Raw genomic sequence first — 55753 nt, forward strand, 5'->3', positions numbered from 1 at the left:
GGCCCGATCAAAACAGGCATCAATCAGCTTATAAAGCAGCGGGCGCGAATCATCGGCCACCACGCGCACATTGGTCAGATTACGCTCATCAAGATGGCGCAGCAGGCTACCAACCCCGTCCATAAACGGCTCAGCACCAATAATCCCCACCGTCGGATTGGCCTCGGCCTGACCTGCCAGATGCTCCCCGCCGCCAAAGCCGATTTCAAGCCACAGCTGTTCGGGCGTGCCATCGAAATAGCTGTTGGGATCGACCCCAGCTGCCTCGGGATAGGTAATCCCGATCTTTGGCAGCATGGCATCCACAAGAGCCTTGCGAGAATCCTTAAGCGGACGGCTGCCGCGTCGGCCATAGAAATTCGGTCGATCAGGGGTCGGAAGCGGACGGTCTTTGTTGCGCATGGTCGTTTCTGTCGATCAGGGTCGGAATTTGCGGGTCAGGCGGACTGAAAATCAAAACGGGCGGCCCGAAATGTCCGGGCCGCCCGCCTCTTATCACGTCATGCGATTTTGGCAAATCGCACTTTTTAACGCGCTTTCTGTCAATCAGGCACCAAATGCCGATTTCAGGTCGCTGACCAGATCGGTGCGCTCCCAGGAGAAGCCACCATCGTCGGTCGGCTGACGGCCAAAGTGACCATAAGCAGAAGACGGCGTGTAGATCGGACGGCACAGCGACAGATGCTCACGAATGCCACGCGGGCTGAGATCCATCAGCTGACGCAGAACGTCACCAAGCTTCAGTTCGTCAACATTGCCGGTGTCATGGTTGTTAACGTACAGCGCCAGCGGCTTGGAAACGCCAATCGCATAGGCAAGCTGAATGGTGCATTTCTCGGCAAGACCAGCCGCAACAACGTTTTTCGCAAGATAACGCGCAGCATAGGCAGCCGAACGGTCAACCTTGGTTGGATCCTTACCCGAAAACGCGCCGCCGCCATGCGGGGCCGCACCACCATAGGTATCGACGATGATCTTACGACCGGTAAGGCCGGCATCACCATCAGGACCACCAATCACGAAACGGCCTGTCGGGTTGATGTAGATTTCATCAGCCGGCGGCATCCAACCTTGCGGAAGGGCTGCTTCGATATAGGGCATAACCAGCTCATGAACATCGCGCTGCGAAAGGCCGTCGGCATGCTGGGTTGATACAACAACCGAAGTTGCCGCAACCGGCTTGCCTGCAGCATAGCGCAGGGTTACCTGGCTTTTGGCATCCGGGCCGAACTGCGGCACCTTGCCGGAGTGGCGGTCAGCGGCCATGGCGCGCAGGATACGATGCGAAAACTGGATCGGGGCCGGCATCAGTTCATCGGTTTCGTTACAAGCGTAACCAAACATGATGCCCTGGTCACCAGCGCCAAGGTCTTTTTCACCAGCGGAGTCAACGCCCTGCGCGATATCAGAAGACTGTTCATGCACATGGCATTCGATCTCGGCCGTCTTCCAGTGGAAGCCATCCTGCTCGTAACCGATTTCACGGATTGCCTGACGGGCCTTTTCGATCATGACCTCTTTGGTCACGCTTTCAGGACCGCGAACTTCGCCTGCCAGAACCACACGGTTGGTGGTGGCAAGGGTTTCGACGGCAACGCGCGAATCTTCATCCGCAGCAAGAAAAGCATCAACGATGGAATCGGAAATGCGGTCACAGACTTTGTCCGGATGACCTTCCGAGACGGATTCACTGGTAAATAGATAATCGGAAAGAGACATATAAGACCTTCTCCGGTAATGGGTTTCCAAAACTGGACCGGAGGGCTCCCGATACGAGGCCGTATCGATAGCGCCCACTTAGCCTTTTTTTGTGTGGTGGCAAGCGGTCCAAATCCGTCCACAATGTCAGTCCGGGTCGAACTGTCTCGTCGGTTGTGCCCGATCGCTATTTGAAGGTCAAGCATCATTGACGCAAAACCGTAATCCCGATGGCAGTGCATCCGGGGCGGTCGTGCTCAAAAGACAAAGACGTAATTCACGGTCTGTGAAATACGTCTTTTGCCCAAAACCATCGGTCAAACCGACTATTTCTGATCGGAATCAGTGCCCTGCAATGCACCCATCGATTTGACGAGTTCAAAGATTTTCTTGCGCTGGTTCGGATCGGTAATCCGGTAGTAGGCACGCACCAGTTCAAGCGTCTCGCGACGGTTCATCGGATCGTTGTCAAACGGGTCCGGACTTTCCGACATTTCCCGACGTTCATGCACCGATTTCGACGAAATCTCGTCGGGCATGTCGTCAAAGAAGAATGATACAGGCACTTCAAGAACCCGCGACAGGTCGTACAGACGCGATGCACCAACGCGGTTGGCACCACGCTCATACTTCTGTACTTGCTGGAATGTCAGGCCGATCGCTTCACCAAGCTTCTCCTGGCTCATGCCAAGAAGAGTCCTGCGCAAGCGAACACGCGCACCAACGTGAATATCGACAGGATTTGGAGCACCACTTGCGGTCCGGCCACGGCCCCGACCGCGTGTGTTCTTTACCATCTTAGTTTCATCCTTAGGCGACATTTTATGGCAGTTCCTTCTCTCACTCCGGCCTATCCGTCCTTGTTTTGAGGGACAATTTCTGGACGGTTTGGCAAAATTTTCAGCCGCCTAGAGGGATTTTGCGTTGCGTTTATATCCCATAGCGAGAACGGCAAAGAAGGTAACAATACCGTAAAATAGCAAGTCACGCCACAAATAATATACTGTTGTATGGTTTTTGTTACTCGAAAGGGGGTGCACCAAGATTCCCCTCTCTCCTAAACCCAAGTCTGTAAGCTTGCGCCCGTAGGCATCGAAGACAACCGATACCCCGGTATAGGCTGCCCTTACGAGGGGGCGACCCTCCTCGATGGTGCGAAAACGGGCTGCGGCCATATGTTGATATGGGCCTGCGCTGCGCCCAAACCACCCGTCATTGGTGACATTTAAGAGCCAGTCGGGTTGATGATCGTCATCAATCACCGCTCCCGGGAAGATAACCTCATAGCAAATCAGCGGAGAGAAACCCGGCATCCCGTTGACAGACAAGGTCTGCGGCCCCGGTCCGGCAGAGAAATCGGTCCGGCCTGCTGTCAGTTTCGGGAATGGCAGGATGGATCTGAACGGTACATATTCACCAAATGGCACCAGATGAAACTTGTCAAAGCTGGCGACAATATGACCGGTGGCATCGATTACCTGAATGGCGTTCCAGACCTTGTATTCATCCGTGTCACGCGGATAGGTCCGAGGTGCCCCGGTAATCAGGATGTCTTCAGGCCCCAACACACCGGCCATTTGCATACGGGCCTCTGTCTGGGTCTCAACAAAAAAGGTCGCGGCCGTTTCCGGCCAGATCACGATGCGTTTTTGATCCGGACGCAGGGTTTCCGGTCGGCGCGACATATCAAGCAGCAGCGAGAAATGCTGGTTTTGCAGTTCGGGCAGCCATTTTTCCCGTTGGGGGATATTGGGCTGAACAATTTGCAAAATCGGCACATCGGCTGGCAACTCTGAAAGGGCAACTTCGGTCTCTGCGGGCCCGACCATCATCAGGCGCACCGCACCGCCACCCCAAAGGGCCACCGCAATCATGATCCCGCCAAGGGCTGCTATCTTGCCGGATCTTCCGGCAACAAAGGCCGCAGGCAAGGTTGCAAAAAGGGCTGTGACAAGGGAAAGGCCATAAACCCCGACAACCGAGGCAAACTGCATGGGGGCCGCATCAATGGCCCAAACATGGCCCAAAAGGTTCCATGGAAAGCCTGTCAGGATATGACCGCGCAGATATTCCACCACCGCCCAGAAAACGGCCAGCAACACTGCATGCCGGATCACGCCACTCCCCAAACGCCAGCTCGCCCAAACGGCCAGCATCGGAAAAACCGCCAATCCGCCGCCAAGCCCCAAAAGGGCAAACGGAATCATCCAGCCATAGATTTCGGGCTGCACCAGAAAGGCGTGACTGACCCAATAAAATCCTGCGGCAAAATGGCCGGTGCCAAACCACCAGCCCGCCGAAAGCGCCCCCTTGTTGCAGCGGACACCCTCAAGGCTCCAGAGCAAAACCGCAAAGCAAATTGGTAAAACAGGGATTATAAAGAAAGGCGGCAGCGCCAAAACCGCCACCGCACCGGACAACAACCACACAAGACGCCTGCGCCAGCCCGAAAGACCGGCAAGTCGGCGCGCCATGGCCTCAATCATCCGCTTTTTCCTGATTTTCGATGGCTGCGGCGGGACCTTCATCCTCCCGGCGTATCATATGAATACGCAGGCGACGGATGCGCCTTGGATCGGCATCAAGAACTTCGAACTGAATACCGCTTGGATGTTCAATCAATTCCCCACGCGCCGGAACGCGCCCGGCCAACGAGAAGACAAGCCCACCAAGTGTATCAATGTCTTCGTCTTCATCCTCGTCAAGCAATCCGAAGGACAGCTTTTCTTCAAGGTCTTCGACCTCGAACCGGGCATCAGCGATATAACAACCATCCGAGAGGCGGATCAGTTTGGGAGTCTGGTCGATATCGTGCTCATCATCAATCTCGCCGACGATTTCTTCCACCAGATCCTCGATGGTGATCAGGCCATCAATCCCGCCGAATTCATCAACAACAAGCGCCATATGCGTACGCGACAGCCGCATTTCCGACAGAAGATCAAGAACCCGAATGGCCGGCGACACGAACAAAACCCGACGCAACAGTGACTGCAGGCTGAATTCCCGACCAGCAGCAACACAGCCAAGCACGTCCTTGATGTGCACCATGCCGGCAATGTCATCAAGGGTATCGCCATACACCGGAAGCCGCGAATGGGCCTTCTTGACCATCACTTCGACCAGTTCTTCAAGTGCGATGGTCTTGGGAACCGCCACAATATCGGCGCGCGGAATCATGACGTCTTCTGCCGTCATGTCGCGAAGTGCAATGATGTTTTCAAACAGGGAACGTTCGTGCAGCGAGACCGGCTCTTCATCCTGTTCGGTCCGCTCGGCGAGCTCTTCAAGCGTATCGCTGAGCGAAGCTTCGCCGTTGCGGGACTTACCCCGCTTGAACCCCAGGGCCGAGGCCACGTTATCCCATAAGGAGCCGTTTTCAGCGTCCTGAATTGTATCCTCGCCAGTGCGAGGGCGCATACTCTCGTGGTCGTCGTCGCGTTGACTAGAGTCGTTCATGGGTCGGTTTCGACATCCTATAATTCAAACAAACCGTGTGCAGGTCTACTAAACCGGTTCATCTTCAATCGGTTCGTAGGGATCATCAATCCCAAGTCCGGCAAGAATTTGACGTTCAAGCTCTTCCATCTCTTCGGCTTCATCATCAACCATATGATCGTAGCCGACAAGATGTAGCGTGCCATGAACGGCAAGATGAACAAGATGATTTTTCAATGGCTTTTGCTGTTCGATGGCTTCGAGCGCACATGTTTCGCGCGCAATCACGATATCACCCAGCATCAAGGGCATATCTGGCGCCATCATAAATGCATCGGCATCCTCGGCACTTTCAAGGGCGGCAAAGGACAACACATTGGTTGGTTTGTCCTTGTCGCGATAATCACGGTTGAGGATCTGAACCGATGCATCATCTGACAAACGCACCCCGATCTCGATCACCGGGGCAACCGATAAAAGCGATGCACCATCGCCTTCATCTTCGGTCCCGTCGGTCGGCACCGCGTTGTCATCCCAAAGGGCACCATCGCTAAGCGCACCATCAAGGGCCGCGATCACGGCCGCTTCGATGGCCGCGATCTCGTCCTGATGCCAGTCGCCCGCTTCGACCTCAAGGTCCAGTTCAAGCGGTGCCGTCATCACCCGTATCCTTGGCTGCGCTGTCCTTGTCACCGCGATAGCCCTTTTTCAGGCGATCACGCAGGGCATCCGCCGCGTCATAGGCCTGGACAATCTTGGTCACAAGGTGATGGCGCACCACATCGCGCTGATCGAACTTGATCGTGGCAACGCCTTTGACATCGCCAATGGTTTCAAGTGCATCTCGCAAACCTGATTTCGTGCCATCGGGCAAATCGATCTGTGTCATGTCGCCGGTCACCACCATGCGCGACCCTTCGCCCAAACGGGTCAGGAACATTTTCATCTGCATCGGGGTGGTGTTTTGCGCCTCGTCCAGAATGACAAAGGCGTGCGAAAGGGTACGACCACGCATGAAAGCCAGCGGGGCGACTTCGATCTCGCCACTTTCCATGCGCTTGATCACCACATCCCCCGGAAGCGTGTCATGCAGCGCGTCATAAAGCGGGCGAAGATACGGATCGACCTTGTCTTTCAGATCACCCGGCAAGAAGCCAAGGCGTTCACCGGCTTCGACCGCCGGTCGCGACAGAATAATACGATCCACCTGACCCAAAATAAACGCCTGCACCGCCATCGCGACCGCAAGATAGGTCTTACCGGTACCGGCCGGGCCGATGCCAAAGATCAGCTCGTTATCAAGGATCGCCTCGACATAGTCCTTCTGGCGTTTGGAGCGCGGCGAAATACGACGCTTTTTGGTCTGGATCGTCAGACGCGATCCACCAAACATATCCTTGGTCTGGCCGCTCCAGGGATCTGTGTCGTCCGGTTCGGAAAGACGCACCGCACCTTCTACCGTTTCGACATCGATATGATCGATTTCCTTATCACGCAGGCGCGCATAAAGCTGCGCAAGAACCTTTTTGGCCTGTGCAACCTTGGCCGGATCACCGGCCAGCATCACCACAAGGCCGCGGCTTGAAACCTGAACACCGGTCCGTTCAGACAAACGCGTCAGGTTTTCGGCCTGCGGGCCGTACAACACTTGCGCAATCGCGTTGTCCTGAAACTCGATCTGATCGGAATCCTTGGGGGCGTGTTTGGTTTTGGTGTTGGTCTTGCTTTTCGTGGGGGTGCCGCTCACGCAACGTTCCTTTCAGATTTCTGGTCGTTTCGGGTGGCGTCGACCAGTTCGCCGCCAAGGGAATTAGGCAGCGCTTCGGTGATTTTCAAGCGAACGATCTGTCCTAGGGCTGATTCCGGCAAACCGCTGACATGAACCGGCTGCATATAGGGGCTTTTGCCCACCAACTGGCCATCATACTTGCCCCTGCGTTCCAAAAGAACATCCATCTCCTTGCCGACACTGTTCTGGTTGAACACCAACTGCTGTTCCGCCAGCAGCGCCTGCAGGCGCATGATCCGTTCGGTTTTGACTCTTTCAGGCACCTGCAGCTCCATCGCCGATGCCGGGGTTCCCGGCCGCGGGCTGTATTTGAAGCTAAACGCCTGAATGAAAGTGATGTCGCGCACGATTTCCATCGTGTCTTCGAAATCCTTGTCGGATTCACCGGGGAAGCCGACGATAAAGTCCGAAGACAGCGCAAGATCAGGGCAGGCATCCTTAAGCCGTGCTGCGATATCACGGTAATCCGCATTGGTATGTTTGCGGTTCATCGCCTGCAAAACGCGGTCGCCCCCGGCCTGTACCGGCAAATGCAGGAACGGCATCAGCTTCTTAAGATCGCGATGCGCCGAAATCAGATCCTCATCAACATCGCGCGGATGCGACGTGGTGTAACGAATGCGATCAAGCCCGTCGATTTCAGCCAGCTCGCGCAGTAACCGGCCAAGTGTCCATTCCCCGCCATTTGGTGCTTCGCCGTGATAGGCATTCACATTCTGCCCCAAAAGGGTCAGTTCGCGCGTGCCATGGGCGACAAGTTGCTTGGCTTCGCGGATGACATCGGCACCGGGGCGCGAATATTCCGCCCCGCGGGTATAAGGCACAACACAGAACGTGCAGAACTTGTCACAGCCTTCCTGAATGGCCAGAAACGCTGAATAGCCCTGTTTTGAAACCTGTTCTGGCAGATGATCAAACTTTTCTTCGGCCGGGAAATCGGTATCGACGATGCGATTGCGGCCAACTGCGCGATTGGCGCGCGCAACCATTTCCGGCAGGCGATGGTAGGTCTGCGGACCAAACACCATATCGACCATCGGTTCGCGCTTCATCAATTCGGCCCCTTCGGCCTGCGCGACGCAGCCGGCAACCGCGACAATCATCTTGTCGCCGCCATTGGCTTCCTTGGCTTCCTTGTGCTTGCGCACGCGGCCCAAATCAGAAAATACCTTTTCGGCGGCCTTTTCGCGGATATGGCAGGTATTGAGGATAACCATATCGGCCCCCTCGGCGCTGTCGACCGGCTGGTAACCCAGCGGCGCCAGAACATCCTGCATGCGCAGGCTGTCATAGACATTCATCTGACAGCCATATGTTTTTACAAAAAGTTTCTTCGGTTCAGTCACGCCAGATCCGTTTCGCTCTCTCAAAACGCCGAAAAGCGGTGTGATCACTCACACCGCGCCTGAGTTCCGAACAATCGGTGATCGGAACTCCTCGGACATCTCGTTATCTGAAATCCCGGTCAGGTGAAACCGAATTTCACATCAACCGGGGCATTATACGGCAAAACGTTCAGGAGCCGAACTGTCGATCCGGACCAAACAGTCGAAAATCTTCCGAAATGATCGCAAGCGGCGAAAACCCAATCAGCTCGCCCGACAGATCACTGTCAATCAACTGAACCGGCACACCCTGATGCAGGCCACGCAAAGCTGCCTGATGTCCCTGGGCAACACGGGCTTCACACATCCGGGCAAGTTCCTTGCGTGATCCGGCTGCATCTGCCAGCGTCACAGGCGGATGGACAACAATCTCAACCGTCACCTTGCCGAGCGCGAGAAACTGCCACAAATGCGGGGCCAAGTCCATATCCCCGTACCAGGAATAAAATGCCCGCAAATCGCGACCGATCGGCGCACCGTCAAGACGGGTGGCTGCAATCGAAATCGGTTGGAATTTGACCGGCGATCCATCGGGCATCACACGCTCTGCCGCGGCAAACAGGGTCGACTTGAATGGCAACACACGGTTACCGTCGTTGCTTGTCCCTTCCGGGAACAGGATCAGTTTGTCACCATTTCCCAAACGCTTGCTCAGTTGATCGTTCTGTTCGCGGGATCGGGCTGCACGGCGTTCGATAAAGGTCGAACGTGACAGCTTGGCAAGCAAACCGATCACGGGCCAGCTGGCAACTTCGGTCTTGGCGATAAAGCTGCCACGGGTCAAGGCGCCCAGCACCGGGATATCAAGATAGGATGCGTGGTTGGCAACGATCACACCCGGCCCGTCCATCATATCAACACCCGAAACCCGGACTTCGATATGCAGGATGCGCAGGCAAAGGGCGTGATAGAACCGCGGCAGTTCTTCAGCCAGCTTCAATCGTGCGGCAATTGCCACCATCTGCACCGGCAACAAAACCAGTGTCAGAAGCACATAGGCCATCAGGCGGATGGCAGCGCACACATAGCAGTTCACGATACCCTCGCGGTGCGTTCGTAATGCTTGTAATAGCGATCGGTTACCTTTTCGGTCGGCAACACGATGCAAATGTCGGTGGTGTTGAACTGATGGTCGACCACTGCCCCGTCACCGACAAAACCACCCAGACGCAGATAGCCCTTGATCAGCGGCGGCAAATCACGAAGTGCTTGGCGCTGATCAATGCCATCGATCTCGGCACGCATCATCGGCTCGTAACGATCGGCGATCGCACGCGGGCGCATGTCTTCGGGGGCAAGGTGATTGTGATGCAGATAGGTCAGGACATCCTTGAAGGCATCCGGATCGGTGCCGTGGAAGGACGCGCAGCCAAACATCAGTTTGATGTCATATTTGAAAACATAGGCCGCAATCCCCTGCCACAGAAGCTGCAAGGTCGGCATGGTGCGGTATTCGGCTTCGACACAGGAACGACCCAGCTCCATGATCTCGCCGGTATCTTTCACCGCATTAAGCATGCTTTCGATATGGTATTCATCAGCACTGTAAAAGCCGCCATGTTCATTGGCTACTGACTGGCGCAGCAGGCGATAGGTGCCAACAACCGCATCTGCACCGGCACCGCGATTGTGATCAAGAACAAGCAGATGATCGCAGAGCGGATCATAGTGATCGAAGTCGCGCTTTTCGGCCGCCATTTCCTCGGTCGGTTTGGCGCCGCGTTCTTCATAGAACACTTTGTAGCGAAGCTTCTGGCTGGCGAGAATTTCGGTTTCATTCTCGGCAAGGCGAACCTCAAGCCGCTGAAGCTGTTTTTCGTCACGCATGACAACACCCTTTCGTTCAACTGCACGGATTTTGCGCAAGAACGGCGTGAAGAGCGAGTGAAGGCTTTGTGAAGAACAGGTAACAAAATTATGAAGGCCACTTGCCTGTTTCAGCAAGTGGCCTTGAAAACTGTAAGTTCAGCGCGCGATTGAACGCTGGAATTACTTGCCGTCTTTCAAAGGAACACCGTAAAGCTCAAGACGATGCCCCACCAGACGGAAGCCCAGTTCCTTGGCGATCTCTTCCTGAAGCTTTTCGATTTTGTCGTTCGAAAACTCGATCACCTCGCCCGAACGCATGTCGATGAGGTGATCGTGATGTTCTTCGGTCAGTTCCTCGTAACGCGCGCGGCCATCGCCGAAATCGTGTTTTTCAAGGATGTCCGCCTCTTCGAACAGGCGCACGGTGCGATATACGGTCGCAATCGAAATCTTCGGATCAATGTCGGTCGCCCGACGATAAACCAGTTCAACGTCCGGGTGGTCTTCGGACTCAGAGAGCACACGGGCAATCACCCGGCGTTGGCCCGTCATTTTCAGGCCCGCGTCGATGCATTTCTGCTCGATAGTTGATTCTGCAAGCATTGTCTTGTTTCTCGTTTCCGTTTCCGGTTCCACCTGTCCCCAGCCGAGACGTGTCTCTGGCGTCGATCTCTTGTGGCTCAATATTGAAAAATCCGCCACATATCGCAAGGTTGAATTCGCGATAAATTCCGCTTCCTGTAGATCGCCGGTACTAACACCCTGCAATCACAATCATATCGGCATTCTTCTGGCCACTTGCTACCTGCGATGAAGGGCGCTACTTCAAAGTTACGCATCAAGGCAGGAGACCAACATGGCCACCGCAACCCCCGACCATAAAATAGACATCACAAACGACGTCTGCCCGATGACATTTGTCCGCACCCGCCTCAAACTCGAAACCATGACACCGGGTCAGGTTCTGGAAGTTACCCTTGGCGCTGGTGAACCGTTAAAAAACGTTCCGCGCTCGGTAACCGAGATGGGCGACGAAGTCGTCGAACTGGCCGAAATCACTGATACACCGGGAACCTACCGACTCATAATCCGCAAGGGATCATAAAACCGCCAGTTCCGATGCAGGCTTACACTACAACAGGTTGGCGCTCAAAACCACACTCATTATGTGGGTATAATCGATTAAAATTGTTCCAGATTGCCTAACACCCTATTGGCAAACAAAAATTCCTGCCATGGATCGAAAAGGTCACCGACATCGAAAAAATTATCTAGATCAGTCGTTCGAGGACCAAGGCATCAACTTTTCGGCCATTGGGCCGGGCATAGTAGCCTTTGCGACGCCCAATTTCGGCAAAGCCGTTCTGACGATAAAGCGCAATCGCACCATCATTATCGACTGCTACTTCCAGCAAGATACGGGTAACACCCGCCGCTTCGAGGCGGTCCTTGACCGCATCAAGCAATGCGCGTCCCACACCCTTGCGTCGGGCATCAGGGGCAACCGTGATAGTATTAATTTCCGCCTCATCGAGCACAGTCTGCATCAGAACAAAGCCAAGTGGCTGATCATTTGCATTTTTGGCCTGATCACCGGGTCGATAAGCCAGAATGCCAAACGCACCCGGCACATCAAGCAACCGGATAATCGCATCCTCGTCCCAGGCATCATCAAACCCCTCGGCATGCAGCGCACTTGCCACCGTCGCAAAGGCCGCCGTCAAAGGCACCAGCACAATCTGCGAGGCGTCATAACCAGAACTGCCATCTTTGGATTTGGCCGGGCTCATTTCTTTTTCTGCGGCCCCTGATCTTCGATACGTCTTGCATCGGGGGCGCGCAGGTAAAGCGGCACCGGCGCCAGGTTTTCACCGGTTTCCCAGCGCGCGGCCGCGATCCGTGCCACATTGCCCGCCCGCGGAAGGCCCGGTGCCGTGCAATCATAAAAGGCGTCCGGCGCATGGGCAGCAGCCGTCAGAAGGCGCGGGGTCGCATCCCCGGCAAGCAATGTAGCACCGGGCGGCGCCATCATCAGGGCCTGACGCGGGGCGACACATTCAGCATTGCTCAGCGGGCGTTTTTTGCCATCAAAGGCCTGGGCAAAGATCTCGTTTCGTTTGCTATCAAGCGCGACCAGGATATTGCGGCCCTGATGATCGCGCTCCGTCACGCCATAGGCGACGGCTTCAAGCGAACTGACACCGACCACCGGGATCTTACGCGCCAGACCAAGCGCACGCGCCGTCGAAAGGCCGATCCGCATACCGGTAAAGGCCCCCGGACCAACCGTCACCGCAATCCCATCAAGATCGGCTAGGTCGACTTTCGCGGTCTCAAGCGTCTTGGCGATGAAACCCATCAGGTGCTCTGCCTGCCCACGTTCCATATCTTCATAAAGTTCGCCTTTGACCTCGCCATTTATCAAGACGGCCGTCGACAGCGACGTTGATGCCGTATCAATCGCCAAAATTGTCGGACCGGACTTTTCCGCCTTTGTCTTTGCAGCGTCTGATGCGCTATGGTCGGCGCCATCTGATATGCGCGACTGTCCAGTCAGCATCTTCTTTATGTAATCGGTGAACGACAAGAACAGGGAGCCTCCGGCGATGGCGCTGGTCGAAATTACGCCTTACGAATATGATGTCGAAATTGATATCGTCTATGCCACGGATCGCAATTTCACCGGGGCACCGATTTATACACGACCTGCCTGCTATCTTCACGCGGATGCCGCTGCCTGTCTGAAAAAGGCCGCCGCCATGGCGCGTCGTCAGGGGGTGAAATTGCGCATTCTTGATGCGTTTCGTCCCCAGGAAGCCCAACGGGCCCTTTGGAACCATTCGCCCAACCCCGATTTCGTCGCCAATCCGGATTTCGGATCGCCACATGGTCGTGGTGTGGCCATTGATCTAACGCTGATTGATCAAAACGGCAAGGAACTGGATATGGGGGCAGGGTTTGATGAAATGCATATCCGGTCCTATCACGGCTCTGATTTGATCTCCAAAGAGGCCGAAGCCAACCGCTTCCTGCTACTTGGCATCATGGTCAGCGCCGGCTTCGAATATTACGATCATGAATGGTGGCACTATCAGTTGCCGAACGCACGGGCGCGCTATCCGCTGTTTTCCGACAGTTCGCTGCCCGAACCCATGATGGTCAAATAAACAAAATGGCGGTGCCGCAATGCACCGCCATTTTTCAATTCCAAGGCCCGCAAATGCATAAACTCAGCCGTGCAAAAGCGCCTTGCCGTTTTGCAGATCAAAAAGTGACATCCGCGCACCATCGATCACGACCCCGATATCTGATCCCGACTTGAAGGCCTGCTCCGGCCCGCTTCGGGCAGTCATTTCCGCACCGGCCACCGCCAGGCGCACATATTGATCAGGGCCGGTCGGCTCCGCCAGCACAACACGCGCCGATATCCCGGCATCATCAAACATCAAATGTTCAGGACGTGCGCCCAGCGTCATCGGACGCCCGACCAGATCGCTGGCCTCTGCGGGGACATCAACCAGCGGCAATTTCCCGTTACCGGTATCGAAAAAGACCTGATCACCATCGCGAACAAGAGTGCCATCGACGAAATTCATCGTCGGCGCCCCGACGAAGCTTGCGACAAACCGGTTTGCCGGCCGGCGATATACATTTTCCGGGGTGTCGGCCTGCTGGATGCTGCCGCGATCAAGCACGACAACCTTGGTTGCCAGGGTCATTGCCTCGATCTGATCATGGGTGACATAGACAATCGTGCGGCCAAGACGTTCATGCAGACGCTTAAGCTCGATCCTCATATCAGCGCGCAGCTTGGCATCAAGGTTCGATAGTGGCTCGTCAAACAGAAAGACCGCGGGCTCGCGCACCAGGGCCCGGCCAATGGCAACGCGTTGCTGTTGCCCCCCCGAAAGCTGCGATGGCTTGCGATCCAGAAGCGGCGTGATTTGCAAAAGTTCGGCCACTTCGTTCACCCGTTCTTCGATCTCGGGCTTGGGCATGCCCGCCATCTTAAGGCCAAAGCCGATATTCTTGCGCACCGACATCGTCGGATAGAGGGCGTAGGATTGAAACACCATCGCGATATCGCGTTCGTCAGGCTCAAGTGCTGTTACATCGCGCCCGTTAATATCAATCGCGCCCCCGGTCACTGGCTCAAGACCGGCGATCATGTTCAGCAATGTTGATTTGCCACACCCCGATGGCCCCAATAGCACCAGAAAATCCCCGTCGGCGATTTCCAGATTGATGTTTTCCATCACCGTGATCCCGGCATAGGCCTTGGTCACATTGCGCAGTTCGACACCATTCATTCCCGTTATCCTTTCACTGCACCTGCGGCAATGCCGCGCACAAACAGCCGCCCGGACAGCAGATAAACCGCCAGTGTGGGCAAGGCCGTCAGCATGGTTGCAGCCATATCAACATTGTATTCCTTCTCGCCGAACTGGGATCCGACAAGGTTGTTCAGTGCCACCGTCATCGGCTGGCCGGATCGCCCGCCAAATGTCAGCCCCAACAGGAAGTCGTTCCAGATGTAGGTGAACTGCAAAATCATCGCGACACCCAGGATCGGCAGCGACAATGGCAACATCACATGCCAGAACAATCGCCAGAACCCGGCCCCATCAATGCGGGCCGCCTTCAAAAGATCCTGCGGAACGGTTTTGAAAAAGTTTCTGAACATCATCGTGGTAAACGCAACGCCCCAGATGACATGCACCAGAATAAGTCCCGGAATGGAGCCGAAAATCCCCAATTCGCGGATCATGATGATCAGGGGATAAAGCGTTACTTGCGGGGGAATGAACATCCCGACCAAAAGGGCTGCAAACATCACATTCGCCCCCTTCATCTTCCACACAGCCAGCGAATAGCCCGTCACTGCGCCCAGCCCGACCGACAGGAACAAGGCCGGGATGACGATCTGTACCGAGGTCATGAACGAAGATGACAACCCGCCGCATTTTTCGCCAAGTGTCTGGGTGCAGTCACCAAACCAGGCTTTGCTCCATGCGGCAAAGCTTGGATCAGTTGGCAGAGTAAAGATGCTGCCATTCCTGATTTCATCCATTGATTTCAGCGATGTCGAAATCATGATGAAAACAGGGGCCATGATCATGATCGCCGCCAGGCAAAGCAATCCGTAAAGGGCCCATCGATTATATCGCATGATTAATGCCCCCGCCCGCCGCGCTCTTTTTTGAGCTCGAAATAGATATAAGGGGAAATCACGGCAATCACGGTACACAGCAAGACAAACGCACCGGCCGCCCCCAGACCAAGTTCCTGACGGTTCAGGATATGATCGACAACAAACCGGGCTGGCAGATCCGATGAGAAGCCCGGCCCGCCGCCGGTAAGGGCGACCACCAGGTCAAACGCCTTCATCACAATCGCACTCATCAGAATAAAGACCGTGAAGAAAACCGTGCGCATCATCGGCGTAATGATGTGCAGATAAACCCGCCATACCGGGATGCCATCGACGCGCGATGCTTTCCAGATATTGGGATCAATATTGCGAAGACCGGCCAGAAACAGCGCCATGCACAACCCGACCTGTTGCCAGATTCCGGCAATCGCCAGCGTATAAATCGACCTGTCGGGGCGCACGATCCAGTTGAACTCAAACCCGGTCCAGCCAAGGGCACGCACGGCCTCTTGCAGGCCAAGCCCCGGATTCATCACCCATTGCCAGATCACACCGGTGACAATAAACGACATCGAAAGCGGCAGCATGAAGAGCGTTCGAAACATCCCCTCTGCCTTGACACCGCGATCAATCAGAATCGCCAGAAAATAGCCAAAAACAACGCAGCCGCCGATAAACAGAAACCCGTGAATTGCCAGGTTCTGCATCGCCGTCCACCAGCGCTCATTGGCAAACAGCCGGACATACTGTTCAAAGCCGGTGAATTTATAGACGGGTAAAAGCCGTGAACGGGTCAGTGAAATGACGAAAGTCCAGATGATGAACCCGTAAAAGCAGACAATCGTGATTGTCATCGCCGGGATAAGCGCCATCCCCGCACTCCATTGCGGCCGCCAACGCTTTTTTCCAGACTTGAGTGTGAATTTTCGATCTTCGGAACGCTGCAACACGTCCGGTGCCGGTTCGGCCATGACATTCTCGCCTATTTATGGAGGCGCCGCTGCACCCACATCCGTGGTTTCAGCGGCGCTTTTCCGCAATATCCGGAATTTCGCAAAATCGCTATTTTGCGTAGGAAATCGCTTGCTGGAATTGTGCCTGACCCTCTTCGGGGCTCATATCTGCACTGTTCCAGAAATTGGAGATGGTGTCATCAATCGCACCCGAAACCGCACTTGGCACACCGAACAAACCGGTGCTGACAAGGTGGGTTTTCTTGTCCTGAAGGGTTTTGATGGCGGTTTGGGCACAGACATCAAAGCTGTCAGCAGGCACATCAAGACGGGCAGGGATTGATCCCTTTTTCTTGTTAAAGGCAATCTGCACGTCCGGCTCAAGCATCACCTGTGCCATCAAGGTCTGTGCAGGCGTTGCGTCTTCGCCATCCATTGCCGAGAAGGCAAAGGCATCCACGGTCATGATATAGGCGGTATCAATCGCCGGGGCGAAGGCACATCCGACCGTCGTGCCGGGCTCAATCCCGGCTGCGATGATTTCACCCTTGGCCCAGTCACCCATGAACTGGAAGGCGGCCTCGCCCTTGGCAACCATGTTGGTCGCTTCGTTCCAGTTACGTCCCGGGCTTGCTTCGTCGACAAACGGCTTGAGCGCGGCAAAGGTTTCAAACACCTTGCGCATCGTGTCGGATTTCAGAAGGTCATCATCAAGCGTGCTGTATAGCTCGGCATAAAACTCACGACCGGCAACACCTAAAAGCACGCTGTTGAACATGATGCGTTCCTGCCAGGGCTGACCACCCAAGCCAATCGGCGTAACGCCGGCGGCCTTGAGCTTTTCTGCCGCAGCAATGAAATCATCCCAGGTTTTTGGAACCTCGATCCCGGCCTCTTCAAGAACCGCCGTGTTATAGAACATCCAGTTTTCGCCATGGATGTTGATCGGTGCGGCAATGTAGTTGCCATCATATTTCGCGGCTTTGACGATCAGCGGCGGCAGCTTTTCATCCCAGTTTTCTGCCGTTGCAACGTCACCCACATTGGCCAGAAGCCCCTGATCAGCCAATTCACGCAATTGCTGACCAATGGAAAACTGAAATACGGCGGCCGGGTCACCACCCAGCATACGGTTCACGGCCGCTGCACGCGCATTACCGCCACCGGCAATCGGGGTATCGACCCAGGTGCCGCCTTTGGCCTCGAACGCCTTGCGGATTTCGCCAAGGGCCGCCTGTTCACTTCCCGAAGTCCACCAATGCAGGACTTCGGCAGTCTGGGCATGAAGTGCACCGGCAGATACACCGACGCTCAGAAATGCCACGCTTGCGGCAATCTTTGAAAATTTCATCATAACGGATGTTCCTCCCTAATGGACACGATCACGCCCGGCTTCTTATTAAGTGATATGACCGGAAAATCGTAACGTTACGATTTTTTTGATAAGCGCTTTATTCACCCTTGTCAATCACGAAAACCTTACCATAATAGGCCAAGATAAAAGTACGGAAGCTTTTTTGCTGTGCTTTTCGAAACGTTACGATTTTGGATGCGTTCAATAAAAGACATCCAAAGCTAGGGCAAGGAAGCGAACATGACCAAATCATTTCCTGACGGTTTCCGCTGGGGAGTCTCGACATCAAGTTATCAGATCGAAGGCGGCGCGAAAGATGACGGACGCGGTGCCAGCATCTGGGACACATATTGCGCAACACCGGGCCGCGTTGCCAATGGCGATGATGGCAGTGTCGCGTGCGACCATTACCATCGCTGGGCCGAAGACCTTGATCTGATCAAAGGATTGGGCGCAACCCATTACCGGTTTTCGGTGATGTGGCCACGCGTAATGCCCGAGGGCACCGGCAAGGTCAACGAAACCGGCATTGATTTTTACAGCCGCCTGATTGACGGCATGCTTGAACGTGGCCTGGATCCGTGGCTGTGCCTCTATCACTGGGATCTGCCGCAGGCGCTTCAGGATCGTGGTGGCTGGACCAACCGTGACATCGTTGACTGGTTTGGCGACTATACCGAACTTCTGGTCACCCGACTTGGTGACCGGGTGAAATCATGGGTCACCTTCAACGAGCCGAATGTCGTTGCCTGGGTCGGCCACGAAGAAGGCCGCCACGCACCGGGGATTACCGATCCGCGTGCGGCAATGCGCGTTGCCCACCACCTGAACCTGTGTCACGCACGCGCAACCCGGGTGATCAAGAACCACTATCCCGATGTGCCGGTCGGTTTCGTGTTGCCGATGCACAAGGGCTATACGCTTCCGCACCGCCGCGAACAGGATGCGCACCTGATTGATCTGTTCGAAGCCAAATGGAACGGCATCTTTTTGGACCCGGTATATTACGGCCGCTATCCTGAACTGATCATCGACCGGATGGAGCCCCATATTCAGGATGGCGACCTTGAAGCCATCAAGACCAAGGTCGATTTCCAGGGCCTAAACCAGTATTTCCCAAGCTACATTCAGGCCGCCGAAGGCGCTGCATGGCCGTTCAAACATGCCCAGCCGCCAAACTATTTCCGCCGGACCGAAATGGGCTGGGCAATTGACGGGGATTGCTTCTATCAGACCATGAAGATCCTGCAGGATGATTACGGTAACCCGCCTGTTTTCATTACCGAAAACGGTGGTGCCTTTACCGATATCCCGAAGGCAAACGGCCAGATTGATGATCAGGACCGCATTGCCTATTACACCGAATATCTCGAAGCCCTGCTTCGCGCGAAGTCCGAGGGTGCCGACATTCGGGGCTACATGCCCTGGTCGCTTCTGGACAATTTCGAGTGGGCATATGGCTATGAAAAGCGTTTCGGTCTGGTGCATGTTGACTACACCACGCAGAAACGTACCCCCAAGGCATCCTATGATTTCATGCGCAAGGTGATTTCACAGAACGCATTGCCTTAGGCCAACCGGGCGCTTAGATTGTCCGAAATTTGAATGGAACGGACCTGTATATGCCTGCTGCTCGCCCCAATTTGCGTACGATTGCCGATCGCCTTGGTCTATCGATCACGACGGTATCGCGTGCGCTTAAAGACGGGCCGGAAGTCAAACCCGACACCGTCGCCCGCGTAAAGGCAGCCGCAGCAGAAATCGGTTATCAGCCAGATGCCCGTGGCGTCATGCTTCGAACCGGCAAAACCATGCAGGTCTGTTCCATTCTGTATTCCCCCGAAGTCGGTGATTACGGCGACCCGGGCTTTCTGGCACAGGTCGAAAGCCTGACCCAGGGTCTTGAAGCCGATAACTATTCCCTGTTGGTGCTGGCCCAGACGCGCGGCGAAGATCCGCTTGATCCGGTGCGCAAGGTCCATACCCAACGTCTTGCCGATGCCGTGGTATTTTCACGCACAACCTTGCAAGACAGTCGCGCGAAATACTGTCTGCAACATGACTTTCCATTTGTCAGCTTTGGCCGTACCGAACTTCTGACCCCGCATGCTTTTGTCGATCATGATGACGAGCAAGCTGCCTATGACGCGGTAAAACGGTTGCTTGATGATGGTCACCGCAATATCGGCATGATCGACCCGCCCGAAGCCCTGACCTTTTTCGGATATCGCAAACAGGGGGCCCGCCGGGCCATGGTTGATGCGGGGCTTGATCCCGATAGCCTGATCTGGATGCCGTCGGAAATTTCCGTGCGGGCTGCGCGCGAATCAACAACACGGCTTTTTGCCAATCAGCGCGATGTCACGGCTGTTGTCTGCGCAAGTCAGATGACGATGATCGGCGCGCTTGAGGCCTTGATGGAACTTGGCATGGACACCATACGCGACGGAATTGGTGTTGTCGGCTTTGGCGGCATGCCGTTTCGCATGCTTTCGAAACAAAAACTTGCCTATTACTACCAGCCGCAACGCCATGTCGGCGAAGTTCTTGCCCGCCACCTGCATGAGTTGATGAACGGCACACCGCCCGAAAATCTTCAGACGCTTCTGCCCTATCACCGCATTGACGACCTTGCCGCCTTCCGCGAGGGCGAGGATTTCTAAGCGCAACCCCGCCAAGGCAGATTACCCCAACTGCCCGCTAGCTCTCCTTGGCGTCCTTGGCGGCCTCTGAATTGCCGACCCAGCGTACCAGCATGAGTTCGACCGGTTTCAGCGCAACCAGGATAATAAAGGTCAAGACGGTTGCAATAATCACGATATGCCAGGCCGCAAGCGCACAGGCGATGCCAAGCGCTGCTGTCATCCAGACGGTCGCAGCAGTGGTAAGCCCCGTGACCGACATGTTTTTTGGCTCGCGCAAAATAACACCGGCACCAATGAAACCGATCCCGGTCAGAACACCCTGCAAAATCCCCTGAACCACACGTGACAGCGCGTCTGGATGATCAATCAGATCCTGAAAATGGACCGCCACGACTGACACCACCGCCGCACCAAGCGACACAAGGGCAAGGGTGCGCATGCCGGTTGGCTTGCCATTCACATCACGGTTCAACCCGATCAGCATGCCAATGACTGTTGCCGCCACCAGACGCGCAATCATATCGATCACGCCAATATCGAAGTATTTTTCCGCCGTGGCGAAATAGGGAAGGTCGGTCAGCATGCGATAAACCCTTGCCATTCAAACAGTCCCCAAACGCTTGGCACGCAATCAATGTTCCGAGCTGATGCACGGCCAACCAGTTCCTTGATCACAGTCAGGCAGGTGATATCGCATGCTCCATGTCAGTTGCCTTGGCCATCAACCAGTCAAAGAACAGCGCAATTCGCGGATCACGCCTGGGCGGATCAAGCGTGATCAGGACATAATCAAAGCCCGTCGGGGCCATGCCATGCGGCGCGATCAGCCGCCCGGACGCCAGATCATCAGCCACAAGCGGCAAGGGACCGATCGCCGTGCCAAGCCGATTAACGGCTGCCTGCAGAGCGAAAAAGAAATGATCGAAATACTGCTCGCTTGCCGGGGTTGCCGTGCTGCCGCTGCTGCGTTTCCAGTCATCCCAGGCATCGGGACGCGTTCGCGTATGAAGCCAGCGGGCGTTGGACAAATTCCTTGAAAGGATGGTTTCCCAGCATTCCGGATCGCAAACCGGCCCCGCATATTCCGGCCAAAGTCGGGTGGTGATGTAATGCTCGGAAATCCCGTAATCCGCACGACGGATGGCAACATCACAGCCATCCGCCAACAAATCCACCGGCCCGCCCGCCAACCTCAGATCAATATTCAGATCCGGGTTGGCCTCGCGAAAATCGCCAAGGCGCGGCATCAACCACCGCATCGCAAGGCTGGGCTCGCACGATACGGTCAATATCGGGGATGACTTGTCATGGCGGTGGATATCCTCAATCGCCTGATCAAGCCCATCGAGCGCACCCGTTGTTGCCTTCAACAACCGCTCGCCTGCGGCAGTCAGCCAGACACGCCGATTGCGCCGAACAAACAGCTTAACACCCAGACGTTCCTCGATTTGTGCAACCGCGCGACTGATCGCGCCATGTGTCAGATTAAGCTCATCCGCCGCACGCGAAAAGCCTTGATGGCGGGCTGCGGCCTCAAAGGCGGGCAGGGCCACCAAGGGCGGCAAACTGCGTTTTCTGTGAATATTACTCACAATAAATACCAGTATTTTTCGATTTTCCGGCGATCTGAACAGTTTGATACTGAATTCACTCACACATCAAATGAATTCATCATTCACAAGGGATCACATCATGTCGGAATGGACAGGCGATATCTTATCGATGGAAATCATTGCTGTTGGCATCATCACTATCCTCGCCGTGATCAGCCCCGGTCCGGACTTTGCGATGGTAACCCGGATCGCCCTTGCACGCGGACGGAGGGCAGGCGTGCTCTGCGCCATCGGGATCGGCACCGGCGTTTCGGTGCATCTCGGTTACACGCTGATCGGGCTTGGTGTTGTTTTTGCCAGTAATATCTGGGTTTTGTCAGCTCTGCGCTACCTTGGGGCGGCTTATCTGATCTGGCTTGGCGGATCGGCCCTTTGGCCGGACATTCGACGCCTTCTGGGCAGGCCGGGTCACAGCAAAAGTGCTTCGAACGTGACACATTCTGATCAGGCGGATCAAAACCAAACCCGTCCGGCACAGAACAGCGGATCGGCGTTTTGGATCGGTTTTGCCTGCAATGCGCTCAACCCCAAAACCATGTTGTTTATCGTATCGCTGTTCAGTCAGGTGATTTCACCAGACACCGCGGTGGCGCAGGAAGTCGCGTATGGGGTTTATATCGCGGCATGCCACATGATCTGGTTTGCACTTGTCGCAACAGCCCTGACCCTGCCATCGGTGCAGGCGCGCATTGCCGCGATCAAATCGTGGATCGAACGTGGTGTTGGCATCTGTCTTGCCGGCCTGGGTATCAAGCTTCTGGCAAGCTAGGGCGAACACCAACCTCAAAGATCAGATAAACAGCATCTCGCCATTCTGTTTGGCATCGTTCAGGAACGTGACAACACCGCCGGTCTCAATCGCCAATTCTTCACGCTTTCCCTGATTTTCAAGACCAAGGGCGCGCAGGCCCATCTCGCAGATCATGAATTTGGCATTGAGGCTGGCACAGGCCGACAACAATTCTTCGAAAGTGCCGATGCCCCGCGTTGAGTAACTAAGATCAATCGAGGTCGCCGTCGCCCCGTCAACCTCGGTGCGCAGATGACGCCAACCCGACGGTGCAAACAGCGCCCGGCTGGCATCCATGGTGAAGAACAATGTCACTTCACGGCCCGATGCCAAGGCGGCTGATGCCATTACGAGGGCGTAATGAACTTTTTCATAGGTCCCGGAAAACACCACCAGGGAAAGCTTTTTGGGCGTATCAGACTCAGTGCTCATGAATAGACAGGTCCTTGATTGTGGCGTTTTCTGAACAGGTCGGGCAGCCCGGATCGCGGGGCACCTTGATCTTGCGAAACGAGGCGGACAGCGCATCGATAATCAAAAGATGGCCTGAAAGGCCATCGCCAATGCCCATCAGTTCCTTAAGCACCTCTGTCGCCTGAATGCCGCCAACCATGCCAACAACCGAGCCCAAAACGCCGCCCTGCGCACAGGACGGAATGGCGTCTTCGGGCGGGGGCGCATGATAAATGCAGCGATAACAGGGATGCGGGGCACCCAGATGGGCCTTGAAGGTCGATACCTGCCCGTCAAAACGAAGGGCGGCACCGGAAACCAGGGTCTTGCCCGCGTGGTAGCAGGCATCGTTGAGTAAAAAGCGCGTATCGAAATTATCCGACCCGTCGGCAATCACATCATAATCGGCAATCAGATCCATGACGTTGCTGGCATCAAGACGGGTGTTATGGGCCTGCACGGTGACTTCGGGGTTCATATCGGCCATGGTCGCCTTGGCACTATCTACCTTGGGCGTTCCTATATCCTTCATGCCATGGGCGATCTGGCGTTGCAGGTTTGAAAGTTCGACCGTGTCGGCATCGACAATGCCAATCGTCCCAACCCCGGCAGCGGCCAGATACATCGCAAGCGGCGAACCAAGCCCCCCCGCACCAACGATCAGAACCCGACCGCGTTTAAGCTTCATCTGCCCCGTGCCGCCAACCGCCTTAAGGACGATATGGCGGGCATAGCGTTGCACTTCATTTTCGCTGAAATCGAAATCACTCACGCGGGTGGGCTTCCTGTCAGAACGTCGGTCATCAGATCAGATGGTAATCCATTAGGCTTTTGCATATAGCCCATGGAACAGTGGCCTCAAGCAAAGATTTCATATTCATATCGAAACGAAATGCTTTGCTTGTTCAATCAACCAAGCCAAAGCCCTGCATTCCGCCAATGAAAAAGGCCCGGCACATCGTGCCGGACCCTTTGAAATCTTTGGTCTTTCAGGCTGCTTATTGCAGGCCTTCGAACAACGGGGTCGAAAGATACCGTTCGGCAAAGCTCGGTATGATCACAACAATTCGCTTGCCTTCGTTTTCCGGCAGCTGGCCAAGCTCGATCCCGGCCGCGACCGCTGCACCGGACGAAATGCCGGTCGGAAGGCCTTCGATGCTGGCAAGCTTGCGGGCGGTGGCAAAGGCAGTCTCGTTGCCGATGGTCATCACCTTGTCGATGACATCGATATTAAGGTTGCCCGGAATGAAACCGGCACCAATGCCCTGAATTTTATGCGGGCCCGGTGCGCCACCGGAAATGACCGGGCTGTCTTCGGGTTCGACGGCAACGATCTGAATGTTCGGGTTATGCTTTTTAAGCACTTCACCAACCCCGGTCAGGGTCCCGCCAGTCCCGACACCTGCAACAAAGATATCCACCTTTCCGGCGGTATCCTTGATGATTTCCTCGGCCGTGGTGTTGCGGTGGATTTCCGGGTTGGCCGGGTTGTCAAACTGCTGAAGCATGACCGCACCGTCAATTTCCGAAACCAGTTCTTCGGCACGGGCAACCGCACCCTTCATGCCCTTGGCCGCCGGGGTCAAATCAATCTGCGCACCCAGAAGCATCAGCATCTTGCGACGTTCCAGCGACATGCTTTCAGGCATGGTCAGGATCAGCTTGTAACCCTTGGCCGCCGCCACAAAGGCCAAGGCAATACCGGTATTGCCCGATGTCGGCTCCACCAGAGTTGCGCCCGGCTTGATCTTGCCGGATTTCTCGGCGTTTTCGATCATCGCCAGACCAATACGGTCCTTAACCGAGGCCAGCGGGTTAAAGAATTCAAGCTTGCCAATCAGATCGGCTTTGACACCTTCGGCCTCTGCCAGTCGCGAAAGGCGCACCAGCGGCGTTGCGCCAATGGTGTCGATGATGCTGTCGTAAATCTTGCCGCGAAACTCAGTCATGTTTTCCTCGCACGTTTCTGTATTTTTGCCATCAAGCACATCTTTGATCTGTATTTATCTCGCTATTTATCCGGGTCAAACGGATTGAAAGATTTTTTACAGATCCTGTGCCGGGCAACGTTCCATAAACTTGTAGTTTTACCTTCAATAGCAGCAGTTTCTTGTGCAATGACGATACACCAAACCGCTGCACCCCGATAAGATCAAATGATGAAATCCGGGGACTCTTCAATCCCGCTGCGCAGGCCCGCATCACGTGCGCGGTTGCAGAGGTCTTCGACCGTGATTTTTTCAAGCTGCTTCATCATTTCGTCCTGCAATTCCCGCCACAGCGGACGGACGACTTCCTTGCCTAGTGGCGATCCTGCCGGATCCTCGATCGGGTCATCGGAAGTTTCCATCGACCGGATCACCGACACGATATCGGCAAGCGTAATGCGACGGCGTTCACGCGCCAGCCGATATCCCCCACGTGGGCCACGCACGCCGACCAGAATGTCGGCACGCACCAACTGTTGCAACGTCTGTTCAAGATAACGTTTCGGAATGCCCTGACGCGCGGTGATATCCCGGCTCTGAACCGGCTCACCCGCCGCGTTATAGGCAATGTCCACGACCGCCTCGATCGCAAACAGCATCTTCTTAGAAAGCTTCAGCATCTTTTCACTCAACTCCCCTTGCGGTTCAGCCATCCCCCCAGACGGCATAACCAGATAGCGTCAAACCGGATCGACCAGCATGCTTTTCCAGGCCTATCGGGCCGGGCCGGCTGTTCCGGTCGAACCGAAACCACCCGCACCGCGCGCGGTTTCATTCAAGTCTTCTACGGCGTTCCACTGCACTTGCGTCACCGGTGCGACCACCAGCTGGGCAATGCGCATGCCGCGCTCGATTTCAAAGGCCTCGTCACCATGATTGATCAGGATGACTTTGATCTCGCCGCGATAATCGGCATCAATCGTGCCGGGGCTATTCAGGACCGTAACCCCGTTTTTCGCCGCCAAGCCTGACCGCGGACGCACCTGTGCCTCAAACCCGGCGGGCAGGGCGATAGCAATACCGGTTTCGACCATGGCACGTTTGCCCGGTGCCAGAACAAGCGTCCCGTCAATCGCGGCCTGCAAATCAACCGCGGCTGACTGCGCGGTTGCGTATTCCGGTAATGGCAAATCCGCCCCGTGCGGAAGCTGCTTTAAATCAACGCTTAAAAGCGACATCGTCTATCCTTGTCTTGTCCCGGCAGGATCATCTGCCGGTCTAATCGTTCTGTCTGCCTTCCGGGATACGCCCGTCAGGAAAAATGTTTGATGATGCGCGCACTTAACGCACGGGCAACCCCGGTCTTGCTTTGGCGTTCCCACCGTTCATCACTGGTTTCGTCATCGCCTGAAATCAGGCAAATCTCGTTATCATCACCGCCAAAGGTCCCGGTCGCGGGCGCCACATCATTGGCGAGGATCCAGTCACACCCCTTGCGTGCCCTTTTGGCGCGGGCATGGTCGGTTACATTTTCCGTCTCGGCGGCAAATCCGATCACAAGTCCCGGTCGCATTGGCCCGGCCTTGCTGATGGTCGCCAGAATGTCCGGATTTTCCGAAAGCTTCAGGTCCGGGATCACCCCCGATCCATCTTTCTTAAGCTTCTGACCGGCTTCATCAGCCGTGCGCCAATCGGCGACCGCCGCGGCACAAACGGCAATATCAGCGGGAAGGGCGGCCTGCACGGCACCCAGCATCTCGCGTGCGGTTTCGATCCGCACGACCTTCACCCCTGCGGGATCGGGCAGGGTCACCGGACCCGTCACCAGCGTCACTTCTGCCCCCCCCGCTGCAAGCGCCTCGGCAATCGCGTGGCCCTGCTTGCCCGAGGATCGGTTGGCGATATAACGCACCGGATCAATCGGCTCGTGCGTCGGGCCGCTGGTGACCACTGCCTTTTTACCGGCAAGGGGTTTGGGCGCGTCTTGCTGTTCCAGGAAATCAACAACACTTGCGATAATCTCGGCCGGTTCGGCCAAACGGCCCGATCCAAATTCACCACAGGCAAGGTCGCCAGACGCTGGGCCGACGCGCAACACGCCGCGGCTTTCAAGGGTGGCGATATTGGCTTGCGTCGCCGGATGGTTCCACATCTCGACATTCATTGCGGGGGCAATCATTACCGGCTTGTTGGTCGCAAGTAACGCGGTTGTCGCCAGATCACCGGCCTGTCCGGTGGCCATCTTGGCCAGAATATCCGCACTTGCCGGGGCGACCAGAACAAGGTCCGCCTCACGCGACAGGCGGATATGGCCCATTTCCGCTTCGTCGGTCAGGGAAAACAGATCCTGATAGACCTTGTTTTCGGTCAGTGCCGCAACCGAAAGCGGTGTCACGAACTCGGCCCCGCCCTTGGTCAGGATGGCGCGGATATCGATCCCGCGATCACGTAACCGACGGATCACCTCAAGCACCTTATAGGCGGCAATGCCGCCCGAGATGATCAGAAGGACACTCTTTCGATTTAAGTCACTTGGCACTGTGATTACCAATTAATTACGGTTAAGAAGTGTGGTTAACCTACATTGTCCCCCAATCGGGCGCAAGAACCCAATCAAGAACACGATAAAAGCCACAGGATTGTTTGAAAAACGCCATGCCCGGCATCTGGACATGGCGTTGATTTTATTTGGATTTCAGATCCCGACGCTGAATATCGGGTTTAGCGCCATCAAGCGGTTGCTTATGGAACGGTATAAAGCATCCCGAACCAGCGCCAGCGTGAATCTGGCCCCATGGCGGTGCAGTTGATCCGCCAGCGCCCGCTTGAAACCGGACCATCGAGGCGGATTTCAACCCGTTCTTCGCCAAGGCGCGACATGGTCGGCTCCCCTTCGGATGGATAACAGTTCATCGACGGGGCCGATTCTGCCAGCGTAAAGCCAAAGGCCGGCGGATTGCGGGTCAGGGTGTAATCAGCCGGTGTGACATCGCTGACCACAAGCGGCAGGGAATTTGCCGCCAGATTAAACCGATCCATCGCACCGTAATGTTCGTTCAGGGCATAACGCGGCAGATACATAAAATCAGATTCGGTATGCATCGCACCGCTTTGCTGGCCAAAGGCCGCGCGATAGCCAGCTTCCTTGACCGCAGCGATCACCTCGCCATTGGCCTCCCCATAGGGATAAGCAAAGATTTCCGGCACATAGCCGAGTTCTTCCTCAAACCGGGCGGCAGAATTGGCAAGCTCTGCCTTGACGCGATCAATGTCGAAATCAGGCAAATGGGCATGGTTCTGGCTGTGACCACCAATCGTCACACCGGCCTTGGACAATTCGCGCACCATGTCCCAGGTCATGTAGTTGGCATAGCCCGAATCAAGTTGTTCGGTGGAAACAAACACGGTGAAGGGCAGGTTGTGTTCACGAAATACCGGCCAGGCCTTTTCGTAAACCGAACGATAGGCATCATCGACCGTAATGCCGATGGTGCGATCCGGAAGCCCCTTGCCATCGGCAAGCGCACTGACGATCTGCGGAACGCCCATGACGGTATAAGGACCGCTGGTCAGTTCTTTGACGTGCTGGTCGAACTGTTCCATCGTGATGTTGGTCGAAGGATATTCGCCCTCGCCAAAGCGATGATACATAAACACCACGGCCGATGTCGCGTCTCCGCTTTGCGTGACCACTTCCTGATCCGCACTTTGCGGCGCATCAGATGGGGCCGCGTCCTGTGCTGTTGCCTCGGTCGTCGGGGCTCCCGGAGTTTCCGGGGTTTCGCCACCATCTACATCCGTTACCGCAGGCTCAGCCGCCGTCGCCTCAACCGTTTCATCGGTTGCAGGTGCGCTATCCGACGCGATCTGGGCAAAGCCGACCGTAGCGCCAAAAGTAAGTCCAACCGCGAAGGAGACACCGACAATAAGGCCGTGCATCCTGCGCGGCGGTTTCACCCGCATCACTGCCGAAATTGCGCTGTGCCCTTTGGTCTCAACTGCCATATCTGTTTCCAGTATCTTGCGATCCACCCACGCCGGGGCGCAACTCATTCGCGCCCTCGGATCTCCCCCCAGTAGAAAACCCGGCTCCTGCCCCACGCAATGCGTTTTGCAGGGTCATTTTGACTTCGAAAATACCAGTGAACCGATTGTTTTTCCACAGTTCATATCAGCTCTTGCCAATTGTCCGCCACATTACAAATCTAATGGTAACCATATCGAACTTTTGGCAACCACTTCTGATTGACGAGGATGCATGCTTAATTCTGATGGACTTGACCTTCTTTTTCACAATGGCCGCACCCACAATGTCTGGCACGACAAACCGGTTGACCCGGCACTTCTCAAAAAGGCCTGGGACCTGACGGTACTGGGCCCGACAAGTGCCAATTGCGAACCGATGCGCATTACATTTGTCACCACCGATGAGGCCCGTGCACGCCTTAAACCCTGCCTGGCAGAGGGCAATATCGAAAAAACCATGACGGCACCGGTGACAGCCATCATCGCCCATGACATGGAATTTTACGAAAAGCTGCCCGATCTGTTCCCGCATACCGATGCCCGCTCATGGTTTGCCGGCAAGGAAGAGGCCATCAAAACCACCGCATTCCGTAATGGCACGCTGCAGGCAGGCTATTTCATCCTCGCCCTTCGGGCCGTTGGCCTTGATTGTGGCGGGATGTCGGGCTTCGATAACGCCAAGGTCGATGCCGAATTCTTTGCTGGCACCCCGTATAAAAGCAACTTCCTGCTCAATATCGGCTATGGCGATGGCAGCAAGCTGTTTGAACGCCAGCCGCGCCTGAGCTTCGACCAAGGTGCTGAAATCATCTGATCACACCAAACAAGAACCTGACCGGCGGGCGTTAAAACATCCGCCCGCCGGTTGGCGCAAACCGATACGCTCCCCACATGACACATCCTGCCCAAAGGCGTTGGGCAGAAGATGGCATCACCACGCACCCGACAGATATTTTCAATCACTTCAGTGCTTAGAAAACTGTCATCAAAGTTTTATTTGATCTTTACTGGCCCATAACCATTTTAGGTCCACTTTTGATCACACGCATGGTAAACCGCCGTCACCCCGTTTAAACAGGAGCGTTAATTGGGTTTCCGCCAATTGATACTTACGGCTTTGGCCGTTGCCTTTCCGGCAGGTGTTGTCTTTGTCGTCCTTGCGGCGATGGAGCAGCTTGGCTGGGGCACAGCGATCCTGTCTGCGACCGCCGCGTGGCTCGGGGCTGCGGCGATCTTGCGCATCTATTTTGGCGATCTGCGCCGGGTGGCACGCTATGCGACCGATCTGCGCGACCGCTATAAAGGCACCCCGCCGCAACATATCAGCTTTGCCGCCGCGTCCGAGCTTTCATCGCTCTATACCCAGATTGCCGCAGCCTTTCGTGATCGCATCGCGCTGCTTGAAGCACAAACCAGCACCGATGCCGAAATCCTTGATCACCTGCCAAACCCGGTGGTGATGGTCAATCGCCATCGCGTGGTCACCGGCTTTAACCGGGCGGCCAAGGGCCTGTTTCACAACCTTGAAACCGGCCGTGATCTGACGCGTTTTATCCGTGACCCGATCCTGCTGGATGCCTTTGACGATGTCGCAAGCGCGCGCGAAACCATGAAGCATGCGGAATTCGTGCTGGCGGCTGACGCGCACCGTCACTTCGACGTACTGACCGCACGCCTGCCTGCTGCCGCAGGTGATCGGAACTTCGTTCTGACATTCTCCGATCTGACCGAGCTTCGCAAACTTGAACAGATGCGCGCCGACTTCGCGACCGATGCCGGGCACGAACTGCGTACCCCGCTTTCGGTGCTGCTGGGCTTTATCGAAACGCTTGAAGGCCCGGCCAAGGATGATCCCGATGCGCTCAACCAGTTCCTGCCGGTGATGCGCGATCAGGCACAACGCATGCAGCATCTGATCGAAGACCTTCTGTCGCTTGCCCGGATCGAGCTTAATGAACATACCCCGCCGTCCGAGGACTGCGATGTCGGCAAGATCATCGGCAAGGTCGCCAAAAGCCTCGCCCTGAAGGCCGAAGCCAAGGGCATGAACATTCGTGTCACCAGCACGCTTGATGACACCGAAATGGTTGGCGAGGAAAAGGAACTGACCCAGGTCTTTGTCAATCTGGTCGAAAACGCCATCAAATACGGTCACGCCAATACCGATGTCGAAGTCTCCATCAGTCTGGCGAAAAACCCGCCGGGCGCACTGGCGCGTTTCCGCCATGACCGCATTATGGCCGTTGCCATCCGCGATCATTCCGATGGCATCGCCCGTGAACACCTGCCGCGCCTGACGGAGCGTTTCTACCGCGTTGATACTGCACGCTCCCGCGCGGTTGGCGGCACCGGCCTTGGGCTGGCCATCGTCAAACACCTCGTGCAACGCCACCGCGGCACCATGCAGATCGAAAGTGAACAGGGTGTTGGCTCGGTCTTTACGGTCTATCTCCCGGCCAAAACCGGCGACAATGTCCGGAAATTGCATTCCGCCTAAGCGTCTGGAAGACATGCAAAAACAAAAAGGCCAGCAACATCGTGCTGGCCTTTTGCATATCTGGTCTGGTCGAACATTTCGATTACAGAATAAACTTCGAAAGGTCGGTATCCTTGGCAAGGTCTTCGACCTGTTCGCGGACATAATTGGCATCGACCTTAAACGTCTCGCCGCCACGGTCGGTGGCGGTAAAGCTGATGTCATCCAGCAGCTTTTCGAGCACCGTATGCAGGCGACGCGCCCCGATATTTTCGACCGATTCGTTCACATTGGCCGAAATGCGGGCAATTTCATCGACCGCATCTTCGGTGAAGTCGAGTGTCACGTCCTCGGTCTTCATAAGCGCGATATACTGTTTGATCAGGGATGCTTCCGGCTCCATCAGGATGCGGCGGAAGTCGCCCTCGGTCAGCGCCTTAAGCTCAACGCGGATCGGCAGGCGGCCCTGCAATTCCGGCAGAAGGTCGGACGGCTTTGCAAGGTGGAACGCACCAGAACAGATGAACAGGATATGGTCGGTTTTGACCGTGCCATGCTTGGTTGAAACGTTGGTCCCTTCGATCAGCGGCAACAGATCGCGCTGAACACCCTCGCGCGACACATCGCCACCACGTTCGGACCGCGCGGTGATCTTGTCGATTTCATCCAGGAACACAATGCCGTTCTGTTCGACATTTTCAATCGCCTCGGCAGTGACCTTGTCATTATCGAGAAGCTTGTCACCTTCTTCATCGATCAGGCGCTCAAAGGCTTCTTCGACCGTCATGCGCTTGGGCTTGGTATTGCCACCAAACGCCTTGCCGAACATGTCATTGAGGTTCAGCATCCCCATCTGTGCACCGGGCATGCCCGGAATATCGATGGTCGGCATCGAAGCAGCACTGCTTTCCTGCACGTTAATTTCGATTTCCTTGTGCTGAAGTTCACCTTCGCGCAGCATCTTGCGGAACTTCTGGCGGGTATCAGACGATGCATTTTCACCGACCAGACCATCCAGAATGCGTTCCTCGGCCTGCATTTCGGCCTTGGCGCGGACTTTCTTGCGCATGCTTTCGCGGGTCAGATCGATCGAAACTTCCACCAGATCACGCACGATCTGTTCGACATCGCGCCCGACATAACCAACCTCGGTGAATTTGGTCGCTTCGATCTTGATGAACGGGGCCTCGGCCAGTTTGGCAAGGCGACGCGCGATTTCGGTTTTACCGACACCGGTCGGCCCGATCATCAGGATGTTTTTCGGAAGCACCTCATTGCGCATGGTTTCGTCAAGCTGCTGACGGCGCCAGCGGTTACGCAGCGCAATGGCGACCGCGCGCTTGGCATCCTTCTGACCGATGATGTGACGGTCCAGTTCGGAAACAATTTCGCGCGGGCTGTAATGTTGGGTCATGATTTATTCCGTATCTTTTTGCGACGAATGCCGTAACAAGGCCCGGTTTGGCGCCTTGATTATTTCGCATCCTCAAGATCAATTTTCTCTAATAAGACATTGCCGTTGGTGTAGACGCAAATCTCACCGGCAATCGCCATGGCCTTGCGGGCAATTTCCTCGGCACTGAGGTCCTGATCAAGCAGGGCCCTTGCCGCAGCAAGCGCATAGTTGCCACCCGAGCCAATGGCAATGATGCCATCTTCAGGTTCAAGAACATCGCCCTGGCCGGTCAGAACCAGTGACACGTCCTTGTCGGCCACCGCCATCATGGCTTCGAGCTTGCGAAGGTAACGATCGGTTCGCCAGTCCTTGGCCAATTCGACACAGGCGCGCATCGTCTGGCCCGGATGACGATCAAGCTTGGCTTCAAGCCGTTCCAGCAGGGTAAAGGCATCCGCCGTTGCCCCGGCAAAGCCCACCATAATCTCGCCCTTCTGGCCGATCCGGCGCACCTTGCGGGCATTGCCCTTGATCACCGTCGGACCAAGCGAGACCTGACCATCACCGGCCACCACGACTTCATTGCCCTTGCGCACGGACAGAATTGTCGTGCCATGCCAGCTTTGTTGTTCGCTCATGAATTATCCTTGAATCTCATCGATTGCTTCGCCCAAGAGTTAGCACGGCAGACGCCCCGGTCAAGGGCAGAAGCCACCCGCAACTGCCGCTTCCGCTGACCGCGCGACCTTCATGTCGACCAAAACACAGTTTCAACGCTGAGATACCCAAAAAATTCAAGGCATCCCCGCCCGACATGCTTTACCCTTGGGGAGGCAAAAGAATTTCAAGAAGACAGGACCAGGCACCATGAGCAGCGATCTTACCCAAACCCATCTTGGCAAATGCATTCTTGCCGGTCAGGGCAAAATCAAGGCCGATCTGGTGCTGCGGAATATCGGCTTGCTTGACGTCATCACCGGCAAGATCACCGAAACCGATATCGCCATTGTCGGCGACCGGATTGTCGGCACCCATGACAGCTATGCTGGCGAGACCGAAATTGATTGCACCGGCAAGTTCGCAGTGCCGGGCTTTATCGATACCCACCTGCATATTGAAAGCTCGCTCGTCACTCCACTCGAGTTTGATCGTTGTGTACTGCCGCATGGTGTCACCACGGTCCTGTGCGACCCGCACGAAATCGCCAATGTTCTGGGGTCTGAGGGCATCAAATACTTCCTGGATTGCGCCGAGCAGACCGTGATGGATGTGCGGGTTAATCTGTCATCCTGCGTACCGGCCACCGCCTTTGAAACCGCTGGCGCACGGCTTGAGATCGAAGACCTTCTGCCGTTCCGGTCGCATGAAAAGGTCGTCGGGCTAGCGGAAATGATGAACTATCCCGGCGTGCTCAACCTTGATCCGGGCATCATGGCCAAGCTCGAAGCTTTTCAGGATGGCCATATCGACGGGCACGCGCCGCTGGTCCGCGGATTGGATCTTAATGGCTACATGGCCGCTGGCATTCGTACCGATCACGAAGCCACCTCGGCCGAGGAAGCCCGCGAAAAGCTTGCCAAGGGCATGGCGATCCTGATCCGCGAAGGATCGGTGTCCAAGGATCTGGAGGCACTGGCCGAAATTCTCGATGAAAACAGCTCAAGCTTCGTCGCGCTATGCACTGATGACCGCAACCCGCTTGATATCGGCGAAGAAGGTCATCTTGATAGTCTTGTTTCGCGATTAATCGGTCATTTGAAGGCACGTAATTGCCAGATCCATCATGCCTATCGCGCCGCGTCCCATTCCGCGGCCCGCATTTTCGGCCTGCGTGATCGCGGTTTGATCGGACCGGGCTGGCGGGCCGATATCGCCATCCTTGATGATCTTGAAGCCTGCCACGTCACCGATGTCATTGCCGGTGGTCGCCTTGTCACCAAGGATCTGTTTGCAAAACGCAAAACCATCGAGCCAGTCGGTTTGACGTCGATGAAGGCAACCCCGGTTTCAGCAGAGGCCTTTGCCTGCGATCCCAAACCGGGTCAGAACCAGACCCCGGTGATCAAGGTCAAACCGGGCCTTATCCTGACCTTCCGCGATGAAGCGACGCTTGAAATCGGCGATAATGGCCTCAAACCCGATCTGGACAATGATGTGATCAAGGTCGCCGTCGTTGAACGCCACGGCATCAATGGCAATATCGGGCGCAGCTTCGTGCGCGGCTTTGGCCTGAAACGCGGGGCGATTGCCTCCTCCGTCGGGCATGACAGCCACAATATCACCGTGGTCGGGGCAAGCGATGCCGACATGGCAGCAGCCGTCAATCGCCTGATTGAAATGGGCGGCGGCTTTGCGGTGGCCGATGGCGGCAAAGTCACGGCCGAACTGGCCCTGCCGGTTGCGGGGCTTATGAGCCTTGAGCCGTTCGAAACTGTCGAGGAGCACCTGATTGATCTTCGCAAGGCAGCCAAGGATCTGGGATGTGTTTTACCCGAACCGTTCCTGCAAGTCGCCTTCCTGGCCCTGCCGGTGATCCCGCACCTAAAAATGACCGATCGCGGCCTGTTTGACGTCGATAAATTCGACTTCGTTTAGAATAACTCTGAGTAACCATTGCGATTTTTTTAACCTGATCACTCAACGTATTGTTGTTTTTCATCAGCCGCGACTTAATCTTTCAAGTATCGCTCTGTGAACAGGCGGCACTCTGTCGCCTGGCATGATGGATATACGATCAGGTGAAAATCAGGCTTCAGATTGGCGTTACCGCTGCGTTTACAACGATTGCGGTCGTGATGCTGGGGGTGACGGTTGCGTTTCTGTACAACAGCAACCGCAATCTTGCCTTGCAAACCGCCCGTGCCGAAATGGAAAGCGCCCGGCAGAAATCGGTCGATGGCCTGATCAACGTAATCCTGCCAGTCGGGCAGGTTGTTACCACCACCGCCGACATGATCACGTCTTTTCCCGGTGCGATATCCGAGCCCACCGGCGGTTCAGTGATGGCCAGCCAGATCAAGGGATTACCGCAAATCTATGGCCTGTTTTTCGGGTTCGAAGACGATGGTCGGTTCTTTCAGGTGATCAAAATTCCCGATGGCCTGACAACCTTTGGCCCCCGCAATGCGCCCATCCCCAAAGACAGCAAAATCATCTATCGCACGATTGATGACGCCCTGTCGGGCGAAAAAACTGACAGCTATCTCTATCAATCGGGCTGGGGCACCGTTACCGGCAAGGAAGAAAGTGCTGCCACCTATGACCCCAGAACCCGAGCCTGGTACGAAGGCGCAAAGGACAAGGACGGTATTTTTGTCAGTCCGTTCTATACCTTCAACAGCACAAACAAGCCCGGCGTAACCTTTGCAAAGCGCGTCCTGAACCCGGATCGCAGCCTGATGGGGGTAGTCGGTGCGGATCTGACACTGGAAAGCGTCAACAAGATCCTTGGCGATATCCGGATTGGCGAACAGGGCCGGGTCTTTATGCTCGATGCGCAACAGCGGGTTCTGGCCTATAACGGCCCCTATGGTGGCAATGAGAATGAGACACTTTTCAAGATCGACAATCGAACCATCAGCGACCCGATTGTCAGCCGCGCCATCGTAAGCTGGACCAATAACCCCGACACCTTCTTTGAATTCCTTGATGAAACCGACGGGAAAAAATATCTCGGCTCGGCGGCACCGATACCGGAAATCTTTGGCGTCGCGCCGGTTCTGGGTCTGATCGTGCCCGAAGATGAATTTGTTGGCGACATCAAGGCAACAACCCGCAATGTGCTTCAGATCGCAACCGCGATCCTTGTCTTTACCGTCATCCTGATCGCCATCATCTCGCGGATGTTAAGCCGCCAGATCAATGCCGTCGCCGAAGAAGCCGAAAAGATCGGTCAATTTGATCTCGGCGGTGATTTCGATATGGAATCCCACATCTACGAGGTCGATGCCCTGTCCAAGGCCGTGGCGAACATGAAGCTCAGCCTCAAAAGCTTTGGCGCCTACGTTCCGGCAGATGTGGTGAAATCAATCATGTCAGCTGGCAATCCAGTCGAAATTGGCGGTGAGGCCCGCGAATTATCGATCATGTTTACCGATATCGACGGCTTTACTGCGAAGACCGAAAACTATTCGCCGACCGATCTGGCGCTTGAGCTTTCGAACTATTTTGCCGCGATGGAACAGCAGATCACCATCAACGGAAATGGCACCATCGACAAATATATCGGTGATGCCATCATGGCGTTCTGGAATGCGCCGACCGACGATCCCAACCATGTGGACCATGCCTGCAAGGCTGCATTGGCCTGCCGGTTGGCCGGTCGACGGCTGAATTCCATCTCACAGGATTCACGCCTGTTTCCACTCTACACGCGATTTGGCCTGCACACCGATCAGGTGGTTGTCGGAAATGTAGGCTCCGAACATCGCCTGCAATACACGGCCCTTGGCGAGGCGGTGAACCTTGCCTCGCGGATCGAGGGACTTAACAAGATCTATGGCACACGCATCCTTGTCAGTGAGGCCATTGAAAAACGCGCATCCGATAACTTCCTGCTCAGATATGTCGACCGGGTCGTTCCCCTTGGTACAAGCGTGCCGATTGATATCTTTGAGCTGATCGGGGATCGCGACGATACCACCAACGCCCTTGTTGATATCACCGCGCAGCAAACCGAGATCGCGGCATGGGATGCCTGTATGGACCTTTATCACGACCAGAAATGGGCCGAAGCACATGACGCCTTCAAGGCGCATCTGGAAGCTGCAACCACACCAAAGCTGGTTGAAATCTATATCGAAAGATGCCGGGAATTTATCGATCATCCGCCCGAAAAAAACTGGGATGAAGTCAATCACATGACCCGTAAATAGCCCCAATATCACCGCACAGCCCGATTGGCGGCCTGATCCGGGCGCGAAAACCACTATTTGCGGCCATTGCGTAGCCACCTAGAACTGGCTTTTGTCGGACTTTATTGCTACATACGACCCGTCATATGCATCAATACCTGCAGGAAAGGAGCTTTGCATGCGCAAGGCCCGCGTTGAGCGTAACACAAACGAAACCCAGATCATGGTCGAACTGAACCTTGACGGGACCGGCGTTTATGACGTCGAGACCGGGGTCGGGTTCCTTGATCACATGCTCGAACAGCTTTCGCGTCACAGCCTGATGGACCTTAAAGTCCGGGCCAAGGGCGACCTGCATATTGATTTCCACCACACCACCGAAGATAGCGGCATCGCGATCGGCGAAGCCTTTGCCAAGGCGCTTGGCGATAAAAAGGGCATCACGCGTTATGGCAGCTGCCTGCTGCCGATGGACGAGGCGCTGACCCGTGTCGCACTGGATATTTCAAGCCGTCCCTATCTGATCTGGAATGTCGAATTTACCCGCGACAAGCTGGGCGATATGGATACCGAGCTGTTCCGGGAATGGTTCCAGGGCTTTTCCCAGGCGGCTGGCATCACGCTGCATGTCGAGAACCTGTATGGTGAGAACAATCACCATATCATCGAAAGTGCCTTTAAGGCGCTTGCACGGTCGCTGCGCGTGGCAATCGAAATTGATCCGCGCAAGTCCGATGCCATCCCCTCGACCAAGGGCACGCTTGGCGGCTCCTTGTAAGCAGGTCAGTTCGATCTGATCGAAAATACACCGGTGGCACAGCAGACAACACTCTGCCACCGGTCCAGAGAACCGGTTTTCGATGAAGGTTTACACAGTCCATACCCATCCCGGCGATGCCGACCCGATGGAAAACGCCATCCTGATCCGCGAAGGCTTCAATTTCTGGGCCTTTCTGCTTTCAGGCCTTTGGGCGTTGTACCATCGCCTGTGGCTGGGCTTTTTCGGTCTTGTCGCGGTTTCATTTCTCTGCACCTTTGCGGTCGAGCTGTTTGACGGCGGGCCTGAAATGGACTTTGCCCTGGCACTTGTGACCGGGATCGGCTTTGGCCTGATCGCCAATGATTTGCGTCGGCGCAAACTGGCCGCAAAAGGCTGGAAGATGGTCGATATCGTCGCTGGCCATGATGAAACCGAGGCCGAACATCGCTGCTTTGAGCGTTCAAAAAATTCCCGGCTGCGCGTCCCACACTCCGCAGCTGCCCTTACCTCCACCCCCTCAACCGGGAGCCCATCCTACCCATGAGTGTTGCGATTATTGATTACGGTTCCGGCAATTTGCGTTCGTGCGCCAAGGCGTTCGAGCGTGCTGCACGTGAAACCGGCTTTTCTGACGAGATCATTGTCACCGATGACCCGGAAAAGGTCCGCAACGCCAGCCATATCGTGCTTCCGGGCGTTGGCGCCTATGCCGATTGCCGTGCGGGCCTTGATGCCGTGACGGGCATGGTTGATGTCCTTACCGAGCAGGTGATTAAGGGCGGCAAGCCGTTCTTTGGCATCTGTGTTGGCATGCAGTTGATGTCGACCGTCGGTCGCGAATTTGTCGTCACTGACGGCCTTGACTGGATTTCTGGCGAAGTCGTGGCCATCGAGCCCAGCGACCCAAGCCTTAAAATCCCGCATATGGGCTGGAACGAGCTGGTGCTTGATCCGGCGGGCAAGGCGCACCCGGTCCTTAAAGGCATTTCCGATGGCGATCACGCCTATTTCGTGCACAGCTATCACATGCATGTCACCAACCCGGATCAGCGACTGGCATCGGTTTCCTATGGCGGGAGCATCACGGCCATGATCGGGCGTGACAACATGATCGGCACCCAGTTCCACCCGGAAAAAAGCCAGAAAACCGGGCTTACCATCATCGGGAACTTCCTGGGGTGGAAGCCATGATCGCACCATCTGATACCATTCAGCCGGGCGTCATTGCCGAACGCGTGACCGAACTGACCGCAGGCGACATTTCCGATATCGTCGATGCCTGTACCCAGGCAATTGTCGAAGGTGGCGGCTTTGGCTGGTTGACACCGCCGGACCGTCCGGACATGGAAAAATACTGGCGCGGTGTGTTGCTGATGCCTGGTCGCCATCTGTTTGTGTCGCGCGTAGATGGCATCATTTCCGGTGCCGCCCAGTTGATCGAAACACCGGCCAACCTCGAAGCACAGCGCCATTCCGCCCAGATTTCCGGCCATTTCGTCGCTCCTTGGGCGCGCGGGCGCGGCAACGGCAAGGCGATCGTGCGTTCGATTGAATATTTCGCCCGTGAAGCGGGCTATAGCGTTTTGAAACTCGACCTTCGCGAAACCCAGGAAGCCGCCATCGCACTGTATAACGGGCTTGGATATGTCCGTTGGGGCATCAATCCCTATTACGCGATGGTCGATGGCAAGATGGTCGAAGGCTATTACTACACCAAGAAAATACAGGACACCGATCAGTGAACCTTTATCCCGCAATTGACCTGAAAGATGGTGCATGTGTGCGCTTGCTGCGCGGCGACATGGACAAGGCAACCGTGTTTAACGACGATCCGGGCGCACAGGCCGGTGAATTTGTGCAAGCCGGTTGCCATTGGGTTCATATCGTTGATCTGAACGGCGCCTTTGCCGGTGAACCGGTCAATGGCGCAGCAGTGGACTCCATCCTTGCCGCTGTATCGGGCAAGGCCCAGACGCAGCTTGGTGGCGGCATCCGCACCATGGAAACGGTTGATTATTGGCTCAATAAAGGCATCACCCGCGTGATCCTTGGTACCGTTGCCCTTCGCAATCCCGATTTTGTTAAGGAAGCCTGTGCCAAATGGCCGGGCCGGGTGGCTGTCGGCATTGATGCCCGCGATGGCTATGTCGCGGTTGAAGGCTGGGCGGAAACGTCTGAGGTCACGGCCCTCGAACTCGCCAAGAAATTTGAGGATTGCGGTGTGGCGGCGATCATCTTTACCGATATCGACCGGGATGGCGCGATGGGTGGTCCGAATATCGAAAGCACCGTGGCCCTGGCATCGGAAATCTCGACGCCTGTGATCGTATCGGGCGGGGTTTCATCGCTGGATGATCTGATCGCGGTCAAGAAACACACAGATGCCGGCATTGATGGCGCGATTTCCGGTCGTGCGCTTTATGATGGCCGCATCGATCTGGCAGAGGCCATCGCGGCCCTTTCGTAACCGACCCAACAGGAAACAGACCATGCTGAAAACCCGTGTCATTCCCTGTCTTGACGTCAAGGACGGCCGCGTCGTCAAAGGGGTCAATTTCGTTGATCTGGTCGATGCCGGTGATCCGGTCGAACAGGCGCGCATCTACGATGCCGAGGGTGCGGATGAACTCTGCTTCCTTGATATCACGGCATCAAGTGATAACCGCGATACCATCTTCGATGTCGTTGCCCGCACGGCCGAGGCCTGCTTTATGCCGGTCACCGTGGGTGGCGGGGTGCGCACCCTTGAAGACATCCGAAAGCTGCTTCTGGCCGGCGCGGACAAGGTTTCGATCAATACCGCTGCGGTCAAAAACCCCGATTTCGTCCGCGAAGCCGCGCGCAAGTTCGGATCGCAATGCATTGTGGTCTCGATTGACGCCAAATCAACCGGCCCGGACAAGTTTGAGATCTTTACCCATGGCGGGCGTGAACCGACCGGGGTCGATGCCGTTTCGTTTGCAAAACAAATGGTCGAATACGGTGCGGGCGAACTTCTGGTCACCTCGATGGATCGCGATGGCACCCAGTCGGGCTTTAACATCCCGCTGACCCGTACCATTGCCGATGCCGTCCATGTGCCGGTCATTGCTTCGGGCGGTGTGGGGACGCTGGATCACATGGTCGAAGGCGTGCGCGATGCCCATGCATCGGCGGTTCTGGCCGCCTCGATCTTCCATTTCGGCACCTATCGCATTCGCGAGGTCAAGGAACACATGAAAGCCGCCGGTATTCCGGTACGTGAGGACTGAGAGCATGGCCAATCAACACATCCTTGATGCGCTTTACGCAACCGTTTCTGCCCGCAAGGGTGCAGACCCGGAAACCAGCTATACCGCCAAGCTGTTTGCCAAGGGCACTGCCAAAATCGCCCAGAAAGTCGGCGAAGAGGGCGTTGAAACCGTGATTGCCGCCCTTGCCGAAACCCCGGAAAAGGTCGCATCGGAAAGTGCGGATCTGCTTTATCACCTGACCGTGCTTTGGGCTGATCAGGGGGTCACGCCTGATGATGTCTGGAAGATCCTGGCCGAACGTCAGGGCATTTCAGGTATTGCCGAAAAGGCATCGCGCAGCAAAGATTAAGGCATAAAGCCTCAACTATCCGGGCAATGTCCCGACTAAGGTATCAGGAGCATCACCATGGCCGTTCAGCCCTACGATCCGGAAAACATCTTTGCCAAAATCCTGCGCGGCGAAATCCCGTGCACCAAGGTCTATGAAGATGACCATGTGCTGGCGTTTAACGATATCGCGCCACAGGCCCCGACCCATGTGCTGGTCATCCCGAAGGGTGCTTACACCAGCTATGATGACTTTGCGCTCAATGCATCGGACGCCGAAATCATCGCCTATACCCGCGCAATTGGCAAAATCTCCAAGGAAGCTGGCGTGGTTGAAGACGGCTACCGCCTGATCGCCAACACCCGCGAACACGGCCGCCAGGACGTCCCGCACCTGCATGTGCATATCCTGGGCGGTGAGAAGCTCCCGCGGATGCTGCCCGGCGCCTAAGCGACTGGAAACCCATTAAAAAGGCAGGGTTCCGCATCGCGCGCCCTGCCTTTTTTGTCCTAACATGAACCTGAAATCATCTATGGCACCCAACATCCCCACCGCCGCCGAGATTTTCGAAGCCCTTCCGGGCAACTGGACGCTTGTGCGCGATTTGGGCGAAGCCGGGCAGTTTACCGGCGATGTCAGGTTTCATGCTGCCGATCCGGCCCAACCCAATGTGCTGCGCTATCGTGAGGAAGGGTTTCTGACCCGCCCGGACGGCAAGCGGTTTGATGGCTATCGGGAGTATGATTTTGTCCTGCACGAGGACCCGGCGGCGATTGAGCTTCTGTTTCGCGACCCTTTGAGTTTCGGCAATCGCTATGTGTTGCTGCAATTTGGCGAAGAGGGTGAAGAGGGTGAAGAGGGTGAAGAGGGGGTTTGTGCCCACGACATTCACCCCTGCGGGGAGGACTTCTACCACCATTGCATGATCTGGAACGGGTCAGATCATTTCGAAACAAAAATAAAAATCACCGGTCCGAAGAAAGATCACCTGCTGCACAGCATCTATCGACGCGCCTAGTATCCCGAAATACGAGACACCCGTCCATAATTTCAAATACTTGCCACTTTATTCTGACAAACCGGATTGACTTGCCAAACCGAGTACCCAATCCCGAAAGGCGCACACTTCCGGCACGTCCTGACGGCTTTCCGGCGTGATCAGATAGTATGCGCCGCTGGATTTCAAGCTGGCCGCGCTGACGATTTCAAGACTGCCCTGGGCAAGTGGTCCATCGATCAAAACCCTTGGTAACAGGGCGATTCCCATGCCTGCCTTGGCGGCTTCGATCAGCATGAAGAAATGCTCAAACGCCGGTCCGGGCGCCCCGGTAATCGCAATCCCGTTGGCCTGCGCCCAGTCATGCCATGCCTTGGGCCGGGTGGTGTGGACCAGTCGCGGATAGTGTCCGAGCAGATCTGCCGGGTCTCTGGGGCTGTTTTCGTCCGTCATGGCACCTGAAGCAACATATCCGGGTTTGGCAACAACCACTTGAATTTCATCAAAAAGATTGTCGCAGATCATCCCGGGCCAGCGACCATCGCCGAAATAAAGCCCGACATCCATCTGGCGTGCGCCAAGGTCCGGGCTGCGTTCCGGGGTGGCGAAATTAAGTGCCAAGGTTTCGATCACCGGGCGGATATCGGGGTTTTCGTTTTGAAATCGATTTAATCTTGGAATAAGCCAGCTGCTGGCCAGGGTATGCAGCGCACCGATAACCAGTTTCCGCTCTCCCGCGCCATGGGTCACCAGATCAAGGGTGGCGGCCTCGATCTCGTCGAGCGCCCGGCGCAGACTGGGCAGATAGGCCCGACCGGCTTCACGCAGGGCCAGTTTCGGGCCATTACGCTCAAACAAGCTCATGCCAAGGCTGGCTTCCAGATTGGCGACCTGCTGGCTGATCGCGCCGGAGGTGACGGAAAGTTCCGCAGCCGCGCGGGCAAAGCTGCCAAGCCGGGCGGCGGCTTCGAACGCGCGCAGGGCATTGAGAGGCGGGGTGGTCGGGCGCAGCGCCATAGCAATAGTTTTCCTATTGATAAGTCCAGAACTTCTGATTTTACCCGCCACATTCTGACGTATTAGAGTAGTTCCAACAACACATCGTTAGATAATCTGGATAATCTTTGAGGTTGACCATGTCTTCGCCATCCCTGCCACCGTTCCATCTGGCCTTCCCGATCAAATCAATATCTGACACCCGCGCGTTCTATATCGATATCCTCGGCTGTGATGAAGGCCGCTCGACCGAAGCCTGGATTGATTTTGATTTCTTTGGTCATCAGCTTTCTGCCCATGTCCGCCCCGAAGCCGGCCAGAACAAGGGGGCCGGTGATGTCGATGGCGATGCGGTGCCAATCCCGCATTTCGGGGCGATTCTGGAATGGGAAAAATGGCACGAACTGGCCGACAAGCTTAAGGCGGCCAATGTCAAATTCCTGCTGGAACCCAAGATCCGCTTTAAGGGTGAACCGGGCGAGCAGGGCACCTTCTTTGTCGAAGACCCAGCAGGAAATGGTCTTGAATTCAAGACCTTCCGTGACCCGGCCATGATCTTTGCCCACTGATTTGGACGTTTAATAGCACGTAACCGGCCTTGTGAAAGCGGGCCGGTCCATGACAGACTGTAATTGACGCGCCAACTGACGCGCCAACTGACGCGCCGGAACGCTTTGCGCTCTGGCGCGTTTGATATGTACAGAACCTTTTATCGTCCCGACTTTCCAAGCATTGACCAGGAGACCCCGATGGCAACCACCAACGCCCCGCTCAACATTCTGATTTCCGCTGCCGGCGATGATCAAAAGTGGAAAAGCGTGATGGTTGACCGCCTGCCGGACGCCAATATCGTGATCGAGGAAGACGATTACGATCCTGAAACGATTGACTATGCCCTGTTCTGGAAACAGCCACAGGGCCTGATCAAGACGCTGCCGAAGCTGAAAGCCATCTTCTCTCTCGGTGCAGGGGTCGATCACGTTGTTTCCTCGCCCAGCCTGCCCAAGGAATTGCCGGTCATTCGTCTGGAAGATGCCGGGATGGCTGATCAGATGGTGCAATATCACCTTTATGCCGCCCTGCATTTCATGCGCGACTTTGATGTTTATAGCGCCCAGCAGGCCAAGGCCGACTGGACCCAGCATGACGTCGCACGCATTTCGCAATGCCGGGTCGGTGTCATGGGGCTGGGTGCGCTGGGCTCTGCCGTTGCCTCGTCGCTTTCAAATCTGGGCTTTTCTGTTTCGGGCTGGAGCCGCTCGATGAAGGCGATTGAAGGCATTTCAACCTATGCCGGCAAGGAAACGCTGGCTGAGTTCCTCGGTCAGTCCGATATCCTGATCTGCCTTCTGCCGCGCACATCCGAAACCGAAAACGTCCTTAACAGCAGCACGCTTTCCTTCCTGCCCAAGGGCGCTGCGATCATTAATGCCGCCCGGGGGGCGATGATCAACGAAGCCGACTTGCTGCGCGCGATTGATACCGGCCATCTGCGTGGCGCGTTTTTGGATGTTGCCGCGACCGAACCGCTGCCCGAAAGCCATCCGTTCTGGGATCACGCGAAAATCCGCATCACCCCGCATATTGCGGCCGCGACCCGGTTTGAAGAATCCGTCGATCAGATTGCCGAAAACCTTGATCGCCTGGCCCGCGGCGAAACCCCGCGCGGGCTTGTGAACCGCGAGGTCGGCTACTAAGCCGCTACCGCTCAAACCACACACCCTTCAAACCCGATCCGGCGCATTATGCCTGCCAGATCGGGTTTTGCTTGTCCGCCCACAGGCTTTCTGCAAAACAGGAACAGCCGCACACGCAGTCGGCGCCATTGCTGTTAAACGGGATTTTCGATGTCAGCCAAAACCTTTGTTGCGCTTCGCGTTGACTGTGACGCTGCCACCGCCTTTGAACACTTCACAGGCGGGATTGATCACTGGTGGAAACAGGGGCCGCGCAACCGCCTGCTTGGCAATCGTCCGGGCATCATGGAATTTGGCGAAGAAAACGGCACACGCTATTTGCAGGAAGTCGATAAACGCCGCCCCGATTTCATCGTCCGCGCCGGTAAGGTCACCAAGTGGGAGCCCGCCAAGCGCCTTGCCTTTGAATGGAACTGGCCGATGGCCGATCCCAAGGAACCAGGGACATTGGTCGATATCCGATTTAGCGCGCTTGGCGATTACACCCGTATCACGCTGGAACATCTGGGCCTTGAAAAGCTTTCGATGGCCCATCCCGGGCGCAATGGCCTGAATGACAACCGTTTCAAGCCGATGATGACCCATTACTGGCAGGCGCATCTGGTTTCATTGCGAAACCGGATCAAACTGCTTTCAAGCCGCTCAAACCCGGCCTGACCCGGCAAAATCAAGCCCCGCCAGCAATTCAGTCAGCCAATCGACAAATACCCGCACACGCGCCGAAAGCTGCCGATTTTGCGGATACAGCACCGAAACCGGCATCGGATCGGGCGGGCAATCGGGCAGGATTTCAATCAGTTTGCCGGATTTAAGGTCATCGGCAACGCGATAACGCGGCACCTGCACAATTCCCAATCCGGCGGCTGCACAGGCGGCATAGCTGTCCGCCCCGGTCACGGAGATACTGGCCGGCAGCATGATCTCGCAAAGCTTGCCATCTACCCTGAAATCAAGCGGGATCGGCTTGTCATCGGCTCCCGATAAAAAACAAACCATCTGATGGCCCTGACTTTTCAGGTCGGCAAGGGTTTCGGGCATGCCGATGCGGGCAATGTAATCGGAGCTGGCAACGGTCGCCTCGTGCAAAAGGGCAAGCCTGCGCCCGATCATCGATGAACTGGCCAGATCGCCACTGCGCAATACGCAATCAAAGCCTTCATGCACCAGATCAACAAAACGATCGCCATCGGCCAGCACCAGATCGATCCCCGGATAGCGACCCCAAAAATCGCCAAGGGCCGGGATGATAAAGGTTCGCGCCAGCGTGCCTTGCAGATTAACCCTAAGCAACCCTTTGGGGTCGGCATTGGTAAAGCTGCCATCGGCCTCTTCGAGGTCGGCCAGAATCCTTACACAGCGTTGGTAATACGCATCCCCGTCGCGGGTCGGGTTGACGGTGCGCGTCGTGCGTTCCAGCAACCGGGTGCCCAGCCGTTCTTCCAACCGCTGAATGGAATTGGTCATGGTCGCACGCGGGATCAAAAGATCACTCGCCGCCTTGGTAAAGCTTTTGCGCTCTACCACGCGCACGAAATTGCGCATTTCCTCAAACCGGTCCATTCGTCATCCTGATTGTTATTTAATTTCGAATAATGATGTCGAATATAACCTAATTATCCAAAAAGTCATCTTGGGCATAGTGGACCCATGCCCTTGAGGCCCCCGTAACCACCAAGGAGACTTTTGATGTCTGCCAATCAAAACAAAACCGCCATCATCACCGGCGCATCGCGCGGCATTGGCGTGGCGCTTGCCAAACGTCTGGCAGCGGATGGCTTTAACGTTGTCATCAACTATGCCAGCTCTGCCGCCCCGGCAGAAGAACTGGCTGATTCGCTTAAATCGCAAGGCCACAAGGCCATCGCGATCAAGGCGGATATTGCCCGGCCGGATGCGGTTAAGGCCCTGTTTGACAAAACCATCGCCGAGTTTGGCGGCGTTGATGTCATCGTCAATAACGCCGGTGTCATGACGACCACCCCGATTGCCGACATGGATGATGCCACCTATGACGCGATGATGGATATCAATGTGCGTGGCACCTTCAACATGTTGCGCGAAGGGGCAAAACATCTGCGCGATCATGGCCGGGTGATCAATTTCTCGACCACTGCCCTGCACCTCAAACTGCCGGGCTATGCCGTTTATAACGCCACCAAGGCCGCGGTTGAGGCGATGACGGGCGTTTTCGCCAAGGAACTGCGCGGTCGCCAGATTACGGTCAATGCCGTTGCGCCGGGCCCGGTGGCAACCGAACTGTTCCTCAATGGCAAGACCGACGAACAGATTGCCAATTTCGCAAAGATGCCACCGCTTGAACGGCTTGGTGAACCTGATGACATCGCCGGTGTGGTGGCCTTCCTCGCCGGGCCGGATTCCGGCTGGGTGGATGGTCAGACCATCCGTGCCAATGGTGGTCTTGCCTGACCTCCACAAACCTCGTTTGCCGGGGTCCCTGATCTGATATCGGCATGATTTCCCCCATCCCCGTGCCGGTCTTTGCCCTGGGCCCCGCATTACCGGCAATGACGCCGCCTGATGCACAAACAGGCAGCGTCATTGCCATATTGCCTTGGTCCCCGGCTTTGCCCATGATGGCCCGCCATCAGCAAAGGGATCCCGCAATGTCAAACGCCACCACCACCACCAGCACCACCACAAAATCCGATGACATCACGTTTCGCTATGCCACCCGCGATGATTTGCCTGCCATCGTTGCCCTTCTGGCCGATGATGAAAAAGGCAGAACCCGCGAGGAACTTGGCGATCCGCTTCCAGATGCCTATTACGCCGCGTTTGATGCCATGGCGTCCCAGTCAACCGATGCGCTGCCCAACAAATATCTTCTGGCCATCAAGGGCACGGATATTGTCGGATGTTTGCAGTTGACCCTGATCGCCGGTTTGTCGCGGCGCGGGCAACTGCGCGCCCAGATCGAAGGGGTGCGGGTGGCAAGTACCGCCCGCGGTCAGAAGATCGGCGAAAAACTGATCAAGCAATCCATTTCGATTTCGAAATCACTTGGCGCGGCGTTGATACAGTTCACAACGGATAAAACCCGCAAGGATGCCCATCGGTTTTATGAACGGCTTGGATTTGTCGCCAGCCACGAGGGCATGAAGATGGCTCTTGATCCGAAATAGGCCTTGTTTTCTGCCAGATTGCGCACACGCAAATACGCCGGGCGCATTTCGTGATAGGGTCTGATGATTGTTGGCCTTACGGCTGCATCCATCGAACGGAGGACCATCATGAACTTGAGCGAATTACAAGATCTGGCCCGTGAACGCGGCTTTTCGCATGTTTTCAGCGCATCGGAAAATCATGTCACATGCGATGGCAAACAGGCGAAATATAGCGCCGATGATTTGACCATCATCGATTCCCGTTCTGTCGATGCCGGAACCGACCCGGGGGATGACGCCACCCTTTACATGATCGAGGCCAGCGACGGCACGCGCGGCATGCTGATTGTGCCCAACAGCTTTGATACCGACCGCAACAAGGCCGACCTGATCGACAGTCTTCGCCGCAAGCACAGCTGATTTCGGAACAAGCAGCCAGGATTTGCGTTTTGCCTTTATCAGACAATTTTTGATCGAGGAGGCCCGCAATGACCTTGGCTGATCTTCAGGCAAACGCCAAAGAACACGGTTTTGAACATCATTTCATGGCCGAGGAAGGCGGTGTACGCAGTGACGGCACCGGCAAGCTTTATACCCCGGACGAGCTGCGCCTTGTCCATTCCAACAGCACCGACCAAGGCACCGATCCGGGTGACGAGGCAACGCTGTTCATGATCGAGGCCAATGACGGCACCAAGGGTGTGATGATCATGGCCGATGCATTTCATGCCGATCCGCATAAGGCCGAAATCATTGATGTTCTGCGCCGTAATCGGGCTGCGTAATCAATTGCGTTGCACGCCACCTCGCACGTTCCCACATTCCCAAATGGATACGTTGCCGGGTGGCATTTCGCAAAATGAACACAAATAAGCGCCCGAAGCGACATAAAGGGTAGGCAGTTTATGCGCTCTCCCTTTACCAAGTGGGGCATTTCATTCGATGTCGGACTTTTTGCCATTCATTCGCGCCTGGGTCACCGATCCCAGAAAAATATCCGCCATTTCGCCCTCAAGCCCGGCGCTGGCGCGGCTGATCACATCCGAAATCAACACCCAAAGCACCCCGGTTCTGGAACTCGGACCGGGGACAGGTGTGTTTACCCGTGCACTTCTTGATCGCGGTTTGCGTGAAGATGACCTGACATTGATCGAAGCCGGACCGGATTTCTCCCGCCTGCTTTCCGAACGCTATCCCAGGGCCCGCATCCTGCAAATGGATGCCTGCCGCTTGGGCAAAAAGGGCCTGTTTGCCGCTGGCGAACTGGCAAGCGCGATTAGCGGCCTACCGCTTCTGTCGATGTCACCGCGCCAGATCATGGGCATCTTGTCGGGCAGTTTTGAATATCTGCGCGACGACGGCGCATTTTACCAGTTCACCTATGGCCCGCGCTGCCCGGTGCCGGACGCCATTCTGGCCCGGCTTGATTTGCAGGCAACGCGCATCGGCACCACGGTACGCAATGTCCCGCCCTCGTCAGTCTATAAGATCGAACGCAAAAGCCGCCCGGAAATGCTCAGCGAAGTCCGCAAATCCGCCTGAAACGCATAAAGGGGCACCAACTGCATGGTGCCCCTTTTTCTATATCATCGGCCTTTAAAGCCGATGGAAACGTCTGATCACCACAAATGATGGACGTGCGGGGCGATGCGCTGCTCATAGATGTTGCGCAATTCACCGATCACCTCTGAGGGCAGCGGTGCCACATCACTTGCCGCCGCATTCGCCGCGGCCTGGGCTGCATTCTTTGCCCCCGGAATCACAACACCAACGGCTTCTTCCATCAAAATCCAGCGCAGGGCAAACTGCGCCATGGTGATATTTTCGGGAACCAGCCGACGGATTTCCTCAACAGCTTCAAGCGCAACATCAAACGGCACACCGGCGAATGTTTCGCCTTTATCAAACGCCTCGCCGTTGCGGTTAAACGCACGATGGTCATCAGCGGCAAAGGCGGTATCCTTGGTCATCTTGCCGGTCAAAAGGCCGGATGCCAGCGGCACACGGACAATCACCCCGACATTCTTTGCTTTTGCCTCGCGGAAGAAAAGACCCGACGGGCGTTGGCGGAAGATGTTGTAAATGATCTGAACCGACGCAACCCCGGGATATTCGATGGCTTTGAGGCCTTCTTCGACCTTCTCGACCGAAACACCGTAATTGCGGATTTTCCCGGCCGTGACCATTTCCTCCATCACCTCGAACACATCCGGGCGATAGTAAACCTCGGTCGGCGGGCAATGAAGCTGCACCAGATCAAGACAATCCGTCGCAAGGTTCTTAAGGCTGCGTTCCACAAAGGCTGTCAGGTTCTGTTTGTTGTATCCCGCGGACACATGCGGATCCAGGCGACGTCCGGCCTTGGTTGCGATGAACGGGCGTTCGCCACCGCGTTCTTTCATGACATCGGCAATGATTTTTTCCGAACGACCATCACCGTAAACGTCGGCGGTATCAATGAATGTCGTGCCGTTATCAAGGGCGGCATGCAGGGCCGCGCGCGCGTCAGCCTCTGACACATCGCCCCATGCGCCACCAATGGCCCAGGCACCGAAACCGACTTCCGAGACCGTGCGGCCTGTCTTCCCAAATTTTCTGTAGTTCATATATCTTTGCTCCTAAGGCATTAACTGGCCGCCATTGACCTCGATGATCTGGCCTGTGATGTAGCCCGCCATTGCGTTCGAGGCGAGAAACAGGAACGCCCCGACACATTCATCCGGGCGGCCCACGCGGCCCATCGGTACTGTTGCGCTTTGCGCGGCAAGCACATCGGGCGGTGTATAGCGGTCATGAAATGGCGTCTGGATCAGGCCCGGCGAAACGGCGTTCACGCGAATGCCGTCCGCGACAAATTCCTTTGCCTGTCCGCGTGTCAGACTGCTGACAAAGGATTTTGCCGCCGCATACAGCACAGCACCACCCCCGCCACCATTGCGCGCAGCAATCGATGTCGTGTTGACCACAAAACCGTTTTCTGACGCTTTGAGGTAAGGATACGCCGCCACGGTGGCTTCCCAGACCGATTTGCCATTGAGCGCAAAGACACGGTCAAGATGCTCGGGTTCGACCTCGGTCGTCGGCACACGGCCCAGCATGCCACCGGCATTGTTGATCAGGCCATCCAGCCCGCCAAGCATCCGGGCTGCTTCCCTGACAACTTTCGTCGGGGTACCGGTTACACTCATATCGCCCTGAACAGCAACGACATGCTCGGGAAACTCTGCCTGAAGGGCAAGTGCTGCATCACTGCTTTCATTATAATGAAGGGCAACCTTGGCACCCTGTGCGGCAAAGCCCCTGACAATCTCGGCCCCGATCCCGGTCGAGCCCCCGGTTACCAAAACACGCCGCGACATCAGGTCGGGAATCCTGACTGCCTGAATATCACTCATCGTATTCCTCCGGCTAAATTGTCTGACTTTTGGCCAGATTACTTGTTGCACCGACCCGTGTGGTGTGGTTTTTCATGAACTGAAATCATCCACAAAGTGAATAGAGTTCAACTTGGCTGGAATCGACCGCGCAGAGTTTGCTGATCTACGCCTGTTCCTGGCGATTGTCCGCCGCCAGAGCTTCAAGGCTGCAGCGATTGAATTTGGACTTTCGCCGTCGGCGGCCAGTCACGCGATCCGCCGTCTCGAAAGCCGCCTTGGCGTAAAGCTGATCAATCGAACCACCCGGTCGATCGTGGCAACCGAACTGGGTCAGGACCTTGCAACCAAGCTTGCCGAGGGTTTTGACAAACTTGATGAAGCACTCCAGACGCTTGATGCCCCCGGTGCCGCCAGCTTTGGCGAGGTCCGCATCAACGCCTTTTCCGATGCCGCGCACCTTCTGATCGCCCCGGCATTGCCGGAATTTGCCAAGACCTTTCCCGATGTCAGCCTCAGCATAATCGTTGAAAACCGGCCGATTGATATCGTCGCCGAGGGATATGATGCCGGCATCCGGTTTGGCCATCTGGTCCCCGAAGACATGGTTGCCGTCGCACTCAGTGGGCCGCAGCGCTGGGTCGTGGCCGGCGCACCGGATTATCTTGCGCGGCACGGAAAACCCGATACCCCTGAAGATCTGCGCAATCACACATGCCTGCAGCTTCTTCTGGGCGACAATTCGCCGTTTCCCTGGGAACTTGGCACTGGCCCGGATCAGAAAAGCTACCGCGTGCCGGGCCACATCACCATTCAGGACACGGCGACTACGATCTCGGCCGCCAAGGCCGGGCTTGGACTGGCCTATTTGCTGGAATCGCGCATTGCCGATGACCTTGCCAGCGGACAGCTTGAAATCGTGCTGGAAGACCACGCATCATCTGATGATCCCTTCCATATGTATTACAGCAGCCGCCACAACAATCATCCGGGCTTGCGCGGCCTGATCAACATCATCCGCAAACAGAACGGCCTGTCGCGCATATGATCACACCCGGGTCGCCCAATGACGAGGGATTAGCGCCGATAGACCATCTGGCGGTAATTTAGCGCCTCGGCAATATGGCCGCGCTTGACCGATGCACTTCCGGCCAGATCGGCAATGGTGCGCGCCACCCGCAAAATCCGGTGATATCCGCGGGCCGATAGCTTCATCTGACGGGCTGCATCCTGCAATAATCCGCGGCCCTCGGCATCAAGGGCGGCGGCATCCTGCAGGACTTCACCATCGGCCAGGGCATTGGTCGATATGTTTTCGTTTTTATATCGCAACATTTGCAACTCACGCGCAAGAAACACCCGTTCGCGTACCGCCTGACTGGTTTCGCCTTTGCTGGGCAAATCAAGGTCTTCGGGCTTCACCGCCGGGACTTCGATCTGGATATCAAACCGGTCCAGAAGCGGCCCTGAAAGCCGTGCCTGATATTCCTCGCCACAACGCGGTGCGCGGGTACAAGCCAACTCGTTATCGCCCAAATAGCCGCACCGGCACGGGTTCATCGCCGCGACCAATTGCACGCGCGCCGGATAGGTCACATGCGCATTGGCGCGCGCAACCGATACCTGCCCGGTTTCAAGCGGTTGGCGCAGGGCATCAAGCACATTGCGCTGAAATTCCGGCAATTCATCCAAAAACAGCACACCATTATGGGCCAGTGAAATCTCGCCCGGCTTGACCCGATGCCCCCCACCGACGAGGGCGGGCATCGAGGCAGAGTGATGGGGCTGGCGGAACGGACGGGTGCGGATCAGGCCACCTTCGGGCAACATTCCGGATACGGAATGGATGACTGTGGTTTCCAGTGCTTGTCTGGCATCAAGGTCTGGCAGAATGCCGGGCAAGCGGGCCGCCAGCATCGATTTTCCCGATCCGGGCGGACCGGACATCAAAAGGTTATGGCCGCCTGCTGCCGCGATCTCAAGCGCGCGTTTGGCACTTTCCTGTCCCTTGATATCGCGCAGATCACCATGGAAATCATTGATCTCGTCTGCGTCGCGCCGGATCGGGCGGGGCAGAATTTGCGTGCCTTTGAAATGATTGATCAGGGCAACAAGGCTTATGGGTGCCAGAATCTCAAGATCCCCGGCCCAAAGGGCCTCCGCCCCGTTGGCGTTCGGACAAATGATGCCGCATTCCTGCATCCCGGCTTCCATGGCGGCGGGCAAGACACCGCCAACCTTGGTAATGCTGCCATCAAGCCCCAATTCACCCAGCACCAAGAACCGTTCGATATCGTCATGGCCGATGACATCCATCTCGGCCAAGATCCCAAGCGCAATCGGCAGGTCGAAATGCGATCCTTCCTTCAGCAAATCGGCCGGGGCGAGATTAATCGTGATGCGTTTGGGCGGCAGGGCCAACCCCATGGCCGAAAGCGCGGATCGCACCCGTTCACGGGCCTCGGACACCGCCTTGTCGGGCAGGCCAACGACCGTAAAGGCCGGAAGGCCACTTGCCATTTGCACCTGCACGTCAACAGGGATCGTTTCAATCCCGGCAAAGGCAACTGTGGTAACCCGCGCTGTCAATTTGCCTGACCCCCATAACCCCAAGTTGCATCACTTTGACGGGAAACGGGGATCAAGGCAACATATCGTTCAAGGACAAGGTGTTGGCAGATCGCGATGCCTATGCCGGTTCCATGTCGGTATTGACCATCCAGGGCGTGCCGAACTTGTCAGTCACCAGACCAAAGCCCTTTGACCAAAACGTTTCTTCGAACGGCATGATAACTGTGCCACCCACCGCAAGCCCGTCGAAATACGCACGCGCCCTCTCGGCAGTCGGGGCATGAATGGAAATGTTCATGCCTTTCATCGCCTCGAAATGTTCGGATGGGCTGTCAGACGCCATGATGTTCCAGCCATCCCCGACCAAGCAGGCATGGGCCATTTTGTCGGCCATGGCGGGCATTTCTTCGGCCATCGGGGTTTCGCCATAGGACATGGTGATAAGCTCACCCCCCAGAACAGACTGATAAAACTCCATTGCCGGGCGGCAATTACCATCAAAATTCAAATAGCTGATCACTTTCATCGGGGCTTCCTTTGTAAGATTGCGTTGATGGGCACGGCTTATGGCTCAAGCCCGAACTGGGCCTGACAATTTTCAAAATCAAACGGCACGGAAAAATGCTCGTGCGCGATGCGCCATTGGCCGTCGCGCTTTTCAAGCTGAGTGCTTGAGCGCATCCAGCTTGAATGTTCGGTACCATCCGGATCGCGCATGCCACAGCGGATCAGGAAATGCGCAACACCAAGATGGCCTGAGACGCGAATGCTTGGTGTCTGCATCTCGACAATCATTTCCGCGTCCTTGGGCAGGCATTTTTCCCAATGGGCGCGGTAATCGGCGGCGCCATTGAATTGCAGCGGTCCAACCGCGTCATAGGAACAGATATCGGGGTGATAAAGCGCCATGATCG

General features: G+C 56.0%; 62 protein-coding genes (2 of these 62 only partly in view). 27 read left to right on the plus strand and 35 right to left on the minus strand.

What is annotated here, in order from left to right:
• The 11 genes from trmB to WBY09_RS01345 all read right to left on the minus strand — a co-directional run.
• Positions 1-402 carry the 5' portion of a tRNA (guanine(46)-N(7))-methyltransferase TrmB gene (trmB, locus tag WBY09_RS01295; protein WP_197146378.1) on the minus strand. 318 nt of this gene lie to the left of the window's left edge, so the window shows 402 of its 720 coding nt (coding positions 1-402); its start codon is at positions 400-402; the stop codon falls past the left edge of the window.
• Between the two features lie 144 nt (positions 403-546).
• Entirely contained in the window at positions 547-1719 is a 1173-nt protein-coding gene (gene metK / locus WBY09_RS01300; protein ID WP_197146377.1) for a methionine adenosyltransferase, read from the minus strand.
• Positions 1720-2024: 305 nt separating this feature from the next.
• On the minus strand, positions 2025-2495 hold the full coding sequence (locus WBY09_RS01305) for a helix-turn-helix domain-containing protein (RefSeq protein WP_008888859.1): 471 nt from the start codon (positions 2493-2495) through the stop codon (positions 2025-2027).
• A 111-nt stretch (positions 2496-2606) separates the two neighbouring features.
• Complete coding sequence (lnt, locus tag WBY09_RS01310) at positions 2607-4184, minus strand: apolipoprotein N-acyltransferase (RefSeq protein ID WP_197146376.1); 1578 nt, start codon at positions 4182-4184, stop codon at positions 2607-2609.
• The gene (locus WBY09_RS01315) at positions 4177-5118 is read right to left on the minus strand and encodes a hemolysin family protein (RefSeq protein WP_197147758.1); all 942 of its coding nucleotides are present in this window, start codon (positions 5116-5118) and stop codon (positions 4177-4179) included. The genes lnt and WBY09_RS01315 overlap by 8 nt, the downstream gene beginning before the upstream one ends.
• Before the next feature lie 87 nt (positions 5119-5205).
• A complete protein-coding gene (gene ybeY / locus WBY09_RS01320; protein ID WP_197146375.1) occupies positions 5206-5796 on the minus strand; it encodes an rRNA maturation RNase YbeY in 591 nt (196 codons plus the stop codon).
• Positions 5780-6883: a PhoH family protein gene (locus WBY09_RS01325; protein WP_197146374.1), complete on the minus strand. Its 1104-nt coding sequence runs from the start codon at positions 6881-6883 to the stop codon at positions 5780-5782. The genes ybeY and WBY09_RS01325 overlap by 17 nt, the downstream gene beginning before the upstream one ends.
• The gene (gene miaB, locus WBY09_RS01330) at positions 6880-8271 is read right to left on the minus strand and encodes a tRNA (N6-isopentenyl adenosine(37)-C2)-methylthiotransferase MiaB (protein ID WP_197146373.1); all 1392 of its coding nucleotides are present in this window, start codon (positions 8269-8271) and stop codon (positions 6880-6882) included. Before miaB ends, WBY09_RS01325 begins: the two co-directional genes overlap by 4 nt.
• A 169-nt stretch (positions 8272-8440) precedes the next feature.
• Positions 8441-9346: a lysophospholipid acyltransferase family protein gene (locus tag WBY09_RS01335; RefSeq protein WP_336231823.1), complete on the minus strand. Its 906-nt coding sequence runs from the start codon at positions 9344-9346 to the stop codon at positions 8441-8443.
• Positions 9343-10137: a GNAT family N-acetyltransferase gene (locus WBY09_RS01340; protein WP_336231824.1), complete on the minus strand. Its 795-nt coding sequence runs from the start codon at positions 10135-10137 to the stop codon at positions 9343-9345. Before WBY09_RS01340 ends, WBY09_RS01335 begins: the two co-directional genes overlap by 4 nt.
• A 162-nt stretch (positions 10138-10299) precedes the next feature.
• Positions 10300-10722: a Fur family transcriptional regulator gene (locus WBY09_RS01345; protein WP_008888851.1), complete on the minus strand. Its 423-nt coding sequence runs from the start codon at positions 10720-10722 to the stop codon at positions 10300-10302.
• Positions 10723-10975: 253 nt separating this feature from the next.
• Here WBY09_RS01345 and WBY09_RS01350 point away from each other — a divergent pair, with 253 nt between their 5' ends.
• Entirely contained in the window at positions 10976-11224 is a 249-nt protein-coding gene (locus WBY09_RS01350; RefSeq protein WP_063086111.1) for a sulfurtransferase TusA family protein, read from the plus strand.
• A gap of 166 nt (positions 11225-11390) precedes the next feature.
• Here the strand turns inward: WBY09_RS01350 and rimI are convergent, their stop codons facing one another.
• Together rimI and tsaB are read right to left on the minus strand one after the other, a co-directional pair.
• Positions 11391-11909 (minus strand): ribosomal protein S18-alanine N-acetyltransferase, encoded by a 519-nt coding sequence (rimI, locus tag WBY09_RS01355; RefSeq protein WP_336231825.1) that lies wholly within the window; start codon positions 11907-11909, stop codon positions 11391-11393.
• Positions 11906-12679, minus strand: a complete 774-nt coding sequence (gene tsaB / locus WBY09_RS01360; protein ID WP_336231826.1) for a tRNA (adenosine(37)-N6)-threonylcarbamoyltransferase complex dimerization subunit type 1 TsaB — start codon at positions 12677-12679, stop codon at positions 11906-11908. Before tsaB ends, rimI begins: the two co-directional genes overlap by 4 nt.
• A gap of 46 nt (positions 12680-12725) precedes the next feature.
• On the opposite strand from tsaB, the gene ddpX reads away from it, so the two are divergent.
• A complete protein-coding gene (gene ddpX, locus WBY09_RS01365) occupies positions 12726-13286 on the plus strand; it encodes a D-alanyl-D-alanine dipeptidase (protein ID WP_063086120.1) in 561 nt (186 codons plus the stop codon).
• Between the two features lie 63 nt (positions 13287-13349).
• Here the strand turns inward: ddpX and WBY09_RS01370 are convergent, their stop codons facing one another.
• From WBY09_RS01370 to WBY09_RS01385, 4 genes are all read right to left on the minus strand, one after another.
• Positions 13350-14429: an ABC transporter ATP-binding protein gene (locus WBY09_RS01370; RefSeq protein WP_336231827.1), complete on the minus strand. Its 1080-nt coding sequence runs from the start codon at positions 14427-14429 to the stop codon at positions 13350-13352.
• Between the two features lie 5 nt (positions 14430-14434).
• Positions 14435-15289: a carbohydrate ABC transporter permease gene (locus WBY09_RS01375; RefSeq protein WP_336231828.1), complete on the minus strand. Its 855-nt coding sequence runs from the start codon at positions 15287-15289 to the stop codon at positions 14435-14437.
• Between the two features lie 2 nt (positions 15290-15291).
• Positions 15292-16242, minus strand: coding sequence for a carbohydrate ABC transporter permease (locus WBY09_RS01380; protein ID WP_008888844.1), 951 nt, complete (start codon positions 16240-16242; stop codon positions 15292-15294).
• Positions 16243-16333: 91 nt separating this feature from the next.
• Positions 16334-17578: an ABC transporter substrate-binding protein gene (locus tag WBY09_RS01385; RefSeq protein ID WP_336231829.1), complete on the minus strand. Its 1245-nt coding sequence runs from the start codon at positions 17576-17578 to the stop codon at positions 16334-16336.
• 240 nt (positions 17579-17818) lie between these two features.
• On the opposite strand from WBY09_RS01385, the gene WBY09_RS01390 reads away from it, so the two are divergent.
• On the plus strand, positions 17819-19150 hold the full coding sequence (locus tag WBY09_RS01390; RefSeq protein WP_064780266.1) for a GH1 family beta-glucosidase: 1332 nt from the start codon (positions 17819-17821) through the stop codon (positions 19148-19150).
• Between the two features lie 50 nt (positions 19151-19200).
• On the plus strand, positions 19201-20241 hold the full coding sequence (locus tag WBY09_RS01395) for a LacI family DNA-binding transcriptional regulator (protein WP_336231830.1): 1041 nt from the start codon (positions 19201-19203) through the stop codon (positions 20239-20241).
• A gap of 37 nt (positions 20242-20278) precedes the next feature.
• Here WBY09_RS01395 and WBY09_RS01400 read toward each other — a convergent pair whose 3' ends face one another.
• Both WBY09_RS01400 and WBY09_RS01405 read right to left on the minus strand, forming a co-directional pair.
• Positions 20279-20824 carry an MgtC/SapB family protein gene (locus WBY09_RS01400; protein ID WP_008888840.1) on the minus strand — a complete coding sequence of 182 codons (546 nt, stop codon included), beginning with the start codon at positions 20822-20824 and terminating at the stop codon, positions 20279-20281.
• A 76-nt stretch (positions 20825-20900) separates the two neighbouring features.
• Positions 20901-21815: a LysR substrate-binding domain-containing protein gene (locus tag WBY09_RS01405; protein WP_336231831.1), complete on the minus strand. Its 915-nt coding sequence runs from the start codon at positions 21813-21815 to the stop codon at positions 20901-20903.
• 100 nt (positions 21816-21915) lie between these two features.
• Here WBY09_RS01405 and WBY09_RS01410 point away from each other — a divergent pair, with 100 nt between their 5' ends.
• Positions 21916-22605 carry a LysE family translocator gene (locus WBY09_RS01410; RefSeq protein WP_336231832.1) on the plus strand — a complete coding sequence of 230 codons (690 nt, stop codon included), beginning with the start codon at positions 21916-21918 and terminating at the stop codon, positions 22603-22605.
• A gap of 21 nt (positions 22606-22626) precedes the next feature.
• Here the strand turns inward: WBY09_RS01410 and WBY09_RS01415 are convergent, their stop codons facing one another.
• The 7 genes from WBY09_RS01415 to WBY09_RS01445 form a co-directional block, all read right to left on the minus strand.
• Complete coding sequence (locus WBY09_RS01415) at positions 22627-23058, minus strand: DsrE family protein (RefSeq protein ID WP_336231833.1); 432 nt, start codon at positions 23056-23058, stop codon at positions 22627-22629.
• Complete coding sequence (locus WBY09_RS01420; RefSeq protein ID WP_336231834.1) at positions 23048-23851, minus strand: HesA/MoeB/ThiF family protein; 804 nt, start codon at positions 23849-23851, stop codon at positions 23048-23050. Before WBY09_RS01420 ends, WBY09_RS01415 begins: the two co-directional genes overlap by 11 nt.
• Before the next feature lie 226 nt (positions 23852-24077).
• A complete protein-coding gene (cysK, locus tag WBY09_RS01425) occupies positions 24078-25028 on the minus strand; it encodes a cysteine synthase A (RefSeq protein ID WP_040822518.1) in 951 nt (316 codons plus the stop codon).
• 203 nt (positions 25029-25231) lie between these two features.
• Entirely contained in the window at positions 25232-25687 is a 456-nt protein-coding gene (locus WBY09_RS01430; protein WP_008888834.1) for an RrF2 family transcriptional regulator, read from the minus strand.
• Positions 25688-25780: 93 nt separating this feature from the next.
• Complete coding sequence (gene dut, locus WBY09_RS01435) at positions 25781-26245, minus strand: dUTP diphosphatase (RefSeq protein WP_197146364.1); 465 nt, start codon at positions 26243-26245, stop codon at positions 25781-25783.
• Positions 26246-26319: 74 nt separating this feature from the next.
• Entirely contained in the window at positions 26320-27546 is a 1227-nt protein-coding gene (coaBC, locus tag WBY09_RS01440; RefSeq protein WP_336231835.1) for a bifunctional phosphopantothenoylcysteine decarboxylase/phosphopantothenate--cysteine ligase CoaBC, read from the minus strand.
• A 203-nt stretch (positions 27547-27749) separates the two neighbouring features.
• Positions 27750-29012 (minus strand): polysaccharide deacetylase family protein, encoded by a 1263-nt coding sequence (locus WBY09_RS01445; protein WP_197146362.1) that lies wholly within the window; start codon positions 29010-29012, stop codon positions 27750-27752.
• A gap of 253 nt (positions 29013-29265) precedes the next feature.
• Between WBY09_RS01445 and WBY09_RS01450 the strand changes: the two genes are divergently transcribed.
• On the plus strand, positions 29266-29847 hold the full coding sequence (locus tag WBY09_RS01450; RefSeq protein ID WP_063086152.1) for a malonic semialdehyde reductase: 582 nt from the start codon (positions 29266-29268) through the stop codon (positions 29845-29847).
• A gap of 273 nt (positions 29848-30120) precedes the next feature.
• Positions 30121-31530 carry an ATP-binding protein gene (locus tag WBY09_RS01455; RefSeq protein ID WP_008888829.1) on the plus strand — a complete coding sequence of 470 codons (1410 nt, stop codon included), beginning with the start codon at positions 30121-30123 and terminating at the stop codon, positions 31528-31530.
• An 82-nt stretch (positions 31531-31612) separates the two neighbouring features.
• Here WBY09_RS01455 and hslU read toward each other — a convergent pair whose 3' ends face one another.
• Both hslU and hslV read right to left on the minus strand, forming a co-directional pair.
• Positions 31613-32923 (minus strand): ATP-dependent protease ATPase subunit HslU, encoded by a 1311-nt coding sequence (gene hslU, locus WBY09_RS01460; protein WP_063086156.1) that lies wholly within the window; start codon positions 32921-32923, stop codon positions 31613-31615.
• Between the two features lie 59 nt (positions 32924-32982).
• Positions 32983-33543 carry an ATP-dependent protease subunit HslV gene (gene hslV / locus WBY09_RS01465; protein WP_008888827.1) on the minus strand — a complete coding sequence of 187 codons (561 nt, stop codon included), beginning with the start codon at positions 33541-33543 and terminating at the stop codon, positions 32983-32985.
• 229 nt (positions 33544-33772) lie between these two features.
• Between hslV and ade the strand changes: the two genes are divergently transcribed.
• The 11 genes from ade to WBY09_RS01520 all read left to right on the plus strand — a co-directional run bounded on the left by ade (position 33773) and on the right by WBY09_RS01520 (position 43097).
• Positions 33773-35500 carry an adenine deaminase gene (gene ade / locus WBY09_RS01470; protein ID WP_197146361.1) on the plus strand — a complete coding sequence of 576 codons (1728 nt, stop codon included), beginning with the start codon at positions 33773-33775 and terminating at the stop codon, positions 35498-35500.
• 143 nt (positions 35501-35643) lie between these two features.
• Positions 35644-37779, plus strand: coding sequence for a cache domain-containing protein (locus tag WBY09_RS01475; protein WP_336231836.1), 2136 nt, complete (start codon positions 35644-35646; stop codon positions 37777-37779).
• A 157-nt stretch (positions 37780-37936) separates the two neighbouring features.
• A complete protein-coding gene (gene hisB, locus WBY09_RS01480; RefSeq protein WP_197146359.1) occupies positions 37937-38536 on the plus strand; it encodes an imidazoleglycerol-phosphate dehydratase HisB in 600 nt (199 codons plus the stop codon).
• 82 nt (positions 38537-38618) lie between these two features.
• The gene (locus WBY09_RS01485; protein ID WP_197146358.1) at positions 38619-39062 is read left to right on the plus strand and encodes a DUF2628 domain-containing protein; all 444 of its coding nucleotides are present in this window, start codon (positions 38619-38621) and stop codon (positions 39060-39062) included.
• On the plus strand, positions 39059-39709 hold the full coding sequence (hisH, locus tag WBY09_RS01490; RefSeq protein ID WP_197146357.1) for an imidazole glycerol phosphate synthase subunit HisH: 651 nt from the start codon (positions 39059-39061) through the stop codon (positions 39707-39709). Before WBY09_RS01485 ends, hisH begins: the two co-directional genes overlap by 4 nt.
• Positions 39706-40260, plus strand: coding sequence for a GNAT family N-acetyltransferase (locus tag WBY09_RS01495; RefSeq protein WP_040822270.1), 555 nt, complete (start codon positions 39706-39708; stop codon positions 40258-40260). Before hisH ends, WBY09_RS01495 begins: the two co-directional genes overlap by 4 nt.
• Positions 40257-40985, plus strand: a complete 729-nt coding sequence (gene hisA / locus WBY09_RS01500; protein ID WP_064787961.1) for a 1-(5-phosphoribosyl)-5-[(5-phosphoribosylamino)methylideneamino]imidazole-4-carboxamide isomerase — start codon at positions 40257-40259, stop codon at positions 40983-40985. The genes WBY09_RS01495 and hisA overlap by 4 nt, the downstream gene beginning before the upstream one ends.
• Before the next feature lie 22 nt (positions 40986-41007).
• Positions 41008-41769, plus strand: a complete 762-nt coding sequence (hisF, locus tag WBY09_RS01505; protein ID WP_197146356.1) for an imidazole glycerol phosphate synthase subunit HisF — start codon at positions 41008-41010, stop codon at positions 41767-41769.
• A gap of 4 nt (positions 41770-41773) precedes the next feature.
• Positions 41774-42100, plus strand: a complete 327-nt coding sequence (locus WBY09_RS01510; RefSeq protein WP_197146355.1) for a phosphoribosyl-ATP diphosphatase — start codon at positions 41774-41776, stop codon at positions 42098-42100.
• Positions 42101-42157: 57 nt separating this feature from the next.
• On the plus strand, positions 42158-42529 hold the full coding sequence (locus WBY09_RS01515) for a histidine triad nucleotide-binding protein (protein ID WP_044830002.1): 372 nt from the start codon (positions 42158-42160) through the stop codon (positions 42527-42529).
• 82 nt (positions 42530-42611) lie between these two features.
• Positions 42612-43097, plus strand: a complete 486-nt coding sequence (locus WBY09_RS01520; RefSeq protein WP_252724012.1) for a DUF6314 family protein — start codon at positions 42612-42614, stop codon at positions 43095-43097.
• Between the two features lie 48 nt (positions 43098-43145).
• On the opposite strand, the gene WBY09_RS01525 is transcribed toward WBY09_RS01520, so the two are convergent.
• Positions 43146-44093 (minus strand): LysR substrate-binding domain-containing protein, encoded by a 948-nt coding sequence (locus WBY09_RS01525; protein WP_197146354.1) that lies wholly within the window; start codon positions 44091-44093, stop codon positions 43146-43148.
• Between the two features lie 119 nt (positions 44094-44212).
• Here WBY09_RS01525 and WBY09_RS01530 point away from each other — a divergent pair, with 119 nt between their 5' ends.
• From WBY09_RS01530 to WBY09_RS01540, 3 genes are all read left to right on the plus strand, one after another.
• The gene (locus tag WBY09_RS01530) at positions 44213-44641 is read left to right on the plus strand and encodes a VOC family protein (RefSeq protein ID WP_197146353.1); all 429 of its coding nucleotides are present in this window, start codon (positions 44213-44215) and stop codon (positions 44639-44641) included.
• A gap of 180 nt (positions 44642-44821) precedes the next feature.
• Positions 44822-45769: a 2-hydroxyacid dehydrogenase gene (locus WBY09_RS01535; protein ID WP_197146352.1), complete on the plus strand. Its 948-nt coding sequence runs from the start codon at positions 44822-44824 to the stop codon at positions 45767-45769.
• A gap of 150 nt (positions 45770-45919) precedes the next feature.
• Positions 45920-46426 (plus strand): SRPBCC domain-containing protein, encoded by a 507-nt coding sequence (locus WBY09_RS01540; RefSeq protein WP_197146351.1) that lies wholly within the window; start codon positions 45920-45922, stop codon positions 46424-46426.
• Here the strand turns inward: WBY09_RS01540 and WBY09_RS01545 are convergent.
• Positions 46412-47329: a LysR family transcriptional regulator gene (locus tag WBY09_RS01545; protein ID WP_197146350.1), complete on the minus strand. Its 918-nt coding sequence runs from the start codon at positions 47327-47329 to the stop codon at positions 46412-46414. The genes WBY09_RS01540 and WBY09_RS01545 overlap by 15 nt on opposite strands.
• A gap of 126 nt (positions 47330-47455) precedes the next feature.
• Here WBY09_RS01545 and WBY09_RS01550 point away from each other — a divergent pair, with 126 nt between their 5' ends.
• The 5 genes from WBY09_RS01550 to WBY09_RS01570 all read left to right on the plus strand — a co-directional run bounded on the left by WBY09_RS01550 (position 47456) and on the right by WBY09_RS01570 (position 50436).
• A complete protein-coding gene (locus WBY09_RS01550) occupies positions 47456-48196 on the plus strand; it encodes an SDR family oxidoreductase (RefSeq protein WP_197146349.1) in 741 nt (246 codons plus the stop codon).
• 197 nt (positions 48197-48393) lie between these two features.
• The gene (locus WBY09_RS01555) at positions 48394-48912 is read left to right on the plus strand and encodes a GNAT family N-acetyltransferase (protein WP_197146348.1); all 519 of its coding nucleotides are present in this window, start codon (positions 48394-48396) and stop codon (positions 48910-48912) included.
• Positions 48913-49020: 108 nt separating this feature from the next.
• Positions 49021-49314: a hypothetical protein gene (locus WBY09_RS01560; protein WP_008888805.1), complete on the plus strand. Its 294-nt coding sequence runs from the start codon at positions 49021-49023 to the stop codon at positions 49312-49314.
• 68 nt (positions 49315-49382) lie between these two features.
• Positions 49383-49679, plus strand: a complete 297-nt coding sequence (locus tag WBY09_RS01565) for a hypothetical protein (protein WP_008888804.1) — start codon at positions 49383-49385, stop codon at positions 49677-49679.
• A gap of 157 nt (positions 49680-49836) precedes the next feature.
• Positions 49837-50436 carry a class I SAM-dependent methyltransferase gene (locus WBY09_RS01570; protein ID WP_197146347.1) on the plus strand — a complete coding sequence of 200 codons (600 nt, stop codon included), beginning with the start codon at positions 49837-49839 and terminating at the stop codon, positions 50434-50436.
• Between the two features lie 77 nt (positions 50437-50513).
• On the opposite strand, the gene WBY09_RS01575 is transcribed toward WBY09_RS01570, so the two are convergent.
• Positions 50514-51500 carry an aldo/keto reductase gene (locus WBY09_RS01575; RefSeq protein WP_336231837.1) on the minus strand — a complete coding sequence of 329 codons (987 nt, stop codon included), beginning with the start codon at positions 51498-51500 and terminating at the stop codon, positions 50514-50516.
• A 12-nt stretch (positions 51501-51512) separates the two neighbouring features.
• Positions 51513-52289, minus strand: a complete 777-nt coding sequence (locus tag WBY09_RS01580) for an SDR family NAD(P)-dependent oxidoreductase (RefSeq protein WP_336231838.1) — start codon at positions 52287-52289, stop codon at positions 51513-51515.
• 112 nt (positions 52290-52401) lie between these two features.
• Between WBY09_RS01580 and WBY09_RS01585 the strand changes: the two genes are divergently transcribed.
• Positions 52402-53316: a LysR family transcriptional regulator gene (locus tag WBY09_RS01585; protein WP_336231839.1), complete on the plus strand. Its 915-nt coding sequence runs from the start codon at positions 52402-52404 to the stop codon at positions 53314-53316.
• Positions 53317-53345: 29 nt separating this feature from the next.
• Here the strand turns inward: WBY09_RS01585 and WBY09_RS01590 are convergent, their stop codons facing one another.
• The 3 genes from WBY09_RS01590 to WBY09_RS01600 form a co-directional block, all read right to left on the minus strand.
• Positions 53346-54857 (minus strand): YifB family Mg chelatase-like AAA ATPase, encoded by a 1512-nt coding sequence (locus WBY09_RS01590; RefSeq protein WP_336231840.1) that lies wholly within the window; start codon positions 54855-54857, stop codon positions 53346-53348.
• A gap of 100 nt (positions 54858-54957) precedes the next feature.
• On the minus strand, positions 54958-55365 hold the full coding sequence (locus tag WBY09_RS01595; protein WP_336231841.1) for a VOC family protein: 408 nt from the start codon (positions 55363-55365) through the stop codon (positions 54958-54960).
• A 38-nt stretch (positions 55366-55403) separates the two neighbouring features.
• Positions 55404-55753, minus strand: the 3' portion of a protein-coding gene (locus WBY09_RS01600) for a YybH family protein (protein ID WP_336231842.1). It continues 88 nt past the right edge of the window; 350 of the gene's 438 nt are visible here — the last part of the coding sequence; its start codon lies off the right edge, out of view — the gene reads right to left on this strand; it ends in the stop codon at positions 55404-55406.

This window comes from Thalassospira sp. CH_XMU1458, from assembly GCF_037027205.1.
In the GTDB taxonomy this organism is placed as follows: domain Bacteria; phylum Pseudomonadota; class Alphaproteobacteria; order Rhodospirillales; family Thalassospiraceae; genus Thalassospira; species Thalassospira tepidiphila.

Excerpts from the sequence above, each read along its gene's own strand:
- ybeY (WP_197146375.1), bottom strand. The coding sequence starts at position 5,796 with ATGACGGCACCGCTTGAACTGGACCTTGAGGTCGAAGCGGGCGACTGG.
- WBY09_RS01340 (WP_336231824.1), bottom strand. The coding sequence starts at position 10,137 with ATGCGTGACGAAAAACAGCTTCAGCGGCTTGAGGTTCGCCTTGCCGAG.
- cysK (WP_040822518.1), bottom strand. The coding sequence starts at position 25,028 with ATGACTGAGTTTCGCGGCAAGATTTACGACAGCATCATCGACACCATT.
- WBY09_RS01315 (WP_197147758.1), bottom strand. The coding sequence starts at position 5,118 with ATGCGCCCTCGCACTGGCGAGGATACAATTCAGGACGCTGAAAACGGC.
- WBY09_RS01570 (WP_197146347.1), top strand. The coding sequence starts at position 49,837 with ATGTCGGACTTTTTGCCATTCATTCGCGCCTGGGTCACCGATCCCAGA.
- WBY09_RS01390 (WP_064780266.1), top strand. The coding sequence starts at position 17,819 with ATGACCAAATCATTTCCTGACGGTTTCCGCTGGGGAGTCTCGACATCA.
- WBY09_RS01395 (WP_336231830.1), top strand. The coding sequence starts at position 19,201 with ATGCCTGCTGCTCGCCCCAATTTGCGTACGATTGCCGATCGCCTTGGT.
- WBY09_RS01345 (WP_008888851.1), bottom strand. The coding sequence starts at position 10,722 with ATGCTTGCAGAATCAACTATCGAGCAGAAATGCATCGACGCGGGCCTG.
- WBY09_RS01560 (WP_008888805.1), top strand. The coding sequence starts at position 49,021 with ATGAACTTGAGCGAATTACAAGATCTGGCCCGTGAACGCGGCTTTTCG.
- WBY09_RS01375 (WP_336231828.1), bottom strand. The coding sequence starts at position 15,289 with ATGCGATATAATCGATGGGCCCTTTACGGATTGCTTTGCCTGGCGGCG.
- WBY09_RS01555 (WP_197146348.1), top strand. The coding sequence starts at position 48,394 with ATGTCAAACGCCACCACCACCACCAGCACCACCACAAAATCCGATGAC.
- WBY09_RS01430 (WP_008888834.1), bottom strand. The coding sequence starts at position 25,687 with ATGCTGAAGCTTTCTAAGAAGATGCTGTTTGCGATCGAGGCGGTCGTG.
- tsaB (WP_336231826.1), bottom strand. The coding sequence starts at position 12,679 with ATGCTGACTGGACAGTCGCGCATATCAGATGGCGCCGACCATAGCGCA.
- WBY09_RS01525 (WP_197146354.1), bottom strand. The coding sequence starts at position 44,093 with ATGGCGCTGCGCCCGACCACCCCGCCTCTCAATGCCCTGCGCGCGTTC.
- ddpX (WP_063086120.1), top strand. The coding sequence starts at position 12,726 with ATGGCGCTGGTCGAAATTACGCCTTACGAATATGATGTCGAAATTGAT.
- hslU (WP_063086156.1), bottom strand. The coding sequence starts at position 32,923 with ATGACCCAACATTACAGCCCGCGCGAAATTGTTTCCGAACTGGACCGT.
- hslV (WP_008888827.1), bottom strand. The coding sequence starts at position 33,543 with ATGAGCGAACAACAAAGCTGGCATGGCACGACAATTCTGTCCGTGCGC.
- WBY09_RS01305 (WP_008888859.1), bottom strand. The coding sequence starts at position 2,495 with ATGGTAAAGAACACACGCGGTCGGGGCCGTGGCCGGACCGCAAGTGGT.
- WBY09_RS01540 (WP_197146351.1), top strand. The coding sequence starts at position 45,920 with ATGTCAGCCAAAACCTTTGTTGCGCTTCGCGTTGACTGTGACGCTGCC.
- WBY09_RS01495 (WP_040822270.1), top strand. The coding sequence starts at position 39,706 with ATGATCGCACCATCTGATACCATTCAGCCGGGCGTCATTGCCGAACGC.
- WBY09_RS01580 (WP_336231838.1), bottom strand. The coding sequence starts at position 52,289 with ATGAGTGATATTCAGGCAGTCAGGATTCCCGACCTGATGTCGCGGCGT.
- WBY09_RS01530 (WP_197146353.1), top strand. The coding sequence starts at position 44,213 with ATGTCTTCGCCATCCCTGCCACCGTTCCATCTGGCCTTCCCGATCAAA.
- WBY09_RS01415 (WP_336231833.1), bottom strand. The coding sequence starts at position 23,058 with ATGAGCACTGAGTCTGATACGCCCAAAAAGCTTTCCCTGGTGGTGTTT.
- lnt (WP_197146376.1), bottom strand. The coding sequence starts at position 4,184 with ATGATTGAGGCCATGGCGCGCCGACTTGCCGGTCTTTCGGGCTGGCGC.
- WBY09_RS01535 (WP_197146352.1), top strand. The coding sequence starts at position 44,822 with ATGGCAACCACCAACGCCCCGCTCAACATTCTGATTTCCGCTGCCGGC.
- ade (WP_197146361.1), top strand. The coding sequence starts at position 33,773 with ATGAGCAGCGATCTTACCCAAACCCATCTTGGCAAATGCATTCTTGCC.
- metK (WP_197146377.1), bottom strand. The coding sequence starts at position 1,719 with ATGTCTCTTTCCGATTATCTATTTACCAGTGAATCCGTCTCGGAAGGT.
- WBY09_RS01380 (WP_008888844.1), bottom strand. The coding sequence starts at position 16,242 with ATGGCCGAACCGGCACCGGACGTGTTGCAGCGTTCCGAAGATCGAAAA.
- WBY09_RS01370 (WP_336231827.1), bottom strand. The coding sequence starts at position 14,429 with ATGAATGGTGTCGAACTGCGCAATGTGACCAAGGCCTATGCCGGGATC.
- WBY09_RS01385 (WP_336231829.1), bottom strand. The coding sequence starts at position 17,578 with ATGATGAAATTTTCAAAGATTGCCGCAAGCGTGGCATTTCTGAGCGTC.
- WBY09_RS01510 (WP_197146355.1), top strand. The coding sequence starts at position 41,774 with ATGGCCAATCAACACATCCTTGATGCGCTTTACGCAACCGTTTCTGCC.
- WBY09_RS01485 (WP_197146358.1), top strand. The coding sequence starts at position 38,619 with ATGAAGGTTTACACAGTCCATACCCATCCCGGCGATGCCGACCCGATG.
- WBY09_RS01545 (WP_197146350.1), bottom strand. The coding sequence starts at position 47,329 with ATGGACCGGTTTGAGGAAATGCGCAATTTCGTGCGCGTGGTAGAGCGC.
- hisF (WP_197146356.1), top strand. The coding sequence starts at position 41,008 with ATGCTGAAAACCCGTGTCATTCCCTGTCTTGACGTCAAGGACGGCCGC.
- WBY09_RS01400 (WP_008888840.1), bottom strand. The coding sequence starts at position 20,824 with ATGGCAAGGGTTTATCGCATGCTGACCGACCTTCCCTATTTCGCCACG.
- WBY09_RS01575 (WP_336231837.1), bottom strand. The coding sequence starts at position 51,500 with ATGAACTACAGAAAATTTGGGAAGACAGGCCGCACGGTCTCGGAAGTC.
- WBY09_RS01565 (WP_008888804.1), top strand. The coding sequence starts at position 49,383 with ATGACCTTGGCTGATCTTCAGGCAAACGCCAAAGAACACGGTTTTGAA.
- WBY09_RS01350 (WP_063086111.1), top strand. The coding sequence starts at position 10,976 with ATGGCCACCGCAACCCCCGACCATAAAATAGACATCACAAACGACGTC.
- dut (WP_197146364.1), bottom strand. The coding sequence starts at position 26,245 with ATGTCGCTTTTAAGCGTTGATTTAAAGCAGCTTCCGCACGGGGCGGAT.
- hisB (WP_197146359.1), top strand. The coding sequence starts at position 37,937 with ATGCGCAAGGCCCGCGTTGAGCGTAACACAAACGAAACCCAGATCATG.
- WBY09_RS01445 (WP_197146362.1), bottom strand. The coding sequence starts at position 29,012 with ATGGCAGTTGAGACCAAAGGGCACAGCGCAATTTCGGCAGTGATGCGG.
- WBY09_RS01520 (WP_252724012.1), top strand. The coding sequence starts at position 42,612 with ATGGCACCCAACATCCCCACCGCCGCCGAGATTTTCGAAGCCCTTCCG.
- WBY09_RS01550 (WP_197146349.1), top strand. The coding sequence starts at position 47,456 with ATGTCTGCCAATCAAAACAAAACCGCCATCATCACCGGCGCATCGCGC.
- hisH (WP_197146357.1), top strand. The coding sequence starts at position 39,059 with ATGAGTGTTGCGATTATTGATTACGGTTCCGGCAATTTGCGTTCGTGC.
- WBY09_RS01410 (WP_336231832.1), top strand. The coding sequence starts at position 21,916 with ATGTCGGAATGGACAGGCGATATCTTATCGATGGAAATCATTGCTGTT.
- WBY09_RS01450 (WP_063086152.1), top strand. The coding sequence starts at position 29,266 with ATGCTTAATTCTGATGGACTTGACCTTCTTTTTCACAATGGCCGCACC.
- WBY09_RS01595 (WP_336231841.1), bottom strand. The coding sequence starts at position 55,365 with ATGAAAGTGATCAGCTATTTGAATTTTGATGGTAATTGCCGCCCGGCA.
- rimI (WP_336231825.1), bottom strand. The coding sequence starts at position 11,909 with ATGAGCCCGGCCAAATCCAAAGATGGCAGTTCTGGTTATGACGCCTCG.
- WBY09_RS01515 (WP_044830002.1), top strand. The coding sequence starts at position 42,158 with ATGGCCGTTCAGCCCTACGATCCGGAAAACATCTTTGCCAAAATCCTG.